46 protein-coding genes and 1 pseudogene (1 of these 47 running past the window's edge) are annotated in these 57,671 nt (G+C 65.1%); 28 read left to right on the plus strand and 19 right to left on the minus strand.

The features are described 5' to 3' along the window. Positions 1-13: 13 nt before the first annotated feature. From N7573_RS08365 to msrB, 4 genes are all read right to left on the minus strand, one after another. Positions 14-1,462: a PLP-dependent aminotransferase family protein gene (locus N7573_RS08365; protein WP_032127957.1), complete on the minus strand. Its 1,449-nt coding sequence runs from the start codon at positions 1,460-1,462 to the stop codon at positions 14-16. A 204-nt stretch (positions 1,463-1,666) separates the two neighbouring features. After that, positions 1,667-2,404 (minus strand): peptide-methionine (S)-S-oxide reductase MsrA, encoded by a 738-nt coding sequence (msrA, locus tag N7573_RS08370; RefSeq protein WP_197585374.1) that lies wholly within the window; start codon positions 2,402-2,404, stop codon positions 1,667-1,669. 14 nt (positions 2,405-2,418) lie between these two features. Beyond that, positions 2,419-4,188: a cytochrome c biogenesis protein DipZ gene (locus N7573_RS08375; protein ID WP_279913355.1), complete on the minus strand. Its 1,770-nt coding sequence runs from the start codon at positions 4,186-4,188 to the stop codon at positions 2,419-2,421. 2 nt (positions 4,189-4,190) lie between these two features. Further along, entirely contained in the window at positions 4,191-4,763 is a 573-nt protein-coding gene (gene msrB, locus N7573_RS08380) for a peptide-methionine (R)-S-oxide reductase MsrB (RefSeq protein WP_279913354.1), read from the minus strand. A 144-nt stretch (positions 4,764-4,907) separates the two neighbouring features. Here msrB and N7573_RS08385 point away from each other — a divergent pair, with 144 nt between their 5' ends. Both N7573_RS08385 and N7573_RS08390 read left to right on the plus strand, forming a co-directional pair. After that, positions 4,908-5,627: a response regulator transcription factor gene (locus N7573_RS08385; protein WP_014645826.1), complete on the plus strand. Its 720-nt coding sequence runs from the start codon at positions 4,908-4,910 to the stop codon at positions 5,625-5,627. Next, complete coding sequence (locus tag N7573_RS08390; protein WP_279913353.1) at positions 5,624-7,093, plus strand: HAMP domain-containing sensor histidine kinase; 1,470 nt, start codon at positions 5,624-5,626, stop codon at positions 7,091-7,093. The genes N7573_RS08385 and N7573_RS08390 overlap by 4 nt, the downstream gene beginning before the upstream one ends. On the opposite strand, the gene N7573_RS08395 is transcribed toward N7573_RS08390, so the two are convergent. Then, a complete protein-coding gene (locus tag N7573_RS08395) occupies positions 7,090-8,436 on the minus strand; it encodes an ATP-binding protein (protein ID WP_121504808.1) in 1,347 nt (448 codons plus the stop codon). The two genes, N7573_RS08390 and N7573_RS08395, sit on opposite strands and share 4 nt — an antisense overlap. Continuing rightward, positions 8,433-9,122 carry a winged helix-turn-helix domain-containing protein gene (locus N7573_RS08400; RefSeq protein WP_010484092.1) on the minus strand — a complete coding sequence of 230 codons (690 nt, stop codon included), beginning with the start codon at positions 9,120-9,122 and terminating at the stop codon, positions 8,433-8,435. The genes N7573_RS08395 and N7573_RS08400 overlap by 4 nt, the downstream gene beginning before the upstream one ends. 350 nt (positions 9,123-9,472) lie before the next feature. On the opposite strand from N7573_RS08400, the gene asnB reads away from it, so the two are divergent. Continuing rightward, a complete protein-coding gene (asnB, locus tag N7573_RS08405; RefSeq protein ID WP_279913352.1) occupies positions 9,473-11,374 on the plus strand; it encodes an asparagine synthase (glutamine-hydrolyzing) in 1,902 nt (633 codons plus the stop codon). 446 nt (positions 11,375-11,820) lie between these two features. Here the strand turns inward: asnB and N7573_RS08410 are convergent. Further along, a pseudogene (locus tag N7573_RS08410) lies at positions 11,821-12,167 on the minus strand (phasin family protein). A 116-nt stretch (positions 12,168-12,283) separates the two neighbouring features. After that, positions 12,284-12,646 carry a 6-carboxytetrahydropterin synthase QueD gene (gene queD / locus N7573_RS08415; protein ID WP_005407953.1) on the minus strand — a complete coding sequence of 121 codons (363 nt, stop codon included), beginning with the start codon at positions 12,644-12,646 and terminating at the stop codon, positions 12,284-12,286. Positions 12,647-12,838: 192 nt separating this feature from the next. On the opposite strand from queD, the gene N7573_RS08420 reads away from it, so the two are divergent. Next, positions 12,839-15,478, plus strand: a complete 2,640-nt coding sequence (locus tag N7573_RS08420) for a TonB-dependent receptor (RefSeq protein WP_279943121.1) — start codon at positions 12,839-12,841, stop codon at positions 15,476-15,478. A gap of 74 nt (positions 15,479-15,552) precedes the next feature. After that, the gene (locus tag N7573_RS08425; RefSeq protein WP_279943122.1) at positions 15,553-18,147 is read left to right on the plus strand and encodes a M14 family zinc carboxypeptidase; all 2,595 of its coding nucleotides are present in this window, start codon (positions 15,553-15,555) and stop codon (positions 18,145-18,147) included. Between the two features lie 551 nt (positions 18,148-18,698). Here N7573_RS08425 and N7573_RS08430 read toward each other — a convergent pair. Next, the gene (locus N7573_RS08430) at positions 18,699-20,114 is read right to left on the minus strand and encodes a DEAD/DEAH box helicase (RefSeq protein ID WP_121504813.1); all 1,416 of its coding nucleotides are present in this window, start codon (positions 20,112-20,114) and stop codon (positions 18,699-18,701) included. A 1,036-nt stretch (positions 20,115-21,150) separates the two neighbouring features. On the opposite strand from N7573_RS08430, the gene N7573_RS08435 reads away from it, so the two are divergent. Continuing rightward, entirely contained in the window at positions 21,151-22,140 is a 990-nt protein-coding gene (locus N7573_RS08435) for a fumarylacetoacetate hydrolase family protein (RefSeq protein WP_279913802.1), read from the plus strand. A gap of 14 nt (positions 22,141-22,154) precedes the next feature. Beyond that, on the plus strand, positions 22,155-22,823 hold the full coding sequence (maiA, locus tag N7573_RS08440; RefSeq protein WP_279913804.1) for a maleylacetoacetate isomerase: 669 nt from the start codon (positions 22,155-22,157) through the stop codon (positions 22,821-22,823). A gap of 45 nt (positions 22,824-22,868) precedes the next feature. Here maiA and N7573_RS08445 read toward each other — a convergent pair whose 3' ends face one another. The 3 genes from N7573_RS08445 to N7573_RS08455 all read right to left on the minus strand — a co-directional run bounded on the left by N7573_RS08445 (position 22,869) and on the right by N7573_RS08455 (position 26,845). Further along, positions 22,869-24,329, minus strand: a complete 1,461-nt coding sequence (locus N7573_RS08445; protein WP_279913805.1) for a UdgX family uracil-DNA binding protein — start codon at positions 24,327-24,329, stop codon at positions 22,869-22,871. Next, positions 24,310-25,587 (minus strand): putative DNA modification/repair radical SAM protein, encoded by a 1,278-nt coding sequence (locus tag N7573_RS08450; RefSeq protein ID WP_279913806.1) that lies wholly within the window; start codon positions 25,585-25,587, stop codon positions 24,310-24,312. Before N7573_RS08450 ends, N7573_RS08445 begins: the two co-directional genes overlap by 20 nt. A gap of 130 nt (positions 25,588-25,717) precedes the next feature. Beyond that, positions 25,718-26,845 carry a PilT/PilU family type 4a pilus ATPase gene (locus N7573_RS08455; RefSeq protein WP_032127971.1) on the minus strand — a complete coding sequence of 376 codons (1,128 nt, stop codon included), beginning with the start codon at positions 26,843-26,845 and terminating at the stop codon, positions 25,718-25,720. Between the two features lie 121 nt (positions 26,846-26,966). Between N7573_RS08455 and N7573_RS08460 the strand changes: the two genes are divergently transcribed. From N7573_RS08460 to galE, 15 genes are all read left to right on the plus strand, one after another. After that, positions 26,967-27,332 (plus strand): DUF4398 domain-containing protein, encoded by a 366-nt coding sequence (locus N7573_RS08460; RefSeq protein ID WP_049398394.1) that lies wholly within the window; start codon positions 26,967-26,969, stop codon positions 27,330-27,332. After that, positions 27,329-28,213, plus strand: a complete 885-nt coding sequence (locus tag N7573_RS08465; protein WP_107432729.1) for an OmpA family protein — start codon at positions 27,329-27,331, stop codon at positions 28,211-28,213. Before N7573_RS08460 ends, N7573_RS08465 begins: the two co-directional genes overlap by 4 nt. Before the next feature lie 324 nt (positions 28,214-28,537). Next, the gene (locus tag N7573_RS08470; protein WP_004154075.1) at positions 28,538-28,774 is read left to right on the plus strand and encodes a YdcH family protein; all 237 of its coding nucleotides are present in this window, start codon (positions 28,538-28,540) and stop codon (positions 28,772-28,774) included. Between the two features lie 300 nt (positions 28,775-29,074). Continuing rightward, a complete protein-coding gene (locus N7573_RS08475) occupies positions 29,075-30,445 on the plus strand; it encodes a pyridoxal-phosphate dependent enzyme (protein ID WP_032127973.1) in 1,371 nt (456 codons plus the stop codon). Between the two features lie 123 nt (positions 30,446-30,568). Continuing rightward, complete coding sequence (locus tag N7573_RS08480; RefSeq protein WP_279912371.1) at positions 30,569-31,753, plus strand: cystathionine gamma-synthase; 1,185 nt, start codon at positions 30,569-30,571, stop codon at positions 31,751-31,753. Continuing rightward, positions 31,750-32,532 carry an ABC transporter permease gene (locus N7573_RS08485; RefSeq protein WP_080291756.1) on the plus strand — a complete coding sequence of 261 codons (783 nt, stop codon included), beginning with the start codon at positions 31,750-31,752 and terminating at the stop codon, positions 32,530-32,532. Before N7573_RS08480 ends, N7573_RS08485 begins: the two co-directional genes overlap by 4 nt. Beyond that, a complete protein-coding gene (locus N7573_RS08490) occupies positions 32,522-33,940 on the plus strand; it encodes an ABC transporter ATP-binding protein (protein WP_032127975.1) in 1,419 nt (472 codons plus the stop codon). Before N7573_RS08485 ends, N7573_RS08490 begins: the two co-directional genes overlap by 11 nt. A gap of 17 nt (positions 33,941-33,957) precedes the next feature. After that, a complete protein-coding gene (locus N7573_RS08495) occupies positions 33,958-35,757 on the plus strand; it encodes a methyltransferase domain-containing protein (protein ID WP_107432732.1) in 1,800 nt (599 codons plus the stop codon). Positions 35,758-35,765: 8 nt separating this feature from the next. Beyond that, positions 35,766-37,997 (plus strand): hypothetical protein, encoded by a 2,232-nt coding sequence (locus N7573_RS08500; RefSeq protein WP_279912370.1) that lies wholly within the window; start codon positions 35,766-35,768, stop codon positions 37,995-37,997. A 4-nt stretch (positions 37,998-38,001) separates the two neighbouring features. Next, positions 38,002-38,733: a glycosyltransferase gene (locus N7573_RS08505; RefSeq protein WP_279912369.1), complete on the plus strand. Its 732-nt coding sequence runs from the start codon at positions 38,002-38,004 to the stop codon at positions 38,731-38,733. Next, complete coding sequence (locus N7573_RS08510) at positions 38,730-40,169, plus strand: glycosyltransferase family 4 protein (RefSeq protein WP_279912368.1); 1,440 nt, start codon at positions 38,730-38,732, stop codon at positions 40,167-40,169. Before N7573_RS08505 ends, N7573_RS08510 begins: the two co-directional genes overlap by 4 nt. Continuing rightward, positions 40,166-40,867, plus strand: coding sequence for an NAD-dependent epimerase/dehydratase family protein (locus tag N7573_RS08515; protein ID WP_050509786.1), 702 nt, complete (start codon positions 40,166-40,168; stop codon positions 40,865-40,867). Before N7573_RS08510 ends, N7573_RS08515 begins: the two co-directional genes overlap by 4 nt. A gap of 154 nt (positions 40,868-41,021) precedes the next feature. Then, positions 41,022-41,777 carry a glycosyltransferase family A protein gene (locus N7573_RS08520; RefSeq protein WP_050509787.1) on the plus strand — a complete coding sequence of 252 codons (756 nt, stop codon included), beginning with the start codon at positions 41,022-41,024 and terminating at the stop codon, positions 41,775-41,777. A 4-nt stretch (positions 41,778-41,781) separates the two neighbouring features. Beyond that, positions 41,782-43,218: a glycosyltransferase gene (locus tag N7573_RS08525; protein ID WP_279912367.1), complete on the plus strand. Its 1,437-nt coding sequence runs from the start codon at positions 41,782-41,784 to the stop codon at positions 43,216-43,218. Then, entirely contained in the window at positions 43,215-44,237 is a 1,023-nt protein-coding gene (galE, locus tag N7573_RS08530; RefSeq protein WP_032127979.1) for a UDP-glucose 4-epimerase GalE, read from the plus strand. The genes N7573_RS08525 and galE overlap by 4 nt, the downstream gene beginning before the upstream one ends. Positions 44,238-44,273: 36 nt before the next feature. On the opposite strand, the gene N7573_RS08535 is transcribed toward galE, so the two are convergent. Next, positions 44,274-44,678 carry a GtrA family protein gene (locus N7573_RS08535; RefSeq protein ID WP_032127980.1) on the minus strand — a complete coding sequence of 135 codons (405 nt, stop codon included), beginning with the start codon at positions 44,676-44,678 and terminating at the stop codon, positions 44,274-44,276. Next, positions 44,675-45,649 (minus strand): glycosyltransferase family 2 protein, encoded by a 975-nt coding sequence (locus tag N7573_RS08540; RefSeq protein WP_235202861.1) that lies wholly within the window; start codon positions 45,647-45,649, stop codon positions 44,675-44,677. The genes N7573_RS08535 and N7573_RS08540 overlap by 4 nt, the downstream gene beginning before the upstream one ends. A gap of 128 nt (positions 45,650-45,777) precedes the next feature. On the opposite strand from N7573_RS08540, the gene N7573_RS08545 reads away from it, so the two are divergent. Both N7573_RS08545 and N7573_RS08550 read left to right on the plus strand, forming a co-directional pair. Then, positions 45,778-47,193, plus strand: coding sequence for a hypothetical protein (locus N7573_RS08545; protein WP_279912366.1), 1,416 nt, complete (start codon positions 45,778-45,780; stop codon positions 47,191-47,193). 33 nt (positions 47,194-47,226) lie between these two features. Next, a complete protein-coding gene (locus N7573_RS08550) occupies positions 47,227-48,750 on the plus strand; it encodes a glucosyltransferase domain-containing protein (RefSeq protein WP_107432741.1) in 1,524 nt (507 codons plus the stop codon). A gap of 368 nt (positions 48,751-49,118) precedes the next feature. On the opposite strand, the gene N7573_RS08555 is transcribed toward N7573_RS08550, so the two are convergent. Then, the gene (locus N7573_RS08555; protein ID WP_279912365.1) at positions 49,119-50,057 is read right to left on the minus strand and encodes an electron transfer flavoprotein subunit alpha/FixB family protein; all 939 of its coding nucleotides are present in this window, start codon (positions 50,055-50,057) and stop codon (positions 49,119-49,121) included. Continuing rightward, positions 50,057-50,803: an electron transfer flavoprotein subunit beta/FixA family protein gene (locus N7573_RS08560; protein ID WP_012509979.1), complete on the minus strand. Its 747-nt coding sequence runs from the start codon at positions 50,801-50,803 to the stop codon at positions 50,057-50,059. Before N7573_RS08560 ends, N7573_RS08555 begins: the two co-directional genes overlap by 1 nt. Before the next feature lie 284 nt (positions 50,804-51,087). Between N7573_RS08560 and rfbB the strand changes: the two genes are divergently transcribed. From rfbB to rfbD, 4 genes are read left to right on the plus strand one after another with little or no spacing between them, the layout of a single operon-like run. Continuing rightward, the gene (rfbB, locus tag N7573_RS08565) at positions 51,088-52,143 is read left to right on the plus strand and encodes a dTDP-glucose 4,6-dehydratase (RefSeq protein WP_107432743.1); all 1,056 of its coding nucleotides are present in this window, start codon (positions 51,088-51,090) and stop codon (positions 52,141-52,143) included. 14 nt (positions 52,144-52,157) lie between these two features. Further along, entirely contained in the window at positions 52,158-53,045 is an 888-nt protein-coding gene (rfbA, locus tag N7573_RS08570) for a glucose-1-phosphate thymidylyltransferase RfbA (RefSeq protein ID WP_032127987.1), read from the plus strand. Then, entirely contained in the window at positions 53,042-53,599 is a 558-nt protein-coding gene (rfbC, locus tag N7573_RS08575; protein ID WP_279912364.1) for a dTDP-4-dehydrorhamnose 3,5-epimerase, read from the plus strand. The genes rfbA and rfbC overlap by 4 nt, the downstream gene beginning before the upstream one ends. Then, a complete protein-coding gene (gene rfbD, locus N7573_RS08580; protein WP_279912363.1) occupies positions 53,596-54,489 on the plus strand; it encodes a dTDP-4-dehydrorhamnose reductase in 894 nt (297 codons plus the stop codon). Before rfbC ends, rfbD begins: the two co-directional genes overlap by 4 nt. A 75-nt stretch (positions 54,490-54,564) precedes the next feature. Here rfbD and N7573_RS08585 read toward each other — a convergent pair whose 3' ends face one another. The 3 genes from N7573_RS08585 to N7573_RS08595 all read right to left on the minus strand — a co-directional run. Beyond that, positions 54,565-55,968, minus strand: a complete 1,404-nt coding sequence (locus tag N7573_RS08585; RefSeq protein ID WP_032127990.1) for a mannose-1-phosphate guanylyltransferase/mannose-6-phosphate isomerase — start codon at positions 55,966-55,968, stop codon at positions 54,565-54,567. Between the two features lie 12 nt (positions 55,969-55,980). Continuing rightward, the gene (locus N7573_RS08590; RefSeq protein WP_049398412.1) at positions 55,981-57,327 is read right to left on the minus strand and encodes a phosphomannomutase/phosphoglucomutase; all 1,347 of its coding nucleotides are present in this window, start codon (positions 57,325-57,327) and stop codon (positions 55,981-55,983) included. 96 nt (positions 57,328-57,423) lie between these two features. Further along, positions 57,424-57,671 carry the final stretch of a DEAD/DEAH box helicase gene (locus N7573_RS08595; RefSeq protein ID WP_279912362.1) on the minus strand. Its footprint extends 3,070 nt past the window's final position, so only the last 248 of its 3,318 coding nucleotides appear in the window; its start codon lies beyond the right edge, outside the window; its stop codon occupies positions 57,424-57,426.

Genomic DNA, 57,671 nt, shown 5'->3' on the forward strand with positions numbered 1-57,671 from the left:
CCAGCGGCCGGCGTTACCGTGCCGCAGCCGCCAGCTCCTTCGCGATCGCACCGAGCCGCTCAACCGCACCGATGAAGCGCGCATCCAGCGTCTGGCAGCACGACAGCCGCAGGCAGTGGCGATAGCGCGCACCACGTGAATACACCTGGCCGGGCATGAACACGATGTCCTCTGCCAGCGCACGTTCGAACAGCTCACGCGTATCCACGCCCGGCAGTTCGAGCCACAGCAGGAAGCCGCCTTGCGGCTCGGTGGCACGGGTGCCGGCCGGGAAGTGTTCGGCCACCAGCTGGCGCAGCCGTCCCACCTGTTCGCGGTACAGCCGGCGCATGCGATGCAGGTGGTGTTCGTAGCTGCCTGCTTCCAGATACGCCGCCACCGCATCGCCCAGCAGCTGCGGTTCGCCACCGGTGGACTGGAACTTGAGCAGTGCGATGCGCTCGGCGAAGCGCCCCCCGTCCAGCCAACCGATGCGGTAATCCGGCGCCAGCGTCTTGGAGAAACCACCGACCACCATCACCCAGCCATCGCGATCAAACGCCTTCAGCAGCGGTGCCGGCGGCTCGCAGAACTGCAGTTCTGCGTACACCGCATCTTCGATCAGCGGCAGCTGGCGCGCGTTGACCAGTTCGGCCAGGCGTTGCTTGGCGGGTGTCGGCATGGTGCAGCCCAGCGGATTGTGCACGGTCGGCATCACCACCAGTGCGGCCAGCGGCGTGTGCTCCAGCAGCGCATCCAATGCGTCGACATCCAGCCCGTGCTGCGGGTGGGTGGGCAGCTCGATGGCCTGCAGGCCGAGGTTGGCCAGCAAGGGGTAGAGGTTGAAGTAGGACGGCGCCTCGATGCCGACCGCGTCGCCGGGCTGGGTGACCGCGCGCAACGCCAGCTGCAGGGCCTCCATCGCGCCGTGGGTCAGCAGCAGCCGCTCGCTATGGGTGTGCAGGCCCATGCGTGGACCGCGACGCACGATCTGCGCCAGCAGCCTGGGGGAGCCGTTCGGGCGCGCGTAGGATTCCACTGTCTGCTGGCCGTGCCGCAGCACCTGCGCGGTATGCCGGGCCAGCTGCGCGCCCGGATAGAACTGGCGCCCGCGCGGACCGGCGAAGGCCAGGTCGATCACTCCGGAGCGACGTTGTGCCTCCAGCACGCGCGCCATCAGCACCTGCTGCAGTGGTGCGGTGGGTGCGGACGGGGTATCACGCAGCGAACGCTCTGGCACCGACAATCGCGGCGCCACCTCGAAGCCGGCCTTGGGCCGCGGAATGACCAGGCCGGCGTCCTCCAGCTGGCGATAGGCCGCGATCACCGTGTTCAGGCTGAGCCTTCGCTGCAGGGCCATCTGCCGCAGTGAAGGCAGGCGGCTGCCGACCGGAAGGCGTCCGCCGTGGATGGCTTCGGCCAGTTCATCGGACAGCCGTTGGTAGCGGGGTGGGATCATCGCGCTCTGGTTATCTGTATCCATCGAACTTCCCGCCATCTGGTTCTGTACCCATGATGATGGCGAGCCTAGCATGTCGTTGTCGGACGGGCCTGATCGGGGCACGGCCGATACTTCCCAAGCGCACGGCTGGATGGCCGTGCGTCTTTTTTTGGAGGTGGTACCGGCCGCTGGCCGGCGATCCCCAGATCCGCAGGAGCCGGCCAGCGGCCGGCACTACCCGGGTCGTTACCGCATCGGCACCAGTGCCGCGTCGCGCCGGTACAGCGCCGGGAACTGCTTGCCCAGTGCCGCCAGCTTCGGTGCGTCGTAGTAGCGGATGTAGGCCGCCTGCGGGTAGTTGGTCATGTAGTTCTGGTGGTAGCTCTCGGCCGGGTAGAAGTGCTGGCCGCTGACCAGCTGGGTGACGATCGGTGCGCGGTAGCTGCCGGCCTGGCCGAGCTGGGCGATGTAGGCGCGGCTGGCCGCCTGCTGGCGTGCGTCATCACTGAAGATCGCCGAGCGGTATTGGCTGCCGTGGTCCGGCCCCTGTCGATTGAGCTGGGTCGGATCGTGCACCACCGAGAAGAACACCTGCATCAGCTGGCCATAGCTGACCTGGCGCGGGTCGTAGTCGATCTTCACCGCCTCGGCATGACCGGTCTGGCCACCGCTGACGCGCTCATAGCGCGCGTTGGCCGCGCTGCCGCCGATGTAGCCGGATACCGCATTGCTCACGCCCTTGACGTGCTGGAACACGCCCTGCACGCCCCAGAAGCAACCGCCGGCGAACACCACGCTGGCATGGGTGGCGTCATCGCGGAACGCGGCGTCGCCGCTGGGCGCCGGTAGTGCCTTGGCCTGCGCGCTGGCTTCCAGCGGTGCCGCGACTGCGCCGTGGTCGACCAGCAGCACGCCAGCGATCAATGCAGCAGCTACCAAGCCGGCGACACCGGCGGCGATACCTTGTTCAAAAGAGAGTTTCATCGTGTGCTCCCGTTTCAACCGAAGGTGAAGGCATAGGCCTGCACGCCCGCATCGAGGAATTCGATCTCGAAGCGATGCGGGCCGACCGCGCCGCGCTGGCGCACCAGCTGGTACAAGCGGTGTTCGTTGACCACGCCGCTGCCATCGGCGCCGACATCGCTGCCGGCATCGGCGGCGGGCAGCGGCTTGCCGTCCAGCCAGACGCGGAAGCGCACTGGCTTGCCGTCCTCGTTCGGTGCCAGCACCAGGTGCAGGTCACGTGCGTGGAACTGGAAGGCGATGCGGCCACCGGTCTGCTGCAGCTGTGCGGCCTCGTCGGTGACGGTCCAGCGCCCGGACAGTCCCCATTGGTTCAACGCCAGAGTGGTGGGCAGCGTGTAGTCGAACGCGGTGTCGCTGCGCTGCCCGCCGGGCGAGGCGAACTGCTCGGCGCGGGCGTGGCCCAGGTAGGTTTCCGGCGAACGCAGGTTGCCCATGTCGGCCTGCACGGCCACGCCCTTCAGGTCGGCGGCAGCGGGATCGGCCGGTGGTGGCAGGTTGGTCTGCCCGGCTTCGGTCAGCAGGCGACGGATCATCTGTTCCGAGCGCGCATAGTTGCCCTCGCCGAACTGATGGCCGCGGATATTGCCCTGCGCGTCGACGAAGTACTGCGCCGGCCAGTAGCGGTTGTTGAACGCGCGCCAGATCGTGTACTGGTTGTCGAGCGCCACCGGGTACTCGACCTTCAGCTGCTGCACCGCCTTCATCACATTGCTCGGGTTGCGTTCGAAGGCGAACTCCGGCGTGTGCACGCCGAGCACCACCAGCCCATGGTCACGGTAGCGACGTTCCCATTCGTGCACGAACGGCATCGCGCGCAGGCAGTTGATGCAGGAGTACGTCCAGAAATCGATCAGCACCACCTTGCCGCGCAGCTGCTGTGCACTCAGCGGCGGGCTGTTGAGCCAGCCGGTGGCGCCATCCAGCGCGGGCAGGGTGCCTTCCACCGGCAGCGGTGCATCTGCACCCGCATTGGGGCCAGCCATCATCATCATCGGCGGTGCCGCCGGCTGCGCACCGGGCACGGCGTCGAGCAGGCTTTGTTCGATGCGCGCGGTGCTGACCGTCGAAAGACGGGTCAGCAGGCCAGTGTCCCAGCCCAGGCCGATCGCCACCACGGCCAGCAGTGCGGCTACGCCCAGCACCTTGCGCAGTACGTCACCCAGGCCGAGCCGCGCCTGCAGCGCACGGAACACGCGGCCGCCGACCCACACCGCCAGCGCCAGCGCGGTGATCGCACCCAATGCATAGGCAAGCAGCAGGCTGCTGGTACCGACGCTGGCGCCATGCAGGGCAGCACCGGTCAGCACCAGGCCGAGGATTGGACCGGCGCACGGCGCCCACAGCAGGCCGGTGGCGATGCCGATCAACAGCGAGGTCCATGCGCCGCCATGCCCAGCAGCATCAGCGGCATCGGCACGCGCGCTCAGGCGTGCACCCACACGCTGGAACGGCGCCAGCAGATGGTCGGCCAGCCGCGGCCAGAGCAGCGCGACCGCGAACAGCGCCATCAGCAGCAGGGCGATCCAGCGTCCAACCTGGTTGGCATGCGCCACCCATTGGCTGCCCACCGCGGCCAGGCTGGCGACCACGGTGAAGGTGAGCGCCATGCCCAGCAGCAACGGCAGCGTGCTGCGCAGGAACGGGCGATCGGCACGCGCGAACACGAACGGCAGCACCGGCAGGATGCAGGGGCTGAGCAGGGTCAGCGCGCCCCCGAGGTAGGCAAGCAGCAACAGCAGCATCGTCAGGCTCCGGAAGCAGGGGAAGAACCGACCGGCACCCGCCAGCCGTCGGCAGTGCCAGTAGGGGCACCGGGAACGAACACCATCGCCGCACCGTTCATGCAGTAGCGCAGCCCGGTCGGGCGTGGTCCATCGTTGAACACATGGCCGAGATGGCCGCCGCAGCGGCGGCAGTGCACCTCCACCCGCAGCATCCCGAAGGTGACGTCGCGGTCTTCGCCGATGGCGTTGTGCAGCGGTGCCCAGAAGCTGGGCCAGCCGGTGCCGCTCTCGAACTTGGTGGAGGAGGAGAACAGCGGCAGCGCACAGCCGGCGCAGGCGAAAGTGCCCTGCCGATGTTCCTTGTTGAGTGGGCTGCTGTACGGGCGCTCGGTGGCCTGCTGGCGCAGCACCGCGTACTGCGCCGGGGTCAGTTGCTGGCGCCACTGCGCATCGCTGTGCATGACCTCGAACTGTCGCGGCGGGCGTGCTTCAGCGGCCGCCGGGGCGGCGCGGCTGCAGGCCCCCAAGCCGAGCAGGCCGGCGGCGGTGGCAACACCGCCCAGGCCCAGCAGATGGCGGCGGGAGAGGGACATGGCGGACTCCGGGAAGGGGCGACGGGGCCATGCTGCGCCCGCCCGGGTCAACGAATCCTCACGCAGGATTCAATTTTTCGTGAGGTATCGGCGGCCGTCCCGCGCCACAATGCAGCCAGCCTCCCCACTGGCCCCGAGCTGCCGATGTCCACCAAACGCGTGCTGATCGTTGAAGACGATGCCCACATCGCCGACCTGCTGCGCATGCATCTGGGCGATGAGGGTTACGACGTCGCCCATGCCGCCAGCGGCGATGCCGGCCTGCGCCTGCTCGAGCAGGACGGCCCGTGGGATGCACTGGTGCTGGACGTGATGCTGCCCGGCGTGGATGGGCTGCAGGTGTGCCAGCGTGCACGCGCGATGGCGCGCTATGTACCGATCATCATCATCAGCGCGCGCGGCAGCGAAACGCAGCGGATCGTCGGCCTGGAACTCGGCGCGGACGATTACCTGGCAAAACCTTTTTCGATGCCGGAACTGGTGGCACGGGTGCGCGCGCTGCTGCGCCGCGCCGAGGCGATGGCGCAGAGCGCGCGCATCGATGCCGGCGCGATCGAGCTGGGTGGGCTGCAACTCGATCCGGTCGCGCGTACCGCGTCGGTGGATGGCAATACGTTGGAGCTGACGCCGCGCGAATTTGATCTGCTGCTGTTCTTCGCCCGTCATCCGGACCAGGTGTTCGCGCGTATGGAGCTGCTCAACCAGGTCTGGGGCTACCAGCACGATGGTTACGAGCATACGGTCAATACCCATATCAACCGCCTGCGCAGCAAGATCGAGCCGGACCCGGCCAACCCGCGGCGGCTGCTGACGGTGTGGGGCCGCGGCTACAAGCTGGTCGACCCGGCCGGGGCGGCGGCATGATCAAGCCCAATCTGTGGCAGAAGCTGGCGGCGGTGATCGCCGCGCTGATGCTGATGTGCTGCATGGCGTTGCTGGCACTGCAGATGCGCGCCAACACCCGCCATGAGCAGGAAGTGGTGCAGCGGCTGTCGCTGGGCCTGGCCGAACACATCGCCCAACGCAGCGAACTGATGGACACCAGCGGCATGCGCGATGCTGCGGTGCGTGCGCTGTTCGGCCAGCTGATGGCGGTCAATCCCAGCGTCGAGGTCTACCTGCTGGACGACCAGGGCCGCATTCTCGGCCACGACGCGCCCAGCGGCCATCTGGTGCGCAACAAGGTGGACGTGGCACCGCTACGCCGCCTGCTGGCTGGTGCGCCACTGCCGATCCTCGGCGATGACCCGCGCAGCGCCGATGGCCGCAAGGTGTTCAGTGCTGCACCGTTGATCGTGCAGGGCCGCCAGGCCGGTTATGTGTACGTGGTGCTGGTGGGCGAACACCGGCAGATGCTCGCCGACGACCTAGCGGCGGGCAGCCAGTGGAACACCACATGGTGGTCGGTGATGCTGGTCGGAAGCCTCGGCCTGCTGGCCGGGCTGGTGGCGTTCTACTGGGTGACGCGTCCGCTGCGGCGCCTGACCCGACGCATCCAGGCGTTCGACATCGACGCGCCGACCCCACTGCCGCCGCCGGAGCCACTGCGGCCCGGTGAGCGCGATGAACTGGTGATCCTGGAACACGCGCATGCGCAGATGGCGCAGCGCCTGGGGGAGCAATGGCAGCAGTTGCGCCAGCAGGACCTGCAGCGGCGCGAACTGGTGGCCAACATCTCGCATGATCTGCGCACGCCGTTGTCGTCGCTGCACGGCTACCTGGAAACGCTGGCGCTGAAGGACGCCACGCTGTCCCCGGACGAGCGCCGCCGTTACCTCGGTATCGCGCTGGCGCAGAGCGCCAAGGTTGGTCGGCTGGCGCGCGCGCTGTTCGAGCTGGCGCGGCTGGAGCATGGCGAAGTGCGTCTGGAGTGGGAAGTGTTCGCGCTGCCGGAACTGCTGCAGGACGTACTGCAGAAGTTCGAGCTGGCCGCGCAGGCGCGCAACCAGCGCCTGCACGCCGAGTTCCCGCCCGGCCTGCCGCTGGTACGTGCTGACCTGGGCCTGGTCGAGCGCGTGCTGACCAATCTGCTCGACAACGCGTTGCGGCATGCGCCCGAGGGTGGCCAGATCGAGGTGCGCCTGCGCGCGACGCAGGACAGCGTTGAGGTGAGCGTTGCCGACGATGGCCCCGGAGTAGCTCCCGCGTTGCGTGCGCAGCTGTTCCAGGCGCCGGCCGCGCTGGGCGCACGGCGTGGCGAGAACGGTGGGCTTGGCCTGCTGATCGTGCAGCGGATCGTGCAGCTGCATGGCCGCCGCATCGAACTGCGTGACAGTGAGCGTGGCGCGCTGTTCGTGTTTGCCCTGCCGCGCGCGGAACCGGCGGCCTAGCAGGTCGTCTCGCTCTCCACGGCACCGCCGCTTTCCAGCGGCAGGTGCAGGCGGATGCAGGCACCGCCCAGCTCCGAATCGGTCACTTCAACGTGGCCGCCATGCTTGTCGGCCACCACCTGCACCAGTGCCAGGCCGAGACCGAAACCGGGGCTGCCCGGGTCCAGCCGCACATAGGGTTGCAGCACCTGGCCGCGCAGTTCGGGCGCAATGCCGGGGCCGTCGTCCTCCACCTGCAGGCACAGCCAGCCGTCGTTGACCGTGCTGGCGATACGGATCTGCCGCCGTGCGTAACGCAGGGCATTGCCGAGCAGGTTGCGCAGCGCCAGTTCCAGCATATGCCGGTTGACGTTGACCAGGCCTGCTGGCGACAGCGCCTGCTGTACCGGCAGCGGCAGCGGTGCGAACTGGGCCACCACGCCACGGACCAGTGCCGCCAGCTGCAGGCGCTGGCGGGTCAGCTGATGGCAGCGACCGAGTGCGGCGTATTCGACGCCGGCATCGGTGAGGTGCTGCAGGCGATCGACGTCGGTGCGCAGGCCACCCAGCGCATCGCGCTGGATCTCGTCGAGTGCCGTGTCCTCCAGGTCGGCCAGGCCGAAGCGCATCCGCGCCAACGGCGTGCGGACTTCGTGCGCCACCGCCTGCGCCAGCACGCGCTGGCTTTCCAGCAGCTGCTGCAGCTGCTCGGCCATGTGGTTGAAGGCATTGGCCAGCGGCCGCACCAGCGCGGTGCCGGCGCGCGGCGCACGCGTGTCCAGCTGACCATCGCGCATCTGCCGGGCGGCCTGGGCCAGCTGCGAGACGTCGCGCCACAGGCGGTAGACCATTACGTACATCGGCAGCGCCACGGCCACCATCAGGATCAGCAGCAGGATCGCCACACCGGACACTTCGCTGTCCTGCCAGCCTTCCTCAGGCAACGCTTCATCCAGTGGCCCCAGCATCACGGCATAGTCGCTGTCGCCGATCCGCTGCAGGCTGCGCATGTGTTCCAGGTCGATCTGCACACGGCCGTTGTTGAACGGCGGTCGCTGGCTGGCCGACAGCGCCTTCTCCGCCTCGGCCAGCGGCACCATTCGCAGGGCATAGGCGAAGTCGGCGTCGAGCCCTCGTGCCAGCGCCGGCCACTGGTCACGTGGTGTTTCCGCGAAGCGTTGCTGCAGCAGCGCATGGGTGCCACGCATCTCGGCCAGCAGGCTGGCTTCGGTGCGGTCTTCCAGCAGCGCATCCCAGGCCCACAGGCCCAGCACGATCAGCAGCAGGTGGGCGACCAGGAAGCCGATGCCGTAGCGCAGGAAGTGGAAGGCGTGGCCGCGCATCGCCGAGTGCGTGCGCTTCATCCCCATGCCGAGCGGCTGAACAGGTAGCCGCGTCCACGGACGGTCTTGATCCGCTCCGGTTGTTCAGGGTTGTCGCCCAGCTTGCGGCGCAGGCGCGAGATGCGCGCATCGATCGAACGGTCCAGGCCGTCAAAGGCGATGCCACGCAGGCCGCGCAGCAGCGCATCGCGGTCCAGGATCTGGCCGGCGTTGCTGGCCAGCAGGAACAGCAGGTCGAACTCGGCCGTGGTCAGCTCCAGCAGGCCGCCCTGCAGGTGCACGTTGCGGGTGGACGGGTCGATGTTCAGCTCGCCGAAGCGCAGGCTGCCGTCGCGCGGTTCGACCCGGCGATGGCGGCGCAGGTGGGCACGCAGGCGGGCGAGCAGCACCCGCGGTTCGATGGGTTTACCGATGTAATCGTCGGCCCCCAGCTCCAGTCCCAGCACCTGGTCGATGTTGTCGGTGCGGGCGGTCAGCACACAGATGATGCCGTCATAGTGGGGCCGGATCTGCCGACACACTTCGAAACCATCCTGGTCGGGCAGGCCGACATCGAGCAGGACCAGGGCCGGCTTCTCGGCCAGGATCCGGGCCACCGCGCGCTCACCACTGCGCTCATGGGCCACCTGATAGCCATGCCGCTGCAGATAGTCGCTGACCATCGTACCCAGGCGGGCATCGTCTTCAACCAGTACGATATCCAGCATTTTCAAGGCCTCCGTGGGCGCAAACGTACCGCCACGGCACGAGCGCGGCGATGCTATCCCAGCCTGCGGGCCGCCCGGATCCCGGGGGCGGGCGCCATTCAGCCGGGGTTGCTGGCGCTCGGGCCGGGCCTCAGGCCTGGCAACAACTTGGCGTCCAGCATAGCTTGTTGCCGTTACAAAACGTTACCTTCGTGATACGTCTTGTGACCATCGCTGACAGCAAAGCGACTGACGCGGGGCAGGTGGGGCGCCGAGCATGGAGTCTCCTCCGCTCCGCGTGCCGTTCCCATGTCGCTCGCCGCCCCCTGCCTGCTGAACCCGTCCCGCCGCTGCCGCTGCGGAGGTGCCCGATGAGCGGCGTGGTCGGGGCCTGGTTGCCGCCCGCCGAGGACGAACATCTGCTGCAGCAGCTGGCACCGATGCTGCGCGCCCTGCAGCAGCGTGGCCGGGGCCGCATCGGTTACTGGACCGACGCCGAGGCCGGCCTCGCGCTGGGCCATTGCCGGGCGCCGACCGATACCCCGCTGCAGCCGCTGAGCTCGGACTGCGGCCGTTACGTGTTGTGCCTGGACGGCCGCCTGTACAACCGCGCCGACCTGCAGGCGCAGCTGCGCGAGCTGCCACGCAGCTGCAGTGACGCCCGGCTGCTGCTGCAGGCGATCGTTGAATGGGGCGTAGAGCGGGCGCTGTCGCGTATCGAAGGCGCGTTCGGTTTCAGTGTTTGGGACCGCGAATCGCGTGAGTTGTGGCTGGCGCGTGATCCGGTGGGCGAGCGGCCGCTGTATTACGGCTGGTTCCAGGGCCAGTTCCTGTTCGCCTCGGAAATGAAGGCGCTGCAGGCCTTCGCCGGCTTCGCGCCGAGCATCGACCAGGATGCGCTGAGCCTGCTGCTGCGCCACGACTATGTGCCGGCGCCGCACACCATCTACCGCGGCATCCACAAGCTGGTGGCCGGCGCGGTGCTGCGCGTCGATCTGGATGACCACGCTGCCGGCGGTTCCAGCCAGGCGGCGGAAGGGGGCGCGCGCTACTGGTGCGCACGCGATGCGATGCAGAGTGCGCTGCAGGAACCCTTGCAGCCGGCGCCGAGCCTGGAACAGGCCACCGACCAGCTGGAAGCGGTGTTGCAGAAGGCCATCGCCGCACGCATGCACTCGCCGCTGGCCTGCGGCGCGTTCCTGTCCGGCGGCACCGATTCGTCGTTGGTGACGGCGATGATGCAGGCCCAATCGACCCTGCCGATCGAGGCATGGACGGTGGGCTTCGACGATCCGGGCCACGATGAGAGCGACTGGGCCACGCAGGTCGCACGCCACCTGGGCGTGCAGCATCACCTGCACCGCATGGACGCGCGCCAGGGCCTGGACCTGCTGCAGCGCCTGCCGCAGGTCTGGTGCGAACCGTTCGCCGACGCCTCGCAGCTGCCGACCCTGTTGGCCAGCGAACTGCTGGGCGCGCGCAAGCCGGTGGCGCTGACCGGTGACGGTGGCGATGAACTGTTCTTCGGTCATCCCAGCTATGGCCGCGCGCTGCGCAATGCGCGGCTGTGCGGTGGCCTGCCGGACTGGGTGCGCGACCTGGCCCGGCGTAGCGGCAACCGCATGAACGTCGAACGTGGGCGCCTTGGTGGCTGGCGCGCGCTGGTGGCCGAGGTTGCCGCCAACGATGTGGAAGGGCATTACCTGCAACGTGTCACCCGCTGGCGGCAGCCGGCGCAGGTGGTGCTGGGCGCACGTGAGCCGATGACGATCTTCCAGCAGCAGGACACTGCGCTGCCGGCCGAGGCGCGCATCCAGCTGTTGGATTTCCGCATGGATCTGGCCGAGGGCATCCTCGCCAAGGTCGATCGTGCGGGCATGGCGGCGGGCGTGGAGACGCGTGCGCCGTTGCTGGACATGGAAGTGGTGCGCCTGGCCTGGCGCCTGCCGCAGCACCTGAAGTACCACGATGGTGAGCACAAGCGGATCCTCAAGCACCTGCTGGCGCGCTACCTGCCGGAACCGCTGGTGTACCGCCCCAAGCGCGGTTTCGGTCCGCCGATGGCGCGCTGGTTGGCCGGCCCGCTGCGCGATTGGGCGGAGGCGCTGCTGGATCCGCAGCTGCTGCGCAACCAGGGCTGCTTCGATGTTGCGCGCGTGCGCGGTATCTGGGAGGCGTTCCTGCGTGGTGAGCGCAAGTGGCACACGCACCTGTGGAACGTGCTGATGTTCCAGGCGTGGCATCAGCATTGGCACGGTGGTCGCGGGCGCTGAGCGGTTTCTGCATCGCGTGCGGCGGATTGAATCATCGTGGCGCGGGGCGGATGCCCTTGCGTACGAATGTCCTCCGGCGCCGGCCGTTGGCCGTCACCTCCCCCTTTACTTCGTACGCAAGGGCCTCCGCCCTGCGTTCGGAGTTCGTCGGCGCCTCGTTGAGAGGCTGCCGCGCGCTGCGCTCTACTCACCGCACGCCGAGCCTCGTCGGGGCGGGCAGGGGTCTGGGCAAAGTAAAGGAGGAGGTGACGGCCACAGGCCGGCGCCGGGGGACATTTGCCCAGACCCCTGCCCACCCCGGCGGGGCCCCTCAGCTCGCAGAGAGTCCAGGCGAAGAAGTGCTTTGGAATCCGAACGCCAGGCAAAAAAAGACCCGGCAGAGGGAGGGATCTGCCGGGTCCGGATTGCGTGGGGGGAGGGACCCACGCAATGAGCGTTGCGTCGCGTCAGTGGTTGTTCGCGTCCGCCGTTGATTCGTTGTAGCCCTGCACCAGTTCGGACCAGGCCTTGCTGGCCTGCAGGCTGAGACCGACCACGTCCTGCTGGGCCTGGCCCAGCCGCTGCAGGTTGTCCTGCCACAGCTGCGCACCCTTGGAGAGCGTCCCGGCCGCGTCGTCACTGCGGGCCAGCTCGCCGAGCCAGCCGCCGGTCGCGGTCAGGTTGCGCTCCATCGCCTTCAGCTGCACCCCGAACATGCTTTCCGCGTTCTCCAACGCCAACCGGTTCGCGCGCGTTGCCGCGGCGGCGAGCTGGCGGGTGGCACACTGAAGCGATCGCTGAAGGCGGTGGCCATGGGACATCAGGGAGTGGCTTGATGCAATGCAGCATACGCCCTTGATGCGGCAATGCAACAAAAATAACAAAGGCGCCCAAGACGCCTCTGAAATACCTTTCAGATCAATGGGTTGATCAGGCTGTTGGGCCGCGGTAACGGCAACCCGAGGTGCAGGTTTCGTGCACGGTGATCTCGCTCAGCGCCGGCAGGCTCGGCTTGAGCTCGTTCCAGATCCACACCGCCAGGTTCTCGCTGGTCGGGTTCTCCAGGCCGGGAATGTCATTGAGGTAGTGATGGTCCAGGCGGTCGTAGATCGGCTGGAAGGCCGCCTTCACGTCACCGAAGTCCATGATCCAGCCGGTCTGCGCGCCGGGTTCGCCCTCGACCTTCAGTTCCACCCGGAACGAGTGGCCGTGCAGGCGCGCGCACTTGTGCCCCGGCGGCACGTTGGGGAGGCGGTGCGCCGCCTCGAGCATGAAGACTTTGAAGATTTCCATGACGCGATTGTACGCCGCAGGTGGCCGGCCAGCCTGAGCGGATGTTGGACTTTCGTGAAGCAAGTCTTTCCATCCGGATGAAGAGATGATAGTTTCTCTTATATCCGTATGAAGAGATGTTATTGGCCGGACCCCGGCCAGGCATGGACTACTGCGGAACTACGTCGCCCTTTCCACCTCCCCCACATCGTCATGCCCAAGCACACCCTGCTCGTGGCGGCCCTGGCCGTCGCTCTGGCCGCGCCTTTGTCCGCCGCCGCCGAAACCTCCGCCGACGCCAGTGGCGAAGCCAGCACCCTGGCCGCCGTGCGCGTCACCGGTTCCAACATCAAGCGCACCGATACCGAGGCCTCCAACCCGGTGCAGGTGATCGGCCGCCAGCAGCTGGAACAGACCGGCAAGGCCACCGTGGCCGATGTGCTGCGCTCGATCTCGGCGAACACCGGCAACGCCAGCAACGAAACCACCAACAACGGCTGGGCCTCCGGCTCGGCCGGCATCGGCCTGCGTGGCCTGTCGCAGAAGAACACGCTGGTGCTGCTCAATGGCCGTCGCCTGGCCAACTACGGCTTCCCGGCCGGTGGCCTGTCCGACACCTTTGTTGATCTCAACGCGCTTCCGCTGGTCGCGGTCGAACGCATCGAAGTGCTCAAGGATGGCGCCTCGGCGGTCTACGGCTCCGACGCCGTGGCCGGTGTGGTCAACATCATCACCCGGCAGAACTTCGAAGGCGCCGAGATCGGCGGCAGCTTCGGCGGCGCCGACCAGGGCGGCCTGCACGAGCAGAACCTGAAGTTCGTCGGCGGCCTGGGTGATCTGGACACCGATGGCTACAACATCCTCTTCAGCCTGCAGGGCTACAACCGCGAACGCCTGGACCAGGACGAACGCAACCTGACAAAGAGCGGCATCTACACCGACAAGCCCGGCGGCCGCTGGAACGGCTGGTCGGCCAAGGGCGCGCGCTACCTGGTCAACGGCGTGTCGGTGCCGATGCTCGATGCCAGCGGCAACTGCCCGGCCGGTACTACCCGCGTCGCCAGCGCACCGATCGACGGCCTGGCCGGTGATACCTGCGGCTTCAACCAGGCGCCGTTCACCACGCTGATTCCCTCGACCAAGCGCTACCAGGCCTATGCCAACGGTACCTTCCGCCTGAACGACAACGTCGAAGCCTTCGGCGAAGTGCTGTACAGCCAGATCAAGAGCACCGCGTGGTTCGGCAGCAGCCCGTTCTTCACCCTGGAGAGCGGCCGCTTCGCACTGAACGCGGACAGTGGCCTGGCCGAACCGGTGTCGTCGCTGCTGCCGGCCAGCAACCCTTACAACCCGTACGGCCGTGCGATCCCGATCGAATACACCTTCTTCGACCTGGGCGGCACCCTCAAGACCAACCGCTCCACGGCCTACCGCGGCGTGTTCGGCCTGCGTGGCACCACCGCGAAGTGGGACTGGGAGGTCGCAGCGTTCGGCGCGCGCAGCAGCGAGCGCGAGAGCATCTCCGGTGGCTTCGCCAACCGCTGGGCGCTGGCCGATGCGCTGGCCACCGGCAGTTACAACCTACTGAACCCGGCCGCCACGCCGCAGTCGGTGCGTGACTCGATCAACATCGCCACGCTGCGTCCGGCCGAATCCAAGCTGCAGGGCATCGATGCCAAGATCTCCGGCAGCCTGGGCCACACCTGGGCCGGCGAGATCGGCTTCGCTGCCGGTGCCGAGTGGCGCCGCGAGAAGCTCGATTCCAACAACCCGTGGCAGATCGACGCCGGCCTGCAGGTGCGCCCGGCGATCGCCGAAGTGCACGGCCAGCGCCAGGTCAGTGCGGCCTACGCCGAAGTGAACGTGCCGCTGGCATCGACGCTGGAGCTGTCCGCTGCCGCGCGCGCCGATCACTACGATGATTTCGGCGACGCGTTCTCGCCGAAGATCGGCCTGCGTTGGCAGCCGCTCGACTTCCTGCTGGTGCGTGCCTCCGCCTCGAAGGGCTTCCGTGCACCGTCGCTGTCGGAAAACTCCAACAGCACCAGCATCGCCTACGGCAGCGTGGTCGATCCGCGTGACCCGGACGTGCCGGGCTCGCGCCAGAACCCCACCTTCTTCACCGTCGGCAACAACGAACTGAAGCCCGAGCGCACCAAGAGCGTGAACTTCGGCGTGGTGCTGTCGCCCTGGGCCAACACCAACCTGAGCGTGGACTACTACCGCATCCAGCTGGACAACCTGGTCGGCACCAACAACACCCAGACCCTGGTCAACGACAACGTGGCCGGCGCGGTGCAGCGCGATGAGCGCGGCAAGCTGCAGGCGGTCTACAACCGCTACCAGAACCTGAGCGAGCTGAAGACCTCGGGCATCGACGTCGAGCTGCGCCAGCGCATCCCGACCGCTGCGCTGGGTGACTTCACCGTGTCCTCGGCCTACACCCACGTGCGCGACTACCGTCGCCCGACCGTGGTCGGCGGCCCACTGGTGGACTACGCCGGCAGCAACCTGGGCGCAACACTGCCCAAGGACAAGGCCACCACCACGCTGGACTGGAAGTACGGCGACTTCAACGCAGCCGTGACCTGGTACTACACCAGCAGCTACCGCCAGGAAGCCAGTACCGCCGCCAAGGCCGTGCAGCAGCGTGTCGGCAGCTACAGCCAGTACGACCTGTACCTGGCCTACACCGGCATCGACAAGCTGACCGTGTACGCCAAGGTGCAGAACCTGGCCGACAAGACGCCGCCGTACGACGCCTCGTTCCCGGGCATCCGCGCGCCGTACGACTTCAGCCAGTACGACCTGCGTGGCCGCTACTTCACGCTGGGCTTCGATTACCGCTTCTGATCCATCCGCCGCGGCCGGTCACCTGAAGGGACCGGCCGCGCGACTGTCTGCCGTTGTGTTCCAGGGGAGTCATCGTGTCCTTGCATCGCCGTGCCGTTCTTCCGTTGCTGCTTGCCGCCGCCACCGCACTGTCCTCGCCGCAGCCGGCGCAGGCACAGAGCGCGTACTTCTTCCCGCAGGTCACCGACGCAGCGGCGTTCGATGCAGCGGTGCCCACGCCGGAGCAGTTCCTCGGCTACCCGATCGGCAGCCGTTACACCCGGCACGACCAGCTGGTGGCGTACTTCCAGGAACTGGCCAGACACTCGGACAAGATCAGCGTGCGCGAGATCGGCCGCAGCTATGAAGGCCGTCCGCTGCTGATCGCCACCGTCACTGCCGCACGCAACCACGCGCGGTTGGAGCAGATCCGCCAGCAGCACGCGACCCTGGCCGATCCGGCACAGCCGCGCAGCGCGGCGGGCGACAGCCCGGTTGTGGTGTGGCTGGGCTACAGCGTGCATGGCAACGAGACATCCAGTGCCGAAGCGGCGATGCTGACGGCGTACTACCTGGTGGCCAACCGCAGTGCCGAAACCCAGCAGTGGCTGCAGCAGGCGGTGGTGCTGTTCGACCCGGCGCAGAACCCGGACGGCCGTGATCGTGCCGCCAACTGGCACAACGCGTGGGCCTCCGATCCGGCTTCGGCCGACCCGGCCGACAAGGAACACGTCGAGCCGTTCCCGCAGGGCCGCACCAACCACTACTTCACCGATCTCAACCGCGACTGGCTGGCCCTGACCCAGCAGGACTCGCGGCCGAAGGTGGAGGTGTTCCACCAGTGGTACCCGAACGTGCAGATCGATTTCCACGAGATGGGAAAGGACAGCACCTACTACTTCGAACCGTCGCCGAAGAGCATGCACAGCCCGCTGATCCCAGCGGCGTCGTATGAATTCAACAAGACCCTGGCCAAGTACCACGCGCAGGCTTTGGATGCGCTGGGCTCGCTGTACTACACCGGCGAGAACTTCGACAACTTCTCGCCGGTGTACGGCTCGACCTATCCTGATTTCCACGGTGCCGTCGGCGTTACCGTCGAGCAGGCCAGCTCGCGGGGCCGCGTGCAGGAGTCGATGAATGGTCTGCTGACGTTCCCGTTCACCATCCGCAACCAGGTGGCTACCGGGCTGGGCACGGTGCGCGGCGCGGTAGCCGAGCGCAGCGGCCTGTTCGACCTGCAGAAGCAGTTCTTCCAGAGCGCGTTGAAGCAGGCCGCACAGCAGCCGGTGAAGAGCTTCGTGTTCGGCGACGCGCATGATCCGGCACTGACCCGGCGCCTGCTGGAACTGTTGCTGCTGCATCGCATCGAGGTGCGCGCGCTGGATCGTGACGTCAGTGTCGATGGCCAGCGCTTCGATGCCGGCAGCGCCTACGTGGTGCCGGTGCAGCAGGCGCAGTTCCGCCTGGTGCATTCGATCTTTGCCGAGACGCCGCCGATCAAGGGCGATGTGTTCTACGGCAGCACCAGCTACGCGATTGCACCGGCCTACGGCGTGGCCTTCGCCGGTAGCCGCAGCCGCATCGACGGCGGCGCACGCGTGGCGGCGCTGCCGGCGGAGCAGGGCACCGTGCTGGGCGGCCAGGCAGGATTCGCCTACGCGATCGACTGGCGCGACTACAATGCCGGGCGCGCGCTGGCCGCGCTGCAGGGCAAGGGCGTGAATGCACGCGCGGCATTCCAGCCGTTCACCACCGCGACCGCGCAGGGCGAGGTCAGCTTCGCCGCCGGCAGCCTGGTCATTCCGGTCACTGGGCAGTCGCTGCAGGGTGCGGCGCTGCTTGAGGCAGTGACATCCGCCGCACGCGAGGCAGGTGTGCAGGTGCACGCGCTGTCCAGTGGCCGCAGCCGCGAAGGCATCGACCTCGGCAGTGACGGCGTCAAGGCGCTGCGCAAGCCTGCGGTGGCACTCGTGATGGGCGAGGGCGTGGCCGCCACCGAAATCGGATCGGCGTGGTTCCTGTTGGACCAGCAGCTGCGGTTGCCGGCCAGCAAGCTGGATCCGCAGCAGCTGGGCAAAGTGCCGTTGGACCGCTACACCACCATCGTGTTGTCCGGTGGTACCTACACCGGCGTCGATGCAACGGCAGTGGCCGCGCTGAAGCGCTGGGTGCAGGCCGGTGGTTCGCTGGTGACCTACGGCAGTGCCTCGAAGTGGGCAATCGAACAGAAGCTGGCCGACGGCGAGAAGCTTGGCAAGGAAGAAGAAACCGCTGACGAGAGCCGCCGTGCATTCGGCGATCAGCGCGACATCGCAGCGATCGAGCGCGTCAGCGGCAACATCCTCAGCGCTGATGTGGATACCAGCCATCCGCTGGCATTCGGTGTGCCGCGCCGGCAGCTGGCGATCAACAAGGAGAACACGGTAACGCTGCAGCCGAGCACGAACCCGTTCTCGACGGTGGTGCGCATCGACACGCCGCCGCGGGTGAATGGCTATCTGTCCGAGCGCAATCGCACGCGGGTGGCGGGTAGTGCGTGGCTGCTGGTGTCGGCGCAGGGGCAGGGCAACGTGGTGTTGTTTGCCGATGATCCGGCGCATCGCAAGTACTGGCACGGGACGGATCGACTGCTGATCAACGCGATCTTCTTCGGGAATCTGGTGAATCCGAGTAAAGCACGGGGTTGAGGCTGCACGCGCTTCAGTTGATATATGGGTGGGGAGGCCGGGCGGGCTGCGCAGGACACGCTGTAAATACGTCCGTGTAAGCTCGATCGGCGCATCCATGCGCCTCACGGTCCTGCGCAGCCCGCCCGGCCTCCCCTCGACAGTTTCCTGCGGGCGCGGACGCATCGAACCCCAAGGCGGGAGCAAGGGCAAAAGCAAAAGCAAAGCCAGGAATTGCGACTTCGGCTTTTGCCTTTGAATTTGAATTTGAATTTGAATTTGAATTTGATCTTTCTTCTCCCGGCTACCCGGCGGGAGAAGAAGGCGCAGGCAATGCTTGAAGCGGATGGGCATGGGGGCAGCGCAGAACCGTTGGCGCCATGGATGGCGCCATCGAGCTTACATGGACGTATTTACAGCGTGTTCTGCGCTGCCCCCATGCCCATCCGCCCTCGGTACTGCCACCGCGTGCTTCATCACCCGGTAGCCAGCAACAAAAAAGGACGGCGCGTCAGCGCCGTCCCTCGATAGCCTTCCCGCGCAGCGGGAAGCACAACAGCTGTCAGCTGGGATCAGCCGGCGCGACCGCCGCCGTTGCCACCCTGGCCGCGGCCACGGCCGCCACCATTGCCGCCACCGCCACGACGCTGGCCCTGACCGGCACCTGCACGCTGCTGGCCATTGCCACCGCCCTCGCGACGGCCGCCACCGGCCTTCTTCGGGCCCGCATGCGCATGGCGCGGTGCATCGCCGTGCGGACGGCGCGCGTGGTTCTTGCGCGGTGCGCGCTCACCGGTTTCGTGCTCGGCCTTGCCCGGCGCGCTGTTGCCCCAGCGGATCGGCGTCTGCAGCTCGAAGCCCGGCACATCGCGGATGTCCATGTCGCGGCCCAGCAGGCGCACGATCGCGCGCAGCAGCTTCACTTCATCCTGCGCCACCAGCGAGATCGCCTGGCCGGTTGCGCCGTTGCGGCCGGTGCGGCCGATGCGGTGCACATAATCTTCGGCCACCATCGGCAGGTCGAAGTTGATCACCTTCGGCAGCTCGTTGATGTCGATGCCGCGCGCGGCGATATCGGTGGCCACCAGCACGGTCACGCGGCCGGCCTTGAAGTCGCCCAGCGCACGCAGGCGCTGGCCCTGGCTCTTGTTGCCATGGATCGCCGCGGTCTTGATGCCCGACTTTTCCAGGAACGTGGCCAGCTTGTCGCTGCCGTGCTTGGTGCGGGCGAACACCAGGGTCTGCTCGCGGCTGTCCTGCGCCAGCAGGTGCAGCAGCAGGTCACGCTTGCGACCGGCATCGACCGGGTGCACGCGGTGGGTGATGGTTTCGGCCACGGTGTTCTTCGGCGTCACCTGGATCTGTTCCGGGTTGCGCATGAACTCCAGCGCCAGCTGGCGGATGTTGTCCTCGAAGGTGGCCGAGAACAGCAGGGTCTGGCGGTTCTGCTTCGGCAGCTTGGCCAGGATGCGCTTGATCGACGGCAGGAAGCCCATGTCGAGCATGCGGTCGGCTTCGTCCAGCACCAGCAGTTCAATGCCGGACAGGTCGATGCTGCGACGCTCGAGGTGGTCGATCAGGCGGCCCGGGCAGGCCACCAGCAGGTCCACGCCACGGCGCAGGATGTCCAGCTGGTTGCCCATGCCAACGCCGCCGTAAATGCAGGCGCTGGGGATGCGCAGGTACTTGCTGTAACCGCGCAGGCTGTCATGCACCTGGGTGGCCAGCTCGCGGGTCGGGGCCAGGATCAGCGCGCGCGGCTTGCGCGGGCCGCTGCGCACTTCCTGCGAGGCGGTGCCCAGGTGCTGCAGCAGCGGCAGGCCAAAGGCAGCGGTCTTGCCGGTACCGGTCTGTGCACCGGCCAGCAGGTCGCGGCCGGCCAGCGCCAGCGGGATCGCCTGCTGCTGGATCGGGGTCGGGTTTTCGTAGCCCTGCTCGGCAAGCGCACGCAGCAGGAAGGGCGCCAGGCCCAGCGATTCAAAAGACATTGAGATTGCTCCAAGTACAAGAAACGCCTGTCCGAACGGACAGACGGGGGCAGATCAAACTGATCGGCTGACTCGGAGCGTTCCCGTGAACCGCGCTGCGAGAATTGGGTGCAGCCGGCACGAAGCGCAGGCTGGAATGCGTGACGAACGGCGTCGGAGTGGGGGCGGGCGAAGAGGGCGGACCCTGGTCGCCGGCGGTCCCGGAGGGAAACGGACGGCCGCTGCAGACCCTGCAAGTCTAAACGATGTTTGAGACTTCACGCAAAAAGGCCTGTTCAGGTAGGGGGGCTCTCTGCAGGGCTGCGCCCTGCACCCGCAGAGGCCGAAGCAACGTCAACGTCAACGTCAAAAGCCGGTTTCCTGAGGGATGCGGGGTGGGTCCGGTTGCGGGGGGCGCTGCAAGTACCCCTCCGTGGCCCGGCCCAGCCGCTGGCGGCTGTGCGTTCGGGCGCTTGCGAAGCGGTGCTTCGCAAGCAAAGCGCCCTCACCCATGTAAGCTCGGTCGCCGCATCCATGCGGCTCACGCCCCCGCAACCGGACCCACCCCACCTTCGAGAGTTTTCCGCGATCTATCGAATCTCATTCGATCAATTTCGATATCTGACGGGTTTCGACGATGAATGATGTGGATGTTCGATCCGTCATCGGGAAATTGTCAGGGGTGGGACGGTGTGGGTGGGCAGGACCGTTGGCGCCATGGATGGCGCCATCGAGCCCCCATGGGTGAGGGCGCTTTGCTTGCGAAGCATTGCTTCGCAAGCGCCCGAACGCACAGCCGCCAGCGGCTGGGCCGGACCCCGGAGGGGGGGGGGTACGGCGTGTCGTGCCCACCCACACCGTGTCCCGCCCAACTCACAGACAACCCAGAGCCGGCTGTTGCTGTTGACGTTGCCCTGGCTTGAAGCAGGTGCAGGGCTGCAAGCCCTGCCGACCCCCCCACTACGGTAGGGTGGGCCGATGCCGCGCTGCAGCTTGGCGTCGACGCAGATTTGATTACACTTGAAACTTGTTTGCCCACGACTCCGGACACCCACCCATGAAGCTTGGTTCTTTGAAGGAAGGCGGCCGCGACGGCACCCTGATCGTCGTCTCGCGTGACCTGCGCCACGGCGTGCGCGCCACCGGCATTGCCGCCACCCTGCAGCAGGCCCTGGAGGACTGGAGCCACATCGCGCCGCGCCTGAACGCCCTGTACGAATCGCTCAACGCGGGCGACGCCGATGGCGTGTTCGACCTGGACCCGCAGGCGCTGGCCGCGCCGATGCCGCGTGCCTATGAGTTCGTCGATGGCAGCGCCTACCTGCCCCATGTCGAGCGCGTGCGCCGCGCCCGTGGCGCCGAGGTGCCGGAGAGCTTCTACACCGACCCGCTGATGTACCAGGCGACCAGCGCCGGCTTCTACGGCCCGCGCGATGCGGTCAAGGTGGTCAGCGAGGACTACGGCATCGACCTCGAAGCGGAAATCGTGGTGATCACCGACGACGTGCCGATGGCCGCTACTCCGGAACAGGCCGCCGGCCACATCCAGCTGGTCGGCCTGGTCAACGATGTCTCGCTGCGCAACCTGATTCCGGGCGAGCTGGCCAAGGGCTTCGGCTTCCTGCAGTCCAAGCCGCGCTCGGCGCTGTCGCCGGTGTTCGTCACCCCCGACGAGCTGAGCGCCGCGTGGCAGGACAGCAAGGTGCACCTGCCGCTGCTGACCCACATCAACGGCCAGTGGTTCGGCGCGCCGGAAGCCGGCGTGGACATGCAGTTCAACTTCGCCCAGCTGGTCGCGCATGCGGCCAAGACCCGCCCGCTGGGCGCCGGCACCATCGTCGGCTCCGGCACCATCGCCAACGAGGACACCAGCAAGGGCGCCTCGTGCTTCGCCGAGCAGCGCGTGGTGGAGACCCTGCGCGACGGCAAGCCGAGTACGCCGTTCATGTCGTTCGGCGACGTGGTCCGCATCGAGATGCTCGATGCCGCCGGCAACAGCATCTTCGGTGCGATCGAGCAGCGCATCGAACAGGCGACCAGGCCCTGAGCAGAGAGGCGGCGATGGAGATCCCGGTCGACGACGGCATCGTGCTGTACACCTACTGGCGATCCAGCGCCGCCTACCGCGTGCGCATCGGCCTGGAGCTGAAGGGCCTGGCCTGGGAAGGCCGGCCGGTGCACCTGGTGCGCGAAGGTGGCGAGCAGCACCTTGACGCCTATCGCGCACTCAATCCGCAGCAGCTGGTGCCAACCCTGCTGCATGACGGGCATGCACTGACCCAGTCGCTGGCGATCCTCGAATATCTGGATGAGCGCTTCCCGCAGGTGCCGTTGCTGCCGACCGATGCCGCCGGCCGTGCGCGGGTGCGCGCGCTGGCCCAGCTGGTGGCCTGCGACATCCACCCGATCAACAACCTGCGGGTGATGCAGTACCTGGAGCGCACCCTGCAGGTGCCTGCCGACGCCCGCACGCAGTGGACCCTGCACTGGATCGCCGAGGGTTTCGCTGCCATGGAGGCAATGTTGGCCAACAGCAGCGCGACGGGCACCTTCTGCCACGGTGACCGTCCCGGCCTGGCCGATATCTGTCTGCTGCCGCAGCTGTACAACGCGCATCGCTTCGGCCTGGACCTGACGCCGTACCCGACCCTGCGCCGTATCGAAGCTGCCTGCCAGGCACTGGACGCCTTCGACCGCGCACGCCCGGAAAACCAGCCCGACGCCGCCTGAAAGGAGAGGGGACGGAGGGGATTAAGTCGTTTGTGCAGTTACGACTTAATCCCCTCCGTCCCCTTTTTGTTGCAATCGGGCCAGATCATCGCGGAACAGCCGGTAGGCATCCTCGCGGCGCGCATCGTCGGTCTGCCGCAACACCCATGCCGGGTGCACCGTGGCGTAGCCGCGGGTGCCGTCCTCGAGGGTGTGCCAGCGTCCGCGGTCGCGTGAGAGGTCGAACCCACGACCAAACACCGAGGCTGCCGCTGTCGCGCCGAGGCACACGATCACCTGGGGCCGCACGCGCGCGATCTCACCCATCAGCCAGGGGCGGCAGGCCTGGATGTGCCGGCTTTCCGGTCGCTTGTGCAGTCGCACCTTGCCACGCCGTTCATGATGGAAGTGCTTCACGGCGTTGGTGAGGTACAGCGCCGCGCGATCGATTCCCAATTCGGTCAGCGCACGGTCCAGTAGCTGACCGGCAGGACCCATGAACGGCTGTCCGCGCAGATCCTCGGTGTCGCCAGGTTGTTCCCCGATCAGCATCATGCGGGCGTCTGCAGGCCCCTGTCCGAACACGGTCTGCGTGGACTGCTCCCACAGCGGGCACTGGCGGCAGGTGCTGGCCTGTCCGCGTAGATTCTCCAGACTGCTGGCATCCGCTGCTGGCATCGCAACACCTGCACGCAGGGGGATCCTGCGCTGCGGTGCCTGCGCGGGACGGTCATGCATTTCCTGTACGCGGTCGGCCGCATCGCGCACCAGGCGTGGCAGCAGCTGGGCCTCCGGCAGGTGGCGCCAGTACTTTGCCGGCATCTCCTGCATCATCATCCGTGTATTGAGTCGCGCCGGATTGAAGATATTGGCGTAGTAGGTCTGCCACAGTGATTCGCGCGCATCCTCGGCCGGGGCATCCTCGCGCCGTGCGCCGGGGCCGAAGGCAAGCGCCTGCCCATCCCATGCGACGCTGCGCGAAGGCGTGAGGATCGCCCAGCGCATGCCGGTGAAGCGGCGCGCGAAGAAGGGCGCGACCCGGTCGACAATGTGGTGCTGTGGCTCAAACCAGGCGATGAACGCATCAGGCTGGCCAGGCACCTCGCGGAAGCGCACGAATGCCTTCATCTTGTGCGTGTCACGGCGGACGGCCTGGGCGAGCGCCGTTGCGCGAAGGACATCGGCGTCGGCGGGGTTGCTCAGCACCGAACGCTCGCCATGGACGATGCGCCACAGCAGGCGATACAGCAAGGCCAGTCGCTGGGGGGCGCGATGGCACAGGCAGGTGGCCGCCAGTTCCAGGAAATCGCGGGGCACGTTGGGTGCACTGGCATCAGCCAGCATCGGCGCCCGCTGCACGGCCGGCGCATCCAGCAACGACGTTTCGCTCCCTTGCAGCCAGTCCAGCTGAGGCGGGGCCACGCCTCGCAGCAACGCTTCGCGCGCAGCATCGCGCCAGGCCTGCAGCGACCACTGCGGGTCCACCCGCAGCGACCAGCGCTGCGCGTCAGGCGGCGGGCGGTGCATCAAACAGCGATCCCTGACGAGGCGGTGGGGCCAACTGCGCGCGCAGCGCCGCCGGATCGTCCAGCGATTTGCGTGGATGGTGGTCAGCCAGCTGCACAAACGGAAGCAGTTTGCTCATCGGTGCCTTCAGGCGTGCTACATCGGCAACCCGCAGGCGACCGTGGCGGCGTGCCATCAGCACCCGTTTCACGTTGCGCACGCCCAGCCCGGGTACGCGAAGCAGCATTTCCTTCGGCGCGCGGTTGAGATCCACAGGAAAGCGCTCGGGGTGACGGATCGCCCAAGCCATTTTCGGGTCGATATCCAGGTCGAGCATTCCGCCCTGGGTGGTGTCGGTGATCTCGTCCACGCCGTAGCCATAGAAGCGCAACAGCCAGTCGGCCTGGTACAGCCGGTGCTCGCGTTGCAGGGGTGGGGGCTGCAGCGGCAGCTGCCGGCTGGCATCGGGAATCGGGCTGAATGCGGAGTAGTAGACCCGGCGCATCCGGTAACTGCCGTACAGGCTGTCGGCGCTGGCCAGGATCTGCTGGTCGTTGGCCCCGTCCGCGCCGACGATCATCTGCGTGCTCTGCCCGGCGGGTGCGAAACGGGGAGGGCGTGGACTGCGGCTGGCCCTCGGCGCCACCGCTGCGGGGGCGTTGCGCGCCTCCTTGGCTTCCTCGATGCGCCAGCGTAGTTCGCCCATCGCGCCGCGTATCGAATGCACCGTCTTCTCCGGCGCCAAGGCGCTCAGGCCGGCTTCGGTCGGCAGTTCCACGTTGATGGACAGGCGGTCGGCATAGCGCCCGGCACTGGCCAGCAGCTCCGGCGAGGCCTCGGGAATGGTCTTGAGGTGGATGTAGCCGGCGTAGCGGTGTTCTTCGCGCAGCTGCCGGGCCACTTCCACCATCTGTTCCATGGTGTAGTCCGCATTGCGGATGATGCCGCTGGACAGGAACAGGCCCTCGATGTAGTTGCGCTTGTAGAAGTCCAGGGTGAGTGCGACCGCCTCGTCCACGCTGAAACGTGCACGGGCTACGTTGCTGGAGACCCGGTTCACGCAGTAGGCGCAGTCGTAGACGCAGAAGTTGGTCAGCAGGATCTTCAGCAATGAAACGCAGCGGCCGTCCGGCGTATAGCTGTGGCAGATGCCCATACCCTCAGTGCTGCCGATGCCGCCACTAGCGCGTGAATCGCGCTTGCCCGAGCCGCTGGAGGCGCAGGAGGCGTCGTATTTGGCGGCATCGGCCAGGATGGCCAGCTTGCGGATGGTTTCCATTGAGGAAACCTACGGATGAGGGGTCTCATTGGATGAGACCGCCCCTGAATTCTTCAGGAAAAGGGGACGGAGGGGATTAAGTCGTAAATGCACTTACGACTTAATCCCCTCCGTCCCCTTTTTCGTGCGGTCAGAAGCCGTGGGTGATGCTTGGCTGCCCGGCCGAGAAATCCGCATACGGGTCGTGCTCGCCGCTGCTGCCTTCGGACAGGCGGAACTTCAGGGCCAGGCCATCGCGCGAGTCGGCCGCGCGCAGCGCTTCCTCCTGCTCGATGATGCCCGCCTTGGCCAGTCGGAACAGGCACTGGTCGAAACTCTCCATGCCTTCCTCCAGCGAGCCTTCCATCGCCGCCTTGATCTCGTGCACCTGGCCGCGACGCAGCAGGTCACGGATCATCGGCGTGTTGATCAGCACCTCGGTGGCCGGCAGGCGACGGCCCTCCTTGTTCTTCACAAGGCGCTGGCTGATCACCGCACGCAGGTTCAGCGCCAGGTTCATCAGCACGTTCTTGTGCGCGCTTTCCGGGAAGAAGTTGAGGATGCGCTCGATGGTCTGGTCGGCGTTGTTGGAGTGCAGGGTGGCCAGGCACAGGTGGCCGGTTTCGGCGAAGGCGATCGCCGCCTCCATCGTTTCCGCATCCAGGATCTCGCCGATCAGGATCACGTCCGGCGCTTCACGCATCGCGTTCTTCAGCGCGTTGTGGAAGGCATGGGTGTCCAGCCCGACCTCGCGCTGGTTGACGATCGACATCTTGTGCTTGTGCAGGTACTCGATCGGATCCTCGATGGTGAGGATGTGACCGGTGGTGGTGCTGTTGCGGTGGTCGATCATCGACGCCAGCGAGGTGGACTTGCCGGAACCGGTGGACCCCACCACCAGCACCAGCCCGCGCGGGGTCATGATGACGTCCTTCAGCACCTGCGGCAGGTTCAGCTCCTCGATGCTCGGGATGCGGCTGCGGATGGCGCGGATGACCATGCCCACTTCGCCGCGCTGCTTGAACACGTTGACGCGGAAGCGCCCGGCATCGGGCAGGGCGATGGCCATGTTGAGCTCCAGCTCGCGCTCGAACTGCGGCACCTGGCCTTCGTCCATCAGCGAGTAGGCGATCTTCTTGACCATGCCCGGCGGCAGGCCGGTGTTGCCCAGCGGATAAAGCTTCCCCTCGATCTTGATGTAGACCGGTGCTCCGGTGGTCAGGAACATGTCCGAAGCGTTCTTTTCGGTCATCAGCTTCAGGAAGTAGCCGATATCCATTGCGAATTTTCCCCAACGAAACGGCCGACGCCCGTTGCCAGCACGGTGTCGGCTTGACGACAATGGCCGTGAACCGACAACCGGTACGGCCTCCCCAATGAAACGACTTAGCTTCGCACGAATGCGCCATGGCCTGTATGTGATGGCGTTTGCATTCGCACTGTCTGCCCCCGCCTGGGCGCAGGACGGCGCACTGGAACTGGCCCAGGCCCGGCAGGCGGTCGACAAGGCCACCCAGGCCGACGCCGACCAGTACGCCCCGGACCTGATCGGGCTGGCCCGGCAGGGGCTGGAACAGGCCCAGCGTGCTGCCGGCGACCGCCGCGAGCGCAAGAACGCCCCGGCGATCGCCCTGCGCGCCGCTGCCGATGCCGACCTGGCCCGCGCCCGCAGCGAGGAAGCCACCGTCACCGCGCAGCTGCAGCTGCGCCGCAACGAGGTCAACCAGCTGCAACGCCAGCTGTCCACCGGGGAGGACCGCCGGTGAAGCCGATGACTGCCGCAACCCTGGCTGCCCTGCTGACGCTGCCGACCCTGGCCCTGGCCGCCGACAACCCGATGGTGGCGCAACTGAGCCAGCGTTTGATGGCCATCCAGGCCAATCCCGACACGGCTGAGCTGGGCGCCTTCGAGCGCATGCAGGCCCAGCAGGCCATCGCCACCTTGGACAAGGCCAAGCGCCGCGACCAGGAGCTGGCCACCTACCTGGCCGAGCGCCGGGTGGAGATTGCCGAGACTGCCGTGCGTGCCGCATTGGCCGCGCGTGAGGTCGATCGCCTCGAGCGCACCCGCAGTGATCTGCTGATCGAGGCCAGCCGCCGCGATGCCGCCCGTGCCCGCCAGGAGGCCGAGCAGCTGCGCATGCAGGCGCAGATGCAGGCCGAGGAGGCTGAGCGCCTGCGCCAGGCCGCCGAGGCCGAGACCCTGGCCCGCCAGGACGCCGAGAATGCCCTGACCAGCGTGGCCGGCAAGCAGCAGCAGCGCCTCAGCGCCGCCCAGCAGAACGCCGCCAAGCTGGCCCGCGAGGAAGCCGAGCTGGTATCCGGGCAGAAGCTGCCGGGCTCGAAGTTCGATGGCCGTGGCGAAGTCTTCACCTTCAATGGTGACGCATTTGCCGCTGGCGCCTCCAGCCTGTCCGGTGGGGCCCGCAACCAGGCCAAGGCACTGGCCGAGTACCTGAACATCGGCAAGAAGGGCCGCCTGCGCATCGAGGCCTATGACAGCGCCAACGGGGTCGGTCAGAAGCGTGCCGAGGCCCTGCGCGATGCCCTGGTCGCGGCGGGTGTCGCGAGCAACCGGATCCAGCTCAGCGGCAAGAAGGCGGCGTCCACCCGGGCACGCTCGGCCGAGGTCATCATCGCCCCGTAATTGCTTGATATTGTTTGTTTTTCGTTGCGATGAGCATTCAGCCTGAACCCCGCCCCGGCGGGGTTCGGTCTTTTTGCCGCAGGGGTCTTGTACCCCGCCTTGAGCAGGCGTAGGGTCAATCGTCCGGGACGCAATGCCGCGGACCGGACGATGGGAGGGCCGGGCCGATGCAAACAGGGCGCGAACCGCAGCAGATCGACGTGCGCAGGCCAGTGCCGCAGGTCGTTGCAGGCGTCCAGGTGGCCATCGACCGGCGCTCCTCCATGAACAACGCCCCGTGCCTTGCGGCCGGGGCGTTCGTGTATCTGTCGAAGGAGGTCCATCATGTTTGAAGATCAGCCCCAGAGCGAGATCGACGCCCGTCGCGCGCGTGATCCGGAGTTCAGGGCACTCCATGACCAGCACCGCAAGTTGAACAAGAAGTGCATGGACGCGGAGTTGGGTGTACTCCCGATCGATGATGTCACCCTGGGTCGCATGAAGCGCGAGAAGCTGCTGGCCAAGCAACGACTTCTGCGAATGTACGAAACACCGCTCCCAATGACGTCCCCCACGCTTTGACGCACCCCGTCACGCCCGGAACGGCGTGACCCGGCCATCGATGGCCCCGCCGGGCGCTCCTGCCCCGGCATCGCGGCACCGCCGATGAGGCGGCCGCGCCAAGGCACCACAGGCCGTGGTGCCTTGGCCTGCAGGCACAACTCACCGATGCGGGCGGTACCGGTCTCCTCGTCGATCCGGGGCCGTCCGCATCTCTTTTTTACGGTGGACAGGCTGCGGCCCTGCCGACCTGACTTTCATCGCCATCCGTCGGATAATCATCGGTCCGGCCCTGTGCGGCGCGAACCGAAAGTCCTCCGAATGCCCATCCATTCTTCCGTCCTCGAACTCATCGGCCAGACCCCGATCGTCAAGGCCCAGCGCCTGGACACCGGCGTCTGCGAGCTCTACCTGAAGCTGGAGAGCGCCAACCCGGGCGGATCGATCAAGGATCGCATCGGCCTGTCGATGATCGAGGCGGCGGAAAAGCGCGGCGACCTGAAGCCCGGTGCCACCCTGGTCGAGGGCACGGCTGGCAACACCGGCCTGGGCCTGGCGCTGGTGGCCCAGCAGAAGGGCTATAAGCTCATTCTGGTCGTTCCCGACAAGATGAGCCGGGAAAAGATCTTCAATCTGAAGGCGATGGGCGCCGAAGTGCGCCTGACCCGCTCTGACGTGGCCAAGGGCCATCCGGAGTACTACCAGGACCTGGCCAAGACCATCGCCGAGCAGACCCCGGGCGCCTACTTCATCAACCAGTTCGGCAACCCGGACAATCCGGCCGCGCATGAATTCGGTACCGGCCCGGAAATCCTCGAGCAGATGGGCGGCGACCTTGACGCCATCGTGTTCGGCTGCGGCAGCTCCGGCACCATGACCGGCCTGTCGCGTGCCTTCGCCAAGCTGTCGCCGAAGACCGAGCTGGTGCTGGCCGATCCGGTCGGTTCGATCCTGGCCGAGTACATCAACGACGGCAATCTGAACGACAAGTCGGGCAGCTGGCTGGTGGAAGGCATCGGCGAGGACTTCCTGCCGTCGATCTCCGATTTCAGCCGCGTCAAGAAGGCTTATGCCATCAGCGACGCCGAGAGCTTCCACACCGCACGCGAACTGCTGGGCAAGGAAGGCATCCTGGGTGGCTCGTCCACCGGCACCCTGCTGGCCGCCGGCCTGAAGTACTGCAAGGAGCAGACCACGCCGAAGAAGGTGCTGGTGCTGGTGCCGGATACCGGCAACAAGTACCTGTCGAAGATGTACAACGACTACTGGATGCTGGACAACGGTTTCCTGCAACGCCCGCAGCACGGCGACCTGCGCGACCTGATCCTGCGCCCGTACGGCCAGCGCGACACCGTGGTGATCGGTCCGAACGACCTGCTGACCACTGCCTACCAGCGCATGAAGCTGTACGACGTATCGCAGCTGCCGGTGATGGACGGCGAGCAGCTGGTCGGCATCGTCGACGAAAGCGACGTGCTGCTGCACGTGTATGGCGATGAGGCACGCTTCCGCGACACCGTCGCCACCGCGATGGTCAGCAAGCTGGACCGGCTGGACGTGAAGTCGCCGATCGAGGCGCTGCTGCCGGTGTTCGACCGCGGCCAGGTGGCGATCGTGATGGACGGCGACACTTTCCTGGGCCTGATCACCCGTATCGACCTGCTGAACTATCTGCGCCGTCGCGTGCAGTAAGCCGCTGATCGCCGACGTTCACTGCTGAATCCTGGTTTATCCGCGTCAAAGGTCGTTAAGGCCGCGCTGGTAGACTTCCGCACCTTCGATGGCGCCGTGCGTCGGCGCCCCTCAGGAAAGAACATGTCCAACGCAACTTCCCAGGATCGCGCCCTGGCCCTGGCTACCCTGGCCATCCACGGTGGCCAGTCGCCCGACCCCAGCACCGGCGCGGTGATGCCGCCGATCTACGCCACCTCGACCTACGCCCAGTCCAGCCCGGGCGAGCATCAGGGCTTCGAGTACTCGCGTACCCACAACCCGACCCGCTTCGCCTATGAGCGTTGCGTGGCGTCGCTGGAAGGCGGCACCCGCGGCTTTGCCTTCGCTTCGGGCATGGCGGCCAGCTCGACCGTGATCGAGCTGCTGGACGCCGGCAGCCATGTGGTGGCAATGGACGATATCTACGGCGGCAGCTTCCGTCTGTTCGAGCGGGTGCGTCGCCGCACCGCCGGGCTGGACTTCAGCTTCGTCGACCTGACCGATCTTGCGGCGTTTGAAACCTCCATCACGCCGAAGACGAAGATGGTGTGGATCGAGACCCCGACCAACCCGATGCTGAAGATCGTCGACATCGCCGCGGTCGCTGCCATCGCCAAGCGCCATGGCCTGATCGTGGTGGTCGACAACACCTTCGCCTCGCCGATGCTGCAGCGTCCGCTGGAACTGGGTGCGGACCTGGTCCTGCATTCGGCCACCAAGTACCTCAACGGCCATTCGGACATGGTGGGCGGCATGGTCGTGGTCGGCGACAACGCTGAACTGGCCGAGCAGATGGCCTTCCTGCAGAACTCGGTGGGTGGCGTGCAGGGCCCGTTCGACAGCTTCCTGGCCCTGCGTGGCCTGAAGACCCTGCCGCTGCGCATGAAGGCGCACTGCGCCAATGCGCTGGCCCTGGCGCAGTGGCTGGAGAAGCACCCGGCCGTGGAAAAGGTGATCTACCCGGGCCTGCCGTCGCACCCGCAGCATGAGTTGGCCGGCAAGCAGATGGCCGGTTACGGTGGCATCGTTTCGATCGTGCTCAAGGGCGGTTTCGAGGCGGCCAAGCGCTTCTGCGAGAAGACCGAGCTGTTCACCCTGGCCGAGTCGCTGGGCGGCGTGGAAAGCCTGGTCAACCACCCGGCGGTGATGACGCATGCGTCGATCCCGGTGGCGCGCCGCGAACAGCTGGGCATCAGCGACGCGCTGGTAAGGCTGAGCGTGGGTGTGGAGGATCTGGGGGATCTGCAGGTGGATCTGGAACGGGCGCTGGAGGCTGCCACCGCATGATGGGCCGGCGCATCGAATTGATGCTGAGCCTGACCGGCCGTGACATCAAGAAGAAGTACAAGGATTCGCTGCTGGGTGCGCTATGGGGCGTGCTTGTGCCGCTGATCATGCTGGCCATCTATACGATCATCTTCTCCACAATCTTCAGTGCGAAGTGGAAAGGCATCGAAACCCATACGAAGGTTGACTACGCTGTCCTGCTGTTCATCGGATTGATCGTCTACAACTTCTTCGCTGAGTCGCTTACGCGTGCGCCCACTGCGGTGCTCAGTAATCCGAATCTGGTGAAGAAGGTGGTGTTCCCGCTGGAGGTGCTGCCGCCGGTGGTGGTGCTGTCTTCCCTGTACAACGCAGGTGTGGCGACGGTGGCGCTGGTGGCGTTCCTGCTGTTCAGCAGCTTCGGGCTGCATTGGCAGGTCGTGCTGCTGCCGCTCCTGATCGTGCCATTGCTGGCCCTGACCATGGGCGTGACCTACCTGTTCGCCTCCCTGGGCGTGTTCTTCCGCGACGTGGATCAGATCGCCGGGTTGCTGGCGCGGGTGCTGCAGTACCTTACTCCCGTGCTGTATCCGTCGATCATCTTTCCCGAGGCCATCGGCAACTGGATGCGCCTCAGTCCGCTGGCCATCTATGTCGAGCAGACCCGCGCGCTGATCGTAACCGGCACCTTGCCTGACTGGGGGCACTACGCCTGGGCGGTGGGCTGGTCGGCAGGGATCTATGTCTTTGGTTACTGGTGGTTCCAGCGGACCCGGAGGGCCTTCGCCGATGTCGTCTGACAATCTGGTTATCGACATCGAGAATGTCAGCAAGGTCTTCAATATTTTCGACAAGCCGTCGGATCGCCTGCTGCAGATGCTGCTGCCCCGGCTTGGCCGTGTGCTGCCTGGCAAAGGGGAATGGTCCTCTCGTCAGCGCGGGCGCGAATTCTGGGCGCTGCGCGACGTCAGTCTGAAGGTGAAGCGCGGTGACGCGGTGGGCATCATCGGACGCAATGGTTCAGGCAAGTCGACCCTGCTGCAGATCATCGCCGGCACGCTGGCCCCCACCACCGGCTCGGCGCAGGTCAATGGTCGTATCGCCGCGTTGCTGGAGCTGGGCAGCGGCTTCAATCCAGACTTCACCGGGCGTGAGAACGTCGTTCTCAATGGCATGATCCTGGGCCTGACCGAGCGCGAGGTGATGCAGCGTTTCGATGCCATCGCCGCCTTCGCCGACATCGGCAACTTCATCGACCAGCCGGTGCGGACCTACTCCAGCGGCATGATGCTGCGACTGGCGTTTGCAGTGCAGACTCAGGTGGAGCCCGACATCCTGATTGTCGATGAGGCCTTGGCGGTGGGTGATGCGCTGTTCCAGAAGCGCTGTTTCCAGCAGATGGAGGCGCTGCGTGCAAACGGCTGCACGCTGCTGCTGGTGTCGCACGATCAGGAGTCGATCCGTACGCTCACGGACCATGCCATCCTGCTTCGTGACGGCACCGTGCGCGTGGCCGGCCCGTCTTCGGAGGTCGTGTTGGAGTACCGCAAGCAGCTGCACGACGATGAGCGCGATTACTACGCATCCATCAGTGCCCAGCACCTGCAGCACGCCAGGCAAACCATCGAGGCACAGTCGGATGCCGACCCGGTGGCCGAGCCTGCCGAGCACGGCGGTTCGCCTGTGCTAGGGGTGCGCAGTGACAAGCTGTCCTTCGGTGACTTCGACTGCGTGGTGGAACATGTGCGGGTGCTGGACACCGACGGCAACGAATGTGCGTACTTCCTTCCGCGCGAACGCGCGATCATCGAGGTCACCGCGCGACCGACGCGGGCCATGGATAAACTGAACGTCAATGTCCGCCTGCGCAACAAGGAAGGCGTGAAGCTCTATTCATGGGGAACCCTGAATCAGGATGTCAGCCAATGGACCGAGCAGGGCAGTGAACAACCGGGTGTATGGGGGACCACGTTCCCCGCCGATGAGCCGTTTGTTGTGAGATTCGAATTCGACTGCGCTCTGGGTGTCAATTTCTACGAGGTGCAGGTTTCGGTTTCCGAGGAGCTCGAGCGTTTTGGCGGTGCCCAGCGCATGCTGCACTGGCGGGACGAGGCTGCGTTCTTCCAAGTCGGGATGCGGCAGAAGGAATACACGTTTGGTGGCGTCTGCGACCTCCGCATGCGCGCAACTGTCGCCACCACCCCTTGAACGAAGAAGGCACTGCAATGGATATGACTCCATCCCTTTCGAACACTGCCCTGACACCCGCTGCGGCGCGGGTCGCAGTTGAGCGGCTGCGTTCCTGGTTGCCTGCAGGCGCGGTAGCACTACGCGGCGACGTACCTTCGGCGTTGTTGCAGGGGCTTCGCCAGACTGGCATGACGCTGCAGGATGTCGGTCACGGCGCCGCGTCGGGCGTCATCGTGCTTGAGCAGGGGGATGTGGGCCACGCGAGCGAGAGAATTTCAGCACTGCTGTCGGACATCGCAGGACCGGTTTGCCTGGTGATTGTGGGTGATGCTGCCTCCACTTCCAGCCGTGCTGCCTGGGAAGCGGCAATCATCAAGACGGAGTGGCGGAAGCATCCACTCAATGAGCGGGTGGCGCCTTATGGTGAGCTGGATCGAGTCACCGGCTTGCTGATGATTGCCTTCGAACGTGTGCCTGCTGCTGCTTTGGCGGTCTATCCGCTGAAGGCGCTCGAAGAAGAACGGGATCTGCACACCGACATGACGCGTGAACCCGGCCGTCGCTCCGACGCGCACATGACGCGGTACGCGCAGGCAGCACAGTTCATCCGCCCCGGGGACCGGGTTGTCGACGTGGCCTGTGGACTGGGCTACGGCTCCTATCAGTTGGCGCACAACAGTCATGCCGCCTCGTTCATCGGCCTTGATGCCAGCGAGTATGCGGTGGACTATGCCAACGCCAATTTCGCACCGGTTTCGCCTGTGCCAACTACGTTCGTGGTGGGCGATGCACAGGATCTGACCGGAATGGCCGACGGGTCTGCTGATTTCGCGGTATCCGTGGAAACCCTGGAGCATCTGCCGGAGCCGGATCGGTTGTTGTCCGAGCTGCACCGAGTGTTGTCTGCACGTGGGCGCGTGTACGCCAGCGTACCCAATGACTGGTCGGACGAGACCGGCGAAGATCCCAACCCGTTCCACTTCCATGTTTATGACTGGCCGCGGCTGGTGGCGCAGTTCGAACGCAATGGTTTCGAGATCGAGAAGGCGTGGCTGCAGGATGCCGGTGGTGGTCAGAAACGCCACCTTGTTGCGCGCTCGATGCTGGAGATCGACCCTCTCCAGGGTCCCGTGTGCGATGGCGAATGGTTGCTGGTGTTGGCGCGCAAGGCGGGTGCTTTCTCCGAAGGTGTCTCCTGTCCTTTGCAGGAAATTCAGGTCCTGATTGCAGAGGGTCGCCGTGGCGATGCACTGGACCGGCTCGATGCAATGCACGGTGACGAAGATGCGTTGTTGCGGGGGGCGTCCCACGCACTGTCCGCGATTCTGAACGTGGTCGATGGGAATGACGAGCAGGCTCGAGTCCATTGGCAACACGTGCGGACAGCTGCTCGCGAAGCGCTGGCCTCTGGTGCCGATGACGCTAGAGCGGCGGGACTATTGCACCTCGCCTCCGAACGTATGACCGACGACACTCCGGCGAGCCCGGGTGCATTGCAGAGGTTGCTTGAGTCGCATCCGCTGGTCATGGCGGAATTGCTCGGTACATCGGCTGTCCTGCCATCGGACGAAGATGACCGAGCGATTACTTCGGGTCCCGGCGATGGAGCCGAACAGATCAATCTGGGGTCCCGTGAGGTGCGCCAGTTGATGGATGCCAAGCAGTGGCTGGACGGCAAGTACCACGAGCACATGCAACGCATCAGCGAGCTTGAGCAGTACACTGCGGAACTTGAAGCCGCCCGGCAATGGCTGGATGCGCAATATCATGCGTTGTCGGCCGAGGTTCGACGACTGTCCACCGACGCCGCATCGCACGCCGGTGGCAACGGATAACCGCGACGATGAGTGACTCCTCTCCATGCGTTGCCGCTGCCACGTTGGATGCCCAACTGGCAGAAGATCTGGCCGGATATTGCCTGCGAGCGGTCGGCCCCAGCCGAGTCTGCCTGCGAGGACAGGAACTGGCTGCGATGGCGGCCCCGCTGCGTGCCGCGGGCTGCGACGTCGTGGAAGATGCACGAGGGGTTTTTAGTTTGCCTGGTCGAAGCTTGGGTATCGCTTGGGCAGGTGATGCGGTCGAACGCTCGTCCGCCCTTGACTGCACGCTGGATTCGCTGGTGCTGATTGGTCCGGCAGAGTGCTCGCAGGAGCTGGCCGACTGGGTCAAGCAGGCGGTCGCACAGGGTTGGCAGATGCATCCGGCCACCTATGCACTGGAAGGTGCACCTGCCGGTGCAGCGGTCCTGACCCTCAGCCGGAAAGGCGTGCATTCCTTGCAGCCGAGCGTCGACCTTAAGGCCAGCTACCATGGCTTGGCCGCCGCACTGGTGCGGCCTGGTGATGCGGTGATCGCGACGGACGCAGGCGATCGCGGCCTCTGGCGCATCGTGCAGCAGCATTCACGCTGTCGCTGGCTCGGCGTGGTCATGGAGCCTGCACTGGAGCTGGAACTGGAACCAGGCGTGGAATGGCTGGAGCCTTCGGCATGGCGACAGAACGCACAGCCGGTCGATGTGGTGATCACAAGCGTAGATCACGAGCATTCGGACCTGAGTGTTTGGTTACAGCACGTGCAGGCGGTGTTGGCCCGTAGTGGCCGCCTGGTCGTAGCGATCCCGCTTCACGATGGACGTAGCGCCCAGGCTCGTGCGCTGATGGACGCGATGGAACAACAGGGCCTCGTCATCGATCGTGCATGGTGGCAAGGTCTGAATCATCCGGCAGGTCTATCCCAGTTCGTGGAAGTTCCGCGCGATGCTGACGATCACCTGGTCCTGGATCCAACCATTACCGCAACGGCGGACCTGCTGGTGTTGATGGCGGTCAAGATCAATGGACATGGCGTCATTCGCGATGCCTCCTTGCAGGCGCCGAACATCATCGCATTCCAGCGTGACTACCTTGATGCGAGCCTGGTCCGCCTGATCGTCGCAATGGGGCTCCGCCTGGAATCTGCAGGCCTGCGCAGGCAGTTGGCTGACAGGGTGCTCCGCGAGTGCCCTGATACGTCTGCCGACTATGGCGCTGCGCTCTGCGTGCTTCTGTATGACACCACCGCATCGGGTGGCGACAAGCGAGATGCGTTGCTTGCTGCTGCCAAGCGCTACATGGACCTGCCCGTTGCCAACCCGACAGTGTTGCGCTGGCAGGTCTCACTGGCCTTCGCCGCTGCGCTCCTCCATCAAGCAGATGGCGAGCTGTCATTGGCAGCAGACTGCTACACGCGCGTCCTCGCGTTCGATGTACTGCAGTTCAGCCCGTTGCTGGGAACCAAAACCACTGCTGCGGCTGTGCGCCTGGGCTGGATACGATTCGGCCAGGGCGATGTGGCGGCTGCTCGCGAGGCATGGGCGCGCGGGCTGGATGAGGCGCGTCGGTTGTCTGCTCAATCTCTTTGGAGAGAGGTGGTCGGCAATGCCGATGCGCCTGAAACGTTTGCGCTTCCGGAACTTGCGGCAGTTATGGACGAGGCGGGCTGCCTCGCATCGGCACTGCGCCTGACAGCTGAAGTCCCGCTGCGGCCCGGCCTTGCCTGGCAATGGAGCAACCGTTCCTGGCGGACGCAGTTGCACGAACTCCGCAGCCAGCAGCAACACTCCAAGCTGTGGCTGGAGCAATTGCAGGATGCGAAGGATTGGCTGGATGGCCAGTATCATCAGTTGACGGCAGCACTGGAGCAATCACGGCAGGTGATCGAGGCAGCCCAGTTGCAGAAGGATCTCCTGGACAAGGAGATTGCAGGTATTCGTGCGGCCTTCCACCTGGCGCACCAGCACGCGGAGGCCAGGCAATCGGCATTGCAGGGTGAGCTTCGCCAGGCCCAGGCGGAGAACGCGGACCTGTTGGATCTCTACACCCGGCAGCAGGCGGTGCATGCACGCTTGGAGGCGTCCGCGCGCACGCTGGCGGCAGCGACCGGCGTGGTCATGGGGAACGCGCCGCAGCCGTGCCTACCGGCCGAATCGCTGGCGGCGGAGATGTCCCGGCTGGCCGAGGCACTGGAACGCTTGCCGATGAAGCGCATGGTGCGAGCGATGCTGCGTGCGCTGACCTCGCTGCTCCGGCGGAGGTGAGCCCATGGCACCGGGCCTGAGTGTTGTAGTCACCTTCCACAAGGAGGGTCTGTTTGCCCACGCGGCATTGTGCAGCTATCTGAAGTCGCGTGCGGACGCCCGCCAGGCGGGGATCGACGTGGAAGTCGTGCTTGTACTGGACAATGCAGATACAGAGACCACGGCGATCATTCGAAACCATCCCGATCTGGAGGGCGATGAGCTCATCATCGAGGTTGCCGTGGGGGATGCTGCACTCGCCCGGAATCTCGGCCTGGCGCGCGCGCGCGGTATTCATGCTTGCACGTTGGATGGTGATGACCTGATCAGCCGCGAGTACTTCCAGCGTCACATGGCCTTTGCGGTCGGCCTGCCTGAGCGCACGATCCTGCATCCGGAAGTGGTCGTCAGCTTCGGTAGGGACAACTTCTTCAGCTGGCAGCTGGACCAGGACTCCACGTACTTTTCCGCCGACATGCTGATCTCCGAGAACCCATGGGTCAGTGCGGTGTTCGCACGACGCGATGTGTTTGCTGAGGTTCCCTATGTCGGGTGTCGCCCGAAACAGACCGGTTTTGGCTATGAGGATTGGCATTGGAGTTGCCAGTCCGTGGCCGCGGGCTTCCGGCATGTGACCGTGCCGGAGACAGCCTACTTCTATCGGTTGAAGCAGAGCGGCTCGGTCAACGCGACCAGCAGTGAGCTGCAGGTCGTCATGCCGCCAAGCGACCTTTTCGGTCGTTGGGAGGATGCATGATCGGGCGGCTGCTGGCTTTGCTGCGTCGCGTGAGCTTTCGACAGCTCCTGCGTGATCCGCGCGCTGAACTGGGACGCATCCTGGGCGGAGTGGGCAGGCGGCTGGAGAGCACGGGTAAACGCATCAGTCATGCGCGCCGTGAGATGCCCGCGTGGCTGGAGGGTGAGATCAACGCGCTGGCGCACTTCGAGCCAGAGCTGCTTGGACCGGAAGGTTGCGGTGTCCACTACAGGCACTATGGCGTCCCCGTCGATACCCGGGCAGGAGCGTTGTATCGCGAGCTGGCTGCAGCCGTGGGCGCCCGTCGCGCCACGCACGTGCTGATCGTGCCGTGGCTTGTGCGGGGTGGTGCTGACCGCGGAGCTTTGTATCACCTGAAAGCGTGGGTCGAGTCAATGCCGGCGGCCAATGTTCTGGTGATCCTGACCGAAGACATCAATTCGCCTTGGCTGGATCGCATTCCTGCCGGCATCAGGGTGTTGCATTTCGGGCGGATGCTGGGGCCGATGGGAATGCCGGGCAGGGTGCAGTTGTTGACCCGGCTGCTGGTGCAGATGCAGCCGAAGGTCATCCATGTCATCAATTCCCACGTTGCATGGGAATCCTTCAGGCTGCATGGATTGGCATTGCGCCAAGCGTCGCGGCTGTTCGCCTCGCTTTTCTGCGATGACCGTAACAACGATGGCGTGCCCGTCGGCTACGCACGCAGCTATCTGCGTGAGTGCCGTACGCACCTTGCGGGGGTGTTCTGCGACAACGACGTATTCCCGGACCTGTGGGTGCAGGAACTCGGTGTGCCGCGTCAATTGTTCACGGTCCTTCGTTTTCCCTATGACCGCACGGTTGTCCGCAAGGATGATGATTTTGGGATCGACGGCGCTCCCCGGATCCTGTGGGCGGGGCGTTTTGATCGACAGAAGCGGCCGGATGTCCTGCTGGCCATTGCGCGGACGATGCCGTCAGTGCCTTTCGATGTGTACGGTGTATCTGAGTTGGGCCGCGTGCATCCGGCGATCAGTGAACTGCAGAGGCTGCCGAATGTGAAACTGCATGGTTCATTTTCGCGGTTCGAGGATATTGCAGGGAAGGCCCATGCGGCCTACCTGTTCACCTCCTCATGGGAAGGGGTGCCGACGATACTGTTGGACGCCAGTGCTGCCGGTTTGCCCATTGTTGCCCCTGCCGTGGGCGGTATCGTGGACCTGATCGATCGTTCCATCCTGGTGGACACATCGGATGACGTTGCGGCGTATGTGGAGCAGTTGCAGCAACTCATCGATAGTCCGGCGCTTCGCCGAAACCGCCGGGAGCAGCAGTACGCCGCATTGGCGGTGGGGCGTGGCTGGGGCGACTTTGCCGGCGTGCTGCGTGAGATTCCCTACTATCTTCCGGGGGCACCGGCGACGTTGACCCATAAAAAAGGACGCTCATCGTGATTATTGGACGTGGACTGGTTGCCACGGCCTTCGTGGACGACTGGCTGCAGGATGAGACGACGATGATCGTCGCTGCCGGCGTGTCGAACTCGGCCGAAACAGAGCGCGCCGCATTTGCGCGCGAAGAGCGCATGCTCGACGAGGTGCTTGCAAGCAAGCAGCTGCGGCGGATTGTCTATTTCGGCAGCTGCGCGGTCGGCAACCCGTCGGAACGGCAGACCCCGTATCTACAGCACAAGGCGGCAATGGAGGCTCGCATTCTCGCCGACGCGCGTGGACAGGTGTTCCGCCTCCCGCAGGTGGTGGGGACGGGCGGCAATCCGCATACCCTGACCAATTTTCTGTGTTCGAGGATACTTTCGGGCGAGCCCTTCGACGTGTGGGCTCGGGCGGAACGTAATCTGATCGACATCCAGGACGTGGCGACACTTGGCACCCATGTGCTGCGCCATCGGGACCAGTACCCACCGATGATGTCGCTGGCCGATGTCTGCTCCACCAACATGCTGGCGATCGTGCGTTGCATGGAGGGCGTACTTGGGCGGCAGGGCAATTACCGGGTTCTGGACCAAGGCGTAGCGTTCCCGATTGAAACAGCGGATTGCGAGCGTGCGGCGCAGGCATGCGGCGTCCCCCTGGGTCCCGGATACATGCGGGCGCTGATTGGGAAGTACTATGCCGATGCCGTCAATGGTTGACGTATTCACTCAGTCTTCCAGGCCGCAAGTATGATCAACGAAACGCCAGCGGCTGGCTCCGGCCCCGGTGGTAACCCATGACAATCTGGTGGTGCAGAATGAACTGCAGTCGTAAACGGTGCACTGCGATGCGGCCGAGCCACAGGAGTGGCGAATGAACGTGCCGGCACTGAGTGCCATTGTCACCTTCCATGGAGAAGGGATACTGGCGCATACCACGTTGCGTTCCTACGCGCTGTCGCGCAACATCGCCCGCCAGCAGGGGGTGGAGGTGCAACTGGTGCTGGTGCTGGATCGGGCAGATGCCCAGACGCGTGCGTTCGTGGTCAATCATCCGGACCTGGATGGCAGCGAGACCGTCGTCGAAACCCAGGTTGGTGATCTGGCATTGGCGCGGAATGCGGGCGTGGCTGCCAGCTGCGCTGACTACATCTGCACACTGGACGGCGATGATCTGATTTCGACCCGTTACTTTCTTATGCACCTGAAGGAAGCCGCGCAGCTGGATGGACGGTTCGTGCTGCACCCGGAAATGGTGCTGAGCTTTGGCATGTACAGCGCGTTCAACTGGCAGGTCGACCAGACGGGCCCCTATTACGACGAACACGCCCTGCTCAGCGTCAATCCGTGGATCAGCGCGGCATTCTCCACGCGCGCGCTTTACGAGGAAATCCCATATGTGGCCTGTTATCCACGGCAGACCGGATTCGGCTATGAAGACTGGTACTGGAACTCGGAAACCATCGCGCGTGGCGTCGTGCACCGGCTCGCTTGGGGCGCGGCGTACTTCTATCGGCGCAAGTGGCATGGATCGCTCAACGAAGCCAGCCATGCGATGAAGACCGTCGTCCCGATGACATCGCTGTTCGCGCTGGGGCGTGATCGCGGCCAAGGGCGGGACCATGCTTGAGCGCATGACCCACAGCCGCTGGGTGCGAAACCGCTACACGCGCCGTGTCGCCCATTGGGTGCGGCGCCTTTACGCGTTGCTGTTCGGGCCGGACGGCCTGGAACAAGCCGGCACCCATGGCGCGTCTGCACCGGCCATGCCTGCGTGGCTGCACGAAGAAATGCTTACCCTCGCGGCACTGGAGCCTGAACTGCTACCGCCAGGGTCGGGCGTGGATCGCTACGCGTTCTATGCAGTGCCAATGGATGTGGCTCCAGGTCGCGTCTTCGATGCCGTCTCCCAGGCCATCGGCTCGCTGCCCTACAGTCACGTCCTGCTGATTCCCTGGCTGAAGCAGGGGGGCGCGGACCGGGGGATCCTCTACCACTGCAATGCCATCGTGGAAAGCAACGCCAAGGCGCGGATCCTGGTGCTGTCGACGGAGAACGCGACGTCACCGTGGGCATCACGCCTCCCGCCTCAGGCTACTCACGTAGACTTTGGCGGGTTGTGTGCGTCGCTCGACTTCAACCAGCAAGTGGCAGTGATGACGCGCGTGCTTGTGCAGCTGCGTGCGCCGCTGGTGCATCTGGTGAACTCCCGGGTCGGCTGGGAAATGATCCTTCGCCACGGGCTGGCGCTTACCCAGCACAGCCGGATCTACGCGTCCATCTTCTGTGATGACTACGACCAGCGGATGAACCCGGTCGGGTATGCGCGAGATTATCTTCGCTATTGCTATCCCTACCTGTCCGCAGTGATCTGTGACAATTCCTGCTACCCAAGGATCTGGACGCGCGAACTGGGTATCCCCGCTTCGTTGTTCACGGTGGTCCCTTTCCCCTATGACGGTACCCTTCCGGAAGCGGTCGACGTGGCACTGTCTGCCGATTCCGCCGCGCGCGTACTTTGGGCGGGGCGCCTGGACCGGCAGAAGCGGCCGGACCTGCTGGCCGCCATCGCGACACGGATGCCCGATGTACAGTTCGACGTGTACGGTGCCCAAGTGATGTCTGGTGCTGCTGGGCAGGACCTTCAACGGCTGCGCTCGCTGACCAACGTCACATTGCATGGTGAGTTCAATCGATTGGAGGCCGTAGCCAGCAGCGAGCACTTCGCTTACCTGCATACCACTGCATGGGAAGGCACTCCGACGATCCTGTTCGATGTGGCTGCGGCGCGCTTGCCCATCTGTGCAGCTGCGGTAGGCGGCATTGTCGACTTCCTGGCTACCCAGGATATGGTCGCTGTTGCAGATGATGTGGATGGTTTCGTGCAGGAGCTGGGCCGGTTGCGTGCATCGGCCGCACTGCGCAACGCGCGGGTCAAGCGGCAGGTTGAATCCTTGCGACGCGATCGCGGTTGGTCTGATTTCCGCCAGCGATTGCGCGAACTGGATGGATATCTGACTCCGGATACGGCGGCGCAGCACAAGTCACAGATGGATGGCACTCAAGAATGAAGGTTCTGGTTACGGGCGGGGCCGGCTTTGTCGGATCGCATACAGTTGTGGAGCTGCTGGCTGCAGGTCATCAGGTGCAGGTGATCGACAATTTCTGCAACAGCGAGCGGTGGATCGTTGATCGCATCGAGCGTATCGCCGGGCAGCGACTTGCATTGGATGAGCTGGACATCAGGGACAGCGAGGCTCTCGTGGCGAGCATGCAGCGTTTCCGGCCCGACGCGGTCATTCACTTCGCTGCCTTGAAGTCGGTCTCGGAAAGCACGGAACAGCCGGCCAGGTACTACGATGTCAATGTCGCGGGAACCACCTGCCTATTGGAGGCCATGCAGGCGGTGGGGAGCCGCCACATCGTGTTCAGCTCTTCGGCGACGGTCTATGGTCAGCCGGAAACATGCCCGGTCGCCGAAGGAGCACCCGTTGGGCCCGGCAACCCTTACGGGCGCACCAAACTGATCGGGGAATGGCTGATACGTGATTGCGTGCATGCGCCGGGTGCATCCCTGAACGCGGCAATTCTTCGCTACTTCAATCCTGTCGGCGCGCATTCCAGTGGGCTGATCGGCGAACTGCCGCGGGGAGTGCCGAACAATCTTGCTCCCTACATCACCCAGACTGCTGCGGGGCAACGCGATTACATCCGTGTGTTCGGCGCCGACTACGCAACGCCCGATGGAACCGGGGTGCGCGACTACATTCACGTGATGGATCTAGCCAAGGCGCATGTTGCGGCACTCGATGCCCTCGCTACAGGCGGTGAGCGCGAACTGACGTTGAATCTGGGAACCGGTCGTGGCTATTCGGTGCTGGAGCTGATTGAAGCCTTCTCGGCGGTGGTCGGCCGTCCAATCCCATATCGCCTACAGGATCGTCGCGCTGGTGACATCGGCGAGTGCTGGGCCGACCCCTCTTTGGCCAATCGAGTGCTGGGTTGGCGCGCGCAGAAGGACCTCCAGGACATCTGCGCTGATGCCTGGCGCTGGCAGCAGGCCCTCTCTGGAAGCCCCGCGCTCCGCTAGAGCAGCACGGTGGGAAAAAGCCCTGTGCTTCCGGCTTCAGTGTCGGGGCGCAGTGCGGAAGACCCAGGCGTTCATCACCACAAAGACGATGATCGGCACCGCGATGGCCGAGAACAGAATGCCCCAGCGATAGTCCAGGGATGCCTGGGAGATGATTGCCATGCCCCCGGCCGACAACGCGATGTTCAGGCCATGCACCAGCAGGAATCGTGTCGACTCGGTGGACACCTGTCCCTTGGACGCGAAGGTGAAATACTTGTGGGCGATGAAGTTGGGCGGGAGCAGCAGCAGATAAGCCACCACGGTAGCCAGTACCGGGTGCATGCCGCCTTTGCTGACCAGCAGCCAGGTCAGCGCGGAGAACAGCAACGTGCTGGTACCACCCACTGCGCCAAAGCGGACAAGCTTCCCGGCCAGTTGCTTGGCCTGGTGCGACTTCATTGTTGCGTGTCCGGCGCCGGGTTTACGCGCTCGGCAATGGCGTACTGCGTGGGTGTGGTGAAATTGAGCAGGATTCGACCGACGTACTCGCCGATGGCGCCCAGTGCCAACAGTTGCACGCCGCCCATGATCAGGATGGCCACAATCAGCGACGACCAGCCCACAGCAATGCTCGGATCGAGCAGCTTGTGGATGGTGATGAACGCGGCGAAGATGAAGCCAATGGCTGAAATGACCATGCCGGTCAGGGATGCCATCCGCAGCGGTGCGACCGAGAAGCTGGTGGCCATCTTCAACCACAGCGAGATCGACTTCTTCAGGCTGTAGCCTGAAGTGCCGTCTTCGCGGGCATGGTGGCCCACGCTTCGCGTGGTGATGCGTGAGGTGGCCGACAGGATCAGGCCATCCAGATAAATGGCAGGGCCGCGGAACTGCACTACCTCATCGCGAACGCCACGCTTGAACGCTTTGAACGGAGACAGATAAAGCCCTTTGGGCTTCTCCAGCAGCCATGTCGCCACAAGATCGTTGAAGCGGCTGCCGAGGATTTTCCAGGCAGCATGCTTGCGCCCGGTGAACGTGCCATAGCAGACGTCATGGTCGGCATCCAGGGCGTCCACCAGGGTCGGAATATCGGACGGCGCATGCTGCAGGTCGTCGTCCATGGTAACAATGACCCGGCCACGACACTCCCGGAGCCCAGCGAAGATCGCCATGTGCTGTCCGACGTTCTTGCGCAGATTCACCGCCCGGACCCATGAATGGGTTCGGGCCAGCTCGGATGCGACCGCCCAGGAACGGTCCGGGCTACGGTCGTTGACCAGGATCAACTCCAGCGCGTATCGCCCGCCGATGGCGGCTTCAATGGCCGCGACGAGCGATGCCAGCGTCTTCTCGCTGCGATAAGCCGGAACAACGATCGAAAGATCGATCTGGCTTGACGGGTCGCCCATAGCCGCGTTGGTCGCCATACCCACCCCGAAGTGGAGGAAAATTCACCTAGTCAGTTAGTATAGGGCCGATCATGGCCCGGTGCACGGCGGGCTGCCCCGTACTGGCCCTGTGCCAGCAGTCCCGGCTGCTGGATTCGGGGCAGCTGATGGACATCATGCCACGTATGAATTTGAATCAGCTGGCCCGCGCTTGTGAGAGCGGGTTTGATCGCCTGGATCGCAGCTATCTGCTGTATGCCGCCCTGATACTGCTGGGCATGTACAGCCTGGGTCAGCTCACCGCGCCGTTCATCGCCCACGATGATTTCGACTGGCTGCTATCCGGTTTCGACCAGGGGTTCGAAACTCCTTTCAGCAAGGCCGGTTCAGAAGGGCGGTGGGGCAACTTCCTGTGGTCCAAGTTCAGCCCCAATCTCAGCATCCAGGCCGCGTTTGGGTTGTATCTGGTCGCGTTTTCGCTGATGTGCGTTGCCATTGCAAGGGTGGTGTCCCCGTCGTCAGGTGTGTTGGCTGCACTGCTGGTATTTCTGTCACCAATGACTGCAGAAACCATGCAGTGGCCGGTGACGCAGGTCACCGGCGTCGTCGTGACGGTATTGGGTTGCCTGGCCATGCAGCGAGCGCAAAGTGATGGGCGAAGGCGCCTCGTGATGGCTGTTGCGGTCGTCGCGGGATTCCTTTTCTATCCTTCCTTCGGCCCTCTTTTCCTGCTCATGTACGCGGCGCGATGCAACGGCAGTTATCGGAGCATCGTGCTCGGGGCGTTGATATATGTGCTGGCGTTTGCCTGCGCTGTGCTGTTGGTCTTCACATTGAATTACGTGTTTCACGGGACATTCTCGATCAAGCCGGCAGCGTGGCGTGAAGCTACTCCTCTGATGCATGGCGGTTCGCTGCAGGGAAACATCGTGCGCTATCTGGCGTGGTTCCAGGCGGTCAAGCCGCTTTGGCCCGCCCTTCTTGCCGCTGCTGTTGCGTTTGCCCTATGTATCCATCAGCGCATTCGTACCCGCCAATGCCTTGCATTGCTGCTGTCAGCAGCAATGCTGCTGAGCATCGATGCCTCGCTTTCGGTGATCTCTGGCTTATCGATTCCCTTGCGCTCAACAGTGTGGCTCTGGCTGCTTTGCGCTGTGCCAATCATCTTTCTGGTGTACGAGCGCAGGGCTCTGCTGCCTGGCCTGCTGCTTGCGCTGCCGCTGGCCTCTACCGGCCTGCTCGGCTGGCAATCGGCCTATTCCGGCACCAGGCATGTTTTTCCCGCCATGCAGAGCACCGGAATGGAGATCTCACGGGTCCAGGCGGCCAATGCGGGACGATTCGACGATGTGATCCTGTTCGGTGACGTCCATGGCAATCAAACCATGGGGTGGCTGCACAGCAATCGAGCCCTGCGCAATTACCTGTTCAAGGATATGTCGATCTACACCCGGCCCTGCGACGATGTGCTCTGCGCCCGTATTCAGGGCGAGATTGATCAGCGTGCCGAAGTCCCACAGTGGCTGATGGTCGATCGCCATCTTGTATGGGTGCTGTCCCCACGGAACACGAGTACGTATTGATGCATTGCGTTGCCCGATCGTGGAGCCGAGAACATGATTGACTATGGTCCCCTGCATGCCCGGCTCCGTGGCTTGCTGCCGGCGTCTGCGATCGGGCAGCTGCTGCTGACCTGCCTGGTGGTGGCAGGCCTGACCACTCTGGCCCGGCTGCCCTTTGTGCTTTCCCCAGGGCTGTCAACGGATTCCTATGCCTATCTGCAGGGATGGCCGACGCTCGAGCAGCTTTTCAGCCAAGGCCGGTTCGGGCAGTTCCTGGTCTTCAAGCTGCTGGGCGCGTTTGCGATTGATCCCTTGGCATTCGCGACCCTGTTGCAGGGCGTAGGGCTGGCGGTTTTCGCTTTCAGCACTCCTTTGATGTTTACAGCTTTTGCCGACCGGCGACAGCGCCGTCTCGGTGCGACAGGTCTTGCCGCATTGATGGTGACCTTGCATCCCTACTCGGCGGAAATCCTGACCTTCTCCGAGGCATCATTCACTGCGCAGTTGGCCTGTGCGATGGGCGTTGCCGCGATCTTCATCGTGGCTACGCGGCCACGGTTCTGGTGGTTGGCCTGGATCATGCTGGTGGCGGCGCTGTCCATGTACCAGCTGCTGATCAACATTGCAGCATTGATGATATTGCTGGGTATCATCCAGACCTATCTGCGGACTGGGGGCTCGTTGCGTGGTGAGTGTGCAGCGTACCGGCCTCTGTTTTACGCCATTCTGGTACTGGGTGGTGCCTTGGTGGCGTACCTGTGTATTCACAAGTCGCTGGTGACCGCTCTTGGCATCAGTGAAGTCGGCCGAGCCGGCTTTCTTCCGTTGGATAAGCTCTATCTGCGTGCCCAGGAAATTGTCTCGCTAGGCGGATTTCTGTGGCAGCGTACCTTGCTGGTAGGGTACGGATCTGCAGCCAAGGGGCTCTTCTGGAGTATGGTTGCGTCGGGCTGGCTTCTGTTGTTGCTTCGTCTTCTGGTGCGCCCTCGCATGGGTTCCGTCTTGCCAATCATCGCAATGGGGCTTGTTCCGGCAGCCGCTATGGGCGTGATCGCGGTCGGTAAGGTTTGGTGGCCTGCGCCGCGCGTGCTGGGAGGGGTTGTTCTTGCGTGCGCTATGGGCATCTACTGGGTGGGATGGTTCGCGCAGGGGCGGTTGGGGCGAGCACTGGTTCTAGTACTCGGGGGGATACTGCTGCTGAGCTTTACAGCGGTGGGTCATCGCGTGCATAGCGATCAGTTGCAGTTGAACGCCTTCGATCGCCTGCTTGCACAGCGCATATATGACGAAATGATCCGTACGCCTGGCTATACGGACCAGATGCCGGTTGCCGTGGTCAATCGCCGCCTGAACTGGGCACATTCCATGCCCTTGGCAACGGCTTGGATGGACCTGAATCTGACTGCGTTCGCCGACAAGCGCGCGTTGAAAGGGCTGCTTGAGCTTTCCAATGGACGCACGTTGAATCACGTGCCCGCCGAGCCGGGCGATATCGAAGAATGTGCGAAGCATCCGGCTTGGCCTGATCCCGGTTTTGTTTTGAAGCGACCTGAAGGCGGCATTCTGGTCTGTATTTGACTGCGCGTGGAAGGAGCCGACCGCCGTGAGGCGGCAAAGGCCCTCCTGCCTGCTGTAAAGAGCGTGCATTCCAAAGACCAGGCAGGGCCGATCGCTGTCATTTGCTTCCACGGCCTCGGCCACCATGCGGCGGACCTTCCCAGATGCAATTCTTGGATACTGCGATCGGAATGATGCCCGTGGGAGTAAACACTGGCCGAGATGATCCGTCTTACAGGCCATCGCGGTGAAATCAGGACGGCGCCGTCAGGGTGCTGATCTCATTGAACATTCCTTTCCCAAGGGAAATGTGCCAACTCAATTCAGGACGGGTCAGGTAAAACAAGAAAGCCCGGCGAACTTCGCCGGGCTTTTTCACATTGCGCTGTTCAGAGCGCCTTCTCTAGTTCTGGCAGGATCGCAAACAGATCCCCCACCAGTCCGATATCAGCAATCTCGAAGATCGGCGCATCACCGTCCTTGTTGATCGCGACAATCGTGCCGGCATCCTTGATGCCGGTCAGGTGCTGGATCGCGCCGCTGATGCCCACCGCCACATAAAGCTCCGGGGCGATGATCTTGCCGGTCTGGCCGACCTGCAGGTCGCTGGGCACGTAGCCGGCATCGACCGCCGCACGCGAGGCACCAACGGCGGCACCGAGCTTGTCGGCCAGCTGGAAGATGACCTTGAAGTTCTCTTCCGAACCGACGCCACGGCCACCGGAGACCACGCGCTTGGCGCTCTGCAGGTCCGGGCGGTCGCTGGCACCGGCGGCCAGGCCGACGAAGCGGGTGTGGGTCGGCAGGACAGCGTCGACGCTGGCTGCTTCAACGGTGGCATTGCCACCCTGGGCGGCTTCCGGCCACGAGGCGGCACGCACGGTGGCGACCACGATCTGGTCGGCCGGGGCTTCCACGGTGATGATCGCGTTGCCAGCGTAGATCGGGCGCTTGAAGGTGTGGCTGCCTTCAACGCTCATCAGGTCGGAGACCTGGTTGACGCCGAGCAGGGCGGCCACGCACGGCATCAGGTCCTTGCCGAAGGTGGTCGACGGGCCGAATACGTGGGTGTAGCCCTTGGCCAGCTGTGCGATCTGCGGCGCCAGCACCTGGGCGATGGCCTGCGCGTTGGCAGCGTTGGCCACGGTCAGGACCTTGGCGACCCCAGTGATCTTCGCGGCTTCAGCGGCGACAGCGGCCGGATCGGCGGCCAGCACCAGCACGTCGATGCTGGCACCGCTGATGGCGGCGGCGGCACTGACGGTCTTGGCGGTGGCGGCGTTGAGCTTGCCGTCGTGGTGCTCTGCGATGACGAGAATCCTGCTCATTACAGCAACCCCTTCTGCTTGAGTGCGGCAACCAGTTCGGCCGCGTCCTTGACCATCACACCCTTGCTGCGCTTGGACGGCGCGGCGTACTGGGTGGTCTTGAAGGTGTCGGCGGCTTCAACGCCGAGGTCGGCCAGCTGCAGGGTCTCCAGCGGCTTGGCCTTGGCCTTCATGATGTCTGGCAGCTTGATGAAGCGCGGTTCGTTCAGGCGCAGGTCGGTGGTGACCACGGCCGGCAGATCCACTTCCAGCGTTTCCAGGCCGGCGTCGACTTCACGGGTCACCGTGGCCTTGCCATCGGCAATTTCGAGCTTGCTGGCGAAGGTCGCCTGTGGGCGGCCCCAGAGTGTGGCCAGCATCTGGCCGGTCTGGTTGGCGTCGTCGTCAATGGCCTGCTTGCCGAGGATCACCAGATCCGGCTGCTCCTTTTCGATCAGCTTGAGCAGGGTGCGCGACGCGGTCAGCGGCTGGATGGCCTGGTCGGTGACGACGTGGATGGCACGGTTTGCGCCCATGGCCAGGCCGTTGCGCAGGTGCGCCTGGGCGTCGGCAGGGGCGATGGTGGCAACCACGACTTCGCTGGCGATGCCCTTGTCGCGCAGGCGCAGGGCTTCTTCCAGAGCGATTTCATCGAAGGGGTTGGGGGACAGCTTGACGCCGTCGGTGACCACGCCGGAACCGTCCGGCTTGACCTGAATGCGGACGTTGTAGTCCACCACGCGCTTGTACGCGACGAGGATTTTCATCTGGTACGGGGTCCTTGTAGTGCCGGCCGCTGGCCGGCTCACATTTGCTGGAGATCATCCGGTCCTGGAAAAGCAACCGGTTCGGGGGTGGGACCCCGATTCTAGCTGGCTTGGGGGGACCATGCGAATGCGTATGGTTATGTTGCGGTGCGACAAGGGTATGCCGGATGCTATGCCTCGTTCACGGTGCGAAGGCAGTCGTGAAGGTGCCCCCGATGTATCCTGTTGCGCTGAACCGGGTTGCGGCATGCGACCGATATGAATCATCAACAGGAGAACAGGTAGTGCCCACATGGCTTGTCACCGGCGGTGCCGGATTCATTGGCGGTAACTTTGTTCTCGAAGCTGTCGCCCGTGGTGTCAAGGTCGTCAATCTCGACGCATTGACCTACGCCGGTAATCTGAAGACCCTGTCCAGCCTGGACGGCAATCCCGATCACGTTTTCGTGCAGGGCGACATCGGTGACCGCGAGCTGGTAGCGCGTCTGTTGGCCGAGCACCGCCCGGACGCCGTGCTCAATTTCGCCGCCGAAAGCCACGTGGACCGTTCCATCGACGGCCCGGGCGCGTTCATCCAGACCAACGTGGTCGGCACCCTGGGCCTGCTGGAAGCAGTGCGCGATTACTGGAAGGCGCTCCCGGCCGAACAGGGCGCGGCCTTCCGTTTCCTGCACGTGTCCACCGACGAGGTGTACGGCACGCTGGGTGAGACCGGCAAATTCAGCGAAACCACTCCGTACGCCCCGAATTCGCCGTACTCGGCGTCGAAGGCGGCTTCGGACCATCTGGTGCGTGCGTTCCACCACACCTACGGGTTGCCGGTGCTGACCACCAACTGCTCCAACAACTACGGCCCGTACCACTTCCCCGAGAAGCTGATCCCGCTGGTGATCGCCAAGGCGCTGGCCGGCGAGCCGCTGCCGGTGTACGGCGACGGCAAGCAGGTGCGTGACTGGCTGTTCGTGTCCGACCACTGCGAGGCGATCCGCACCGTGCTGGCCAAGGGCCAGGTCGGCGAGACCTACAACGTCGGCGGCAACTCGGAAAAGCAGAACATCGAAGTGGTGCAGGCCATCTGCGCGCTGCTCGATGCGCGCCGCCCGCGTGAGGATGGCCAGCCGCGCAGCAGCCAGATCACCTACGTTACCGACCGCCCGGGCCATGACCGCCGTTACGCGATCGATGCATCGAAGCTGAAGAACGACCTGGGCTGGGAACCGGCCTACACCTTCGAGCAGGGCATCGCCTTCACCGTCGACTGGTACCTGGACAACCAGGACTGGGTCAACGGTGTGCTCGACGGCAGCTACCGTCTGCAGCGCATCGGCACCACGGCTTGAACCCAGGAGACACCATGACCCAGCGCAAGGGCATCATCCTCGCCGGTGGTTCCGGCACCCGCCTTTATCCGATCACCAAGGGCGTCAGCAAGCAGCTGCTGCCGGTGTACGACAAGCCGATGATCTACTACCCGCTCAGCGTGCTGATGCTGGCGGGCATCCGTGAAGTGCTGATCATCAACACCCCACACGAGCAGGCGTTGTTCCAGCAGTTGCTGGGCGATGGTTCGCAGTGGGGCATGGATATCCAGTACGCCGTGCAGCCGAGCCCGGATGGGCTGGCCCAGGCTTACCTGATCGGCCGCGACTTCGTCGCCGGAAAGCCGAGCTGCCTGGTGCTGGGCGACAACATCTTCCACGGCCACGGCCTGCGCGAAGTGCTCAAGCGCGCCGACGAGCGCGTGGACGGCTCGACCGTGTTCGGCTACTGGGTGAACGACCCGGAGCGTTATGGCGTCGCAGAGTTCGACACCAGCGGCAAGGTCATCGATCTGGTCGAGAAGCCGGAGAATCCCCGTTCGAACTACGCAGTCACCGGCCTGTACTTCTACGATGGCAAGGCCAGTGACTACGCTTCCGAACTGAAGCCGTCGCCGCGCGGCGAGCTGGAGATCACCGATCTCAACAAGCGTTACCTGGAAGAAGGCAATCTGCACCTGGAGGCACTCGGCCGTGGCTATGCCTGGCTCGATACCGGCACTCACCAGTCGCTGCTGGAAGCTTCCAACTTCATCGAGACCATCCAGACCCGCCAGGGGCTGCAGGTCTGTTGCCCTGAAGAAATCGCTTTCGGCAAGGGTTGGATAAGCGCCGAACAGTTGCAGGCGCTGGCCGCGCCGTTGATCAAGAATGGCTATGGTCAGTACTTGAACAAGCTGGCTGAACGAGGCGTAGTGCCGTGAAGATCGTTGAGACTTCGCTGGCAGGATGCCGGGTGATCGAACCGGCAGTGTTCGGCGACTCGCGCGGATTCTTCTTTGAGACCTGGAATGCCGAACGCTTCCAGGACCAAGGCCTGCCGGGCAGTTTCGTGCAGAGCAACGTATCCTCGTCCGTCCGCGGTGTGCTGCGCGGTTTGCACTACCAATGGCCACGCCCGCAGGGCAAGCTGGTCAGCGTGCTGGAGGGCGAGGTCTATGACGTGGCCGTGGACATCCGTCGTGGCTCGCCGACCTTCGGCCAGTGGGAAGCGGTGGTGCTGAGTGCGGAAAACAGGAAGCAGTTCTGGATTCCGGAAGGCTTCGCGCATGGGTTTGCCGTGCTCTCCGAACGTGCGCTGTTCAGCTACCTGTGCACCGATGTCTACGTCAAGGAAGCGGATGCGGGTATTCGCTGGAACGATGCTGATATCGCAGTGGACTGGCCGATCAGTGCGCCGACCCTGTCGGCCAAGGACGAGACCGCTCCGTTCCTGAAGGACATTGCCGAAGACCGCCTGCCGGTCTACATCCCGTGACGGTGCTGGTGTTCGGCGGCAATGGCCAGGTCGGCCAGGAGCTGCTGCGCGCGCTGGCGCCGCAGGGCAAGGTGGTCGCAACTACCCGCAGCGGGCAACTGCCCGACGGAAGTGCCTGCGAAACCGCCGATTTCGGCCAGCGCGACAGCCTGCCGGCATTGCTGGATCGCCTGCAGCCATCGGTGGTGGTCAACGCGGCCGCCTACACGGCGGTCGATCGCGCCGAGCAGGATGCCGAGGCCGCCTTCGCCGCCAATGCGCAGGCGCCGGGCGTGATCGCGCGCTGGTGTGCGGCGCACGGCGTGCCCTTCGTGCATTACTCCACCGACTACGTGTTCGATGGCCAGGGCAGCGCGCCCTACCGCGAGGACGAGCCGACCGCGCCATTGGGCGTGTACGGCACCAGCAAGCGCGATGGCGAGGATGCGGTTCGCGCGGCCGGCGGTCGTCATCTGATCTTCCGCACGGCGTGGGTGTATGCCTCGCATGGCGCCAATTTCCTGCGCACGATGCTGCGGGTGGGCGCCGAGCGCGACCAGTTGCGTGTGGTGGCCGATCAGATCGGCACGCCGACACCGGCCGCGCTGATTGCCGATGTCACTGCGCAGGCACTGCAGCATCCGGGGCAGCTGTCCGGCACCTGGCATCTGACGGCCAGCGGCCAGACAAGTTGGCATGGGTTCGCCGAGGCGATCTTCGCCGAGGCGCTGGCGACCGGCGTGTTGGCGAAGGTGCCGACCGTCGAGGCGATTCCCAGTTCCGAATACCCGACTCCGGCCAAGCGCCCGGCCTGGTCGGTGCTGGACAACCGCAAGCTGCAGCAGGATTTCGGCATCGTGCTGCCTGCATGGCAGGACGGCCTGAAGCGGGTGATGGCGGAGATTGCCTGACCCGGCAGGCGACGTGCCGACCGACGGTCGGCACCCACCCCGACCAACGGTCGGCACCCGCCGCAGGGCGTCGGATCAACTACGCCCGTACGTGTCCTCGAAACGCACGATGTCATCCTCCCCCAGGTAACTGCCGGACTGCACCTCGATCAGCTCCAGCGGCAGCTTGCCCGGGTTTCGCAGGCGGTGGGTCACGCCCAGCGGGATGTACGTGCTCTGGTTCTCGCTGAGCAGGATCACCTCGTCGCCGCGGGTCACCTCGGCGGTGCCGCTGACCACGATCCAGTGCTCGGCGCGATGGTGATGCATCTGCAGGCTGAGCGTACCGCCGGGCTTGACGGTGATGCGCTTGACCTGGAAACGCTCGCCGTTGTCGATCGAATCGTAGGCGCCCCACGGGCGGTAGACCTTGCGATGCCAGGTGGCCTCGCTGCGACCGTCGGCCTTCAGCTGCGCCACCACGGTCTTGACCTCCTGCATGCGGTCGGCCTTGCCGACCAGCACCGCGTCGTCGGTCTCGACCACGATCACGTCATCCAGGCCGACCAGTGCCACCAGGCGCTGTGCATAGGCATAGGTGTTGCGGCAGTCGATCGCGATCACGTCACCCTGGTGCGCATTGCCATCGCCATCCTGATGCGATACATCGCGCAGTGCGGTCCACGAACCGACGTCGTTCCAGCCGGCGTCCAACGGAATCACCACGGCGTCTTCGGTTTTTTCCATCACGGCATAGTCGATGGAATCGGAGGGAACGGTGGCGAACGCCTCCTTGTCGAGGCGGGTGAAATCCGAATCGCGACGGGCCTGCTGCCAGGCCTGGCGGCTGCTGGCCAGCATGTCGGGCTGGAAGCGCTCCAGTTCCTGCAGGTAGCGCGAGGCCTTGAACAGGAACATGCCGCTGTTCCAGTAGTACTGGCCGCTGGCCACATAGCCGGTGGCGGTGTCCAGGTCGGGCTTTTCGACAAAGCGCTCGACCGCACGCAGGCCCTGCCCATTGGCGGCCTTGATATAGCCGTAGCCGGTTTCCGGACCGGTCGGCACGATGCCGAAGGTCACCAGCTTGCCGGCCTCGGCAGCGCTGGCTGCAGCCTGCACGACTGCACGGAACGCAGCCTCATCGGTGATTACATGGTCCGAGGGCAGCACCAGCAGCAGCGCATCGGCGCCGTCGCGGGTGGCCTCCAGGGCTGCGACCGCAATCGCCGGCGCCGTATTGCGGCCAACCGGTTCCAGGATGATGGCAGCCGGCTCGGCGCCGACCTGCTGCAGCTGCTCGGCAGCGACGAAGCGATGCTCTTCGTTGGCGATCACCAACGGGCCGTGGGTGGCGATGGGCGCGACGCGCTGCCAGGTGGCCTGCAGCATCGTCAGTTCGCCTGCCAGCGGCAGGAACTGCTTCGGATACGCCTCGCGCGACAGTGGCCACAGGCGGGTGCCGGAACCACCGGACAGGATGACGGGCTGGATGTTGCTCATGATCTTCCTTGATTACTGCTGGATAAGGCGGGAGATTTCGTCGGTGCGCGCCTGCATCAGCGCTGCGTCGCCGCGGGCTTCAACGTTCAGGCGCAGCAGCGGCTCGGTGTTGGAACTGCGCAGGTTGAAGCGCCAGTCGCCGAAATCGGCGCTGATGCCATCGGTATGGTCCAGCGCGGGCGACCGCGCGGCGAAGTGCTCCATCACGCGGGCCACGGCGGCCTTGGCATCGGCCACCTTGAAGTTGATCTCGCCGCTGCAGGGATAGGCCGCCATGCGGTCTTCGACCCAGTCGGCCAGCGAGCGGCCGCTCTCGGAGATCAGCTGCGCGATCAGCAGCCACGGGATCATGCCGGAGTCGGCATAGGCGAATTCGCGGAAGTAGTGGTGGGCGCTCATCTCGCCGCCGTACACCGCATCTTCGGCGCGCATCTTTTCCTTGATGAAAGCGTGGCCGCTCTTGCACAGCACCGGCACGCCGCCTGCCTGTTCAACCATTTCCACGGTGTTCCAGACCAGCCGCGGGTCGTGCACGATCTTGCCACCGGGATTGCGTGCCAGGATGGCCTTGGCCAGCAGGCCGACCAGATAGTAGCCCTCGATGAAGCGGCCGGTATGGTCGAAGAAGAAGCAGCGGTCGAAGTCACCGTCCCAGGCAATGCCGAAGTCGGCGCCGTGTTCGCGCACCGCATTGGCGGTGGCGGCGCGGTTTTCCGGCAGCAGCGGGTTGGGAATGCCGTTGGGGAAGCTGCCATCAGGTTCGTGGCAGATGCGGATGAACTCGAACGGCAGGTGCGGTGCCAGCAGGTCGACGATGGCGCCCGCACCACCGTTGCCGGCATTGACCACCAGCTTCAGCGGCTTGAGCTTGGCGGCGTCGACGTAGCTCAGCAGATGCTGGATATAGGCGCTCTTGTCATGCTGGGCGGTCTGCCCGGCGCGTGGCGGCTGGGCCTCGGACGTATCGACGGCGACCGCATCGGAGATCGCGAACAGGCCGGTATCGGAGCTGATCGGGCGGGCGTTCTCCTTGACCAGCTTCATCCCGTTGTAGTCCATCGGGTTGTGGCTGGCGGTCACCATCACACCGCCGGCTGCGCCGAGGTGATCGGTCTGGAAGTAGACCTCTTCGGTACCGCACAGACCGATGTCGATCACCTCACGACCGGTACCACGCAGGCCTGCGGCCAGTGCATCCTGCAGCGCCGGGCTGGTCAGGCGCACATCGTGGCCGAGGACCACCGGGCCGGGAGCGAGCTGCGCAGCCAGGGCGACGCCGATGCGGCGCGCCAGGTCTTCGTTCAGTTCTTCCGGCACGCGGCCGCGGATATCGTAGGCCTTGAAGGCGGGCAGGGGCATCGATCAGATCCTTTGTGAGCTCAGCCCTCAATTGTAGTCCCAGTCCCGTTTGGGAATCGTTTCCATCGGAGAACGCCACCTGACTGGCGCCACGGATCAGGCCTGCGGCGATCGTCGGCCTGGCCGGCGGGTGCGCTTGGCCGGCAGGCCCGGCAACGGCGCCAGCAGCGCCTGGACGTCTTCCTCACTGAAGCGTGGACCCGTGCTGCCGCCGCCTTCCAGAATCGATTCCGCCAGAAGGGCCTTGCGTTCCTGCAGCTCGGCAATCCGTTCTTCGATGCTGCCTGCGGCGATCAGCCGGTAGACGAACACCGGCTGCTGCTGGCCGATGCGGTGGGCGCGGT

Source organism: Stenotrophomonas sp. GD04054, from assembly GCF_029836955.1.
GTDB lineage: Bacteria > Pseudomonadota > Gammaproteobacteria > Xanthomonadales > Xanthomonadaceae > Stenotrophomonas > Stenotrophomonas maltophilia_A.

Bases quoted from the DNA above. Each gene is read 5' to 3' on its own strand.
- N7573_RS08365 (WP_032127957.1), bottom strand. From the start codon at position 1,462: ATGGATACAGATAACCAGAGCGCGATGATCCCACCCCGCTACCAACGG.
- msrA (WP_197585374.1), bottom strand. From the start codon at position 2,404: ATGAAACTCTCTTTTGAACAAGGTATCGCCGCCGGTGTCGCCGGCTTG.
- N7573_RS08375 (WP_279913355.1), bottom strand. From the start codon at position 4,188: ATGCTGCTGTTGCTGCTTGCCTACCTCGGGGGCGCGCTGACCCTGCTC.
- msrB (WP_279913354.1), bottom strand. From the start codon at position 4,763: ATGTCCCTCTCCCGCCGCCATCTGCTGGGCCTGGGCGGTGTTGCCACC.
- N7573_RS08385 (WP_014645826.1), top strand. From the start codon at position 4,908: ATGTCCACCAAACGCGTGCTGATCGTTGAAGACGATGCCCACATCGCC.
- N7573_RS08390 (WP_279913353.1), top strand. From the start codon at position 5,624: ATGATCAAGCCCAATCTGTGGCAGAAGCTGGCGGCGGTGATCGCCGCG.
- N7573_RS08395 (WP_121504808.1), bottom strand. From the start codon at position 8,436: ATGAAGCGCACGCACTCGGCGATGCGCGGCCACGCCTTCCACTTCCTG.
- N7573_RS08400 (WP_010484092.1), bottom strand. From the start codon at position 9,122: ATGCTGGATATCGTACTGGTTGAAGACGATGCCCGCCTGGGTACGATG.
- asnB (WP_279913352.1), top strand. From the start codon at position 9,473: ATGAGCGGCGTGGTCGGGGCCTGGTTGCCGCCCGCCGAGGACGAACAT.
- queD (WP_005407953.1), bottom strand. From the start codon at position 12,646: ATGGAAATCTTCAAAGTCTTCATGCTCGAGGCGGCGCACCGCCTCCCC.
- N7573_RS08420 (WP_279943121.1), top strand. From the start codon at position 12,839: ATGCCCAAGCACACCCTGCTCGTGGCGGCCCTGGCCGTCGCTCTGGCC.
- N7573_RS08430 (WP_121504813.1), bottom strand. From the start codon at position 20,114: ATGTCTTTTGAATCGCTGGGCCTGGCGCCCTTCCTGCTGCGTGCGCTT.
- N7573_RS08435 (WP_279913802.1), top strand. From the start codon at position 21,151: ATGAAGCTTGGTTCTTTGAAGGAAGGCGGCCGCGACGGCACCCTGATC.
- maiA (WP_279913804.1), top strand. From the start codon at position 22,155: ATGGAGATCCCGGTCGACGACGGCATCGTGCTGTACACCTACTGGCGA.
- N7573_RS08445 (WP_279913805.1), bottom strand. From the start codon at position 24,329: ATGCACCGCCCGCCGCCTGACGCGCAGCGCTGGTCGCTGCGGGTGGAC.
- N7573_RS08450 (WP_279913806.1), bottom strand. From the start codon at position 25,587: ATGGAAACCATCCGCAAGCTGGCCATCCTGGCCGATGCCGCCAAATAC.
- N7573_RS08455 (WP_032127971.1), bottom strand. From the start codon at position 26,845: ATGGATATCGGCTACTTCCTGAAGCTGATGACCGAAAAGAACGCTTCG.
- N7573_RS08460 (WP_049398394.1), top strand. From the start codon at position 26,967: ATGCGCCATGGCCTGTATGTGATGGCGTTTGCATTCGCACTGTCTGCC.
- N7573_RS08470 (WP_004154075.1), top strand. From the start codon at position 28,538: ATGTTTGAAGATCAGCCCCAGAGCGAGATCGACGCCCGTCGCGCGCGT.
- N7573_RS08475 (WP_032127973.1), top strand. From the start codon at position 29,075: ATGCCCATCCATTCTTCCGTCCTCGAACTCATCGGCCAGACCCCGATC.
- N7573_RS08480 (WP_279912371.1), top strand. From the start codon at position 30,569: ATGTCCAACGCAACTTCCCAGGATCGCGCCCTGGCCCTGGCTACCCTG.
- N7573_RS08485 (WP_080291756.1), top strand. From the start codon at position 31,750: ATGATGGGCCGGCGCATCGAATTGATGCTGAGCCTGACCGGCCGTGAC.
- N7573_RS08490 (WP_032127975.1), top strand. From the start codon at position 32,522: ATGTCGTCTGACAATCTGGTTATCGACATCGAGAATGTCAGCAAGGTC.
- N7573_RS08495 (WP_107432732.1), top strand. From the start codon at position 33,958: ATGGATATGACTCCATCCCTTTCGAACACTGCCCTGACACCCGCTGCG.
- N7573_RS08500 (WP_279912370.1), top strand. From the start codon at position 35,766: ATGAGTGACTCCTCTCCATGCGTTGCCGCTGCCACGTTGGATGCCCAA.
- N7573_RS08505 (WP_279912369.1), top strand. From the start codon at position 38,002: ATGGCACCGGGCCTGAGTGTTGTAGTCACCTTCCACAAGGAGGGTCTG.
- N7573_RS08510 (WP_279912368.1), top strand. From the start codon at position 38,730: ATGATCGGGCGGCTGCTGGCTTTGCTGCGTCGCGTGAGCTTTCGACAG.
- N7573_RS08520 (WP_050509787.1), top strand. From the start codon at position 41,022: ATGAACGTGCCGGCACTGAGTGCCATTGTCACCTTCCATGGAGAAGGG.
- N7573_RS08525 (WP_279912367.1), top strand. From the start codon at position 41,782: ATGACCCACAGCCGCTGGGTGCGAAACCGCTACACGCGCCGTGTCGCC.
- galE (WP_032127979.1), top strand. From the start codon at position 43,215: ATGAAGGTTCTGGTTACGGGCGGGGCCGGCTTTGTCGGATCGCATACA.
- N7573_RS08535 (WP_032127980.1), bottom strand. From the start codon at position 44,678: ATGAAGTCGCACCAGGCCAAGCAACTGGCCGGGAAGCTTGTCCGCTTT.
- N7573_RS08540 (WP_235202861.1), bottom strand. From the start codon at position 45,649: ATGGCGACCAACGCGGCTATGGGCGACCCGTCAAGCCAGATCGATCTT.
- N7573_RS08545 (WP_279912366.1), top strand. From the start codon at position 45,778: ATGGACATCATGCCACGTATGAATTTGAATCAGCTGGCCCGCGCTTGT.
- N7573_RS08550 (WP_107432741.1), top strand. From the start codon at position 47,227: ATGATTGACTATGGTCCCCTGCATGCCCGGCTCCGTGGCTTGCTGCCG.
- N7573_RS08555 (WP_279912365.1), bottom strand. From the start codon at position 50,057: ATGAGCAGGATTCTCGTCATCGCAGAGCACCACGACGGCAAGCTCAAC.
- N7573_RS08560 (WP_012509979.1), bottom strand. From the start codon at position 50,803: ATGAAAATCCTCGTCGCGTACAAGCGCGTGGTGGACTACAACGTCCGC.
- rfbA (WP_032127987.1), top strand. From the start codon at position 52,158: ATGACCCAGCGCAAGGGCATCATCCTCGCCGGTGGTTCCGGCACCCGC.
- N7573_RS08585 (WP_032127990.1), bottom strand. From the start codon at position 55,968: ATGAGCAACATCCAGCCCGTCATCCTGTCCGGTGGTTCCGGCACCCGC.
- N7573_RS08590 (WP_049398412.1), bottom strand. From the start codon at position 57,327: ATGCCCCTGCCCGCCTTCAAGGCCTACGATATCCGCGGCCGCGTGCCG.